Source organism: Nocardia wallacei (assembly GCF_029869545.1).
Classification (GTDB): Bacteria; Actinomycetota; Actinomycetes; order Mycobacteriales; family Mycobacteriaceae; genus Nocardia; species Nocardia wallacei_A.
The window spans coordinates 1-42,317 of record NZ_JARWQD010000337.1; the positions used below are offsets into that span (position 1 = coordinate 1).

38 protein-coding genes and 1 pseudogene are annotated in these 42,317 nt (G+C 69.9%); 16 read left to right on the forward strand and 23 right to left on the reverse strand.

Features of this window, described 5'->3' with window-relative positions; genetic code table 11:
* The 3 genes and pseudogenes from QH290_RS30530 to QH290_RS30540 form a co-directional block, all read right to left on the reverse strand.
* Positions 1-392 (reverse strand): annotated as a pseudogene (locus QH290_RS30530) (hypothetical protein); the annotation flags it as partial.
* A complete protein-coding gene (locus QH290_RS30535; RefSeq protein WP_280386654.1) occupies positions 389-1,270 on the reverse strand; it encodes a hypothetical protein in 882 nt (293 codons plus the stop codon). The pseudogene QH290_RS30530 and the gene QH290_RS30535, both read right to left, overlap by 4 nt.
* A gap of 45 nt (positions 1,271-1,315) precedes the next feature.
* Positions 1,316-1,861, reverse strand: coding sequence for a TetR/AcrR family transcriptional regulator (locus QH290_RS30540; protein WP_280386656.1), 546 nt, complete (start codon positions 1,859-1,861; stop codon positions 1,316-1,318).
* An 87-nt stretch (positions 1,862-1,948) separates the two neighbouring features.
* On the opposite strand from QH290_RS30540, the gene QH290_RS30545 reads away from it, so the two are divergent.
* Positions 1,949-3,583, forward strand: a complete 1,635-nt coding sequence (locus QH290_RS30545; protein ID WP_280263749.1) for an MFS transporter — start codon at positions 1,949-1,951, stop codon at positions 3,581-3,583.
* A gap of 270 nt (positions 3,584-3,853) precedes the next feature.
* On the opposite strand, the gene QH290_RS30550 is transcribed toward QH290_RS30545, so the two are convergent.
* Positions 3,854-4,609 (reverse strand): SDR family NAD(P)-dependent oxidoreductase, encoded by a 756-nt coding sequence (locus QH290_RS30550; RefSeq protein ID WP_280386658.1) that lies wholly within the window; start codon positions 4,607-4,609, stop codon positions 3,854-3,856.
* Between the two features lie 151 nt (positions 4,610-4,760).
* On the opposite strand from QH290_RS30550, the gene QH290_RS30555 reads away from it, so the two are divergent.
* Complete coding sequence (locus QH290_RS30555; RefSeq protein ID WP_280265538.1) at positions 4,761-5,156, forward strand: RidA family protein; 396 nt, start codon at positions 4,761-4,763, stop codon at positions 5,154-5,156.
* A 16-nt stretch (positions 5,157-5,172) separates the two neighbouring features.
* Here QH290_RS30555 and QH290_RS30560 read toward each other — a convergent pair whose 3' ends face one another.
* Both QH290_RS30560 and QH290_RS30565 read right to left on the reverse strand, forming a co-directional pair.
* Entirely contained in the window at positions 5,173-5,571 is a 399-nt protein-coding gene (locus tag QH290_RS30560) for a hypothetical protein (protein WP_280265539.1), read from the reverse strand.
* 192 nt (positions 5,572-5,763) lie between these two features.
* A complete protein-coding gene (locus QH290_RS30565; RefSeq protein ID WP_280386660.1) occupies positions 5,764-7,584 on the reverse strand; it encodes a DUF4407 domain-containing protein in 1,821 nt (606 codons plus the stop codon).
* A gap of 243 nt (positions 7,585-7,827) precedes the next feature.
* Here QH290_RS30565 and aroQ point away from each other — a divergent pair, with 243 nt between their 5' ends.
* The 4 genes from aroQ to QH290_RS30585 all read left to right on the forward strand — a co-directional run bounded on the left by aroQ (position 7,828) and on the right by QH290_RS30585 (position 16,645).
* The gene (gene aroQ, locus QH290_RS30570) at positions 7,828-8,463 is read left to right on the forward strand and encodes a gamma subclass chorismate mutase AroQ (RefSeq protein WP_280265541.1); all 636 of its coding nucleotides are present in this window, start codon (positions 7,828-7,830) and stop codon (positions 8,461-8,463) included.
* A 704-nt stretch (positions 8,464-9,167) separates the two neighbouring features.
* Positions 9,168-13,844 (forward strand): glutamate synthase large subunit, encoded by a 4,677-nt coding sequence (gltB, locus tag QH290_RS30575; RefSeq protein ID WP_280265542.1) that lies wholly within the window; start codon positions 9,168-9,170, stop codon positions 13,842-13,844.
* A 119-nt stretch (positions 13,845-13,963) separates the two neighbouring features.
* Positions 13,964-15,433, forward strand: coding sequence for a glutamate synthase subunit beta (locus QH290_RS30580; RefSeq protein ID WP_280265543.1), 1,470 nt, complete (start codon positions 13,964-13,966; stop codon positions 15,431-15,433).
* Between the two features lie 291 nt (positions 15,434-15,724).
* Positions 15,725-16,645 (forward strand): cutinase family protein, encoded by a 921-nt coding sequence (locus QH290_RS30585; RefSeq protein WP_280265544.1) that lies wholly within the window; start codon positions 15,725-15,727, stop codon positions 16,643-16,645.
* A gap of 140 nt (positions 16,646-16,785) precedes the next feature.
* Here the strand turns inward: QH290_RS30585 and QH290_RS30590 are convergent, their stop codons facing one another.
* From QH290_RS30590 to lysX, 3 genes are all read right to left on the reverse strand, one after another.
* Positions 16,786-17,067 (reverse strand): hypothetical protein, encoded by a 282-nt coding sequence (locus QH290_RS30590; protein ID WP_280267607.1) that lies wholly within the window; start codon positions 17,065-17,067, stop codon positions 16,786-16,788.
* Positions 17,068-17,194: 127 nt separating this feature from the next.
* The gene (locus QH290_RS30595) at positions 17,195-17,878 is read right to left on the reverse strand and encodes a histidine phosphatase family protein (RefSeq protein WP_280267608.1); all 684 of its coding nucleotides are present in this window, start codon (positions 17,876-17,878) and stop codon (positions 17,195-17,197) included.
* Between the two features lie 60 nt (positions 17,879-17,938).
* Positions 17,939-21,328, reverse strand: coding sequence for a bifunctional lysylphosphatidylglycerol synthetase/lysine--tRNA ligase LysX (gene lysX, locus QH290_RS30600; RefSeq protein ID WP_425303671.1), 3,390 nt, complete (start codon positions 21,326-21,328; stop codon positions 17,939-17,941).
* Positions 21,329-21,380: 52 nt separating this feature from the next.
* On the opposite strand from lysX, the gene QH290_RS30605 reads away from it, so the two are divergent.
* Complete coding sequence (locus QH290_RS30605; RefSeq protein WP_280267609.1) at positions 21,381-21,602, forward strand: RNA-binding S4 domain-containing protein; 222 nt, start codon at positions 21,381-21,383, stop codon at positions 21,600-21,602.
* A gap of 11 nt (positions 21,603-21,613) precedes the next feature.
* Here QH290_RS30605 and rraA read toward each other — a convergent pair whose 3' ends face one another.
* The 6 genes from rraA to QH290_RS30635 form a co-directional block, all read right to left on the reverse strand.
* Positions 21,614-22,096 (reverse strand): ribonuclease E activity regulator RraA, encoded by a 483-nt coding sequence (gene rraA / locus QH290_RS30610; protein WP_280267610.1) that lies wholly within the window; start codon positions 22,094-22,096, stop codon positions 21,614-21,616.
* A 74-nt stretch (positions 22,097-22,170) separates the two neighbouring features.
* Complete coding sequence (locus QH290_RS30615) at positions 22,171-23,112, reverse strand: copper resistance D family protein (protein WP_280267611.1); 942 nt, start codon at positions 23,110-23,112, stop codon at positions 22,171-22,173.
* Positions 23,109-23,648 carry a copper resistance CopC family protein gene (locus QH290_RS30620; RefSeq protein WP_425301802.1) on the reverse strand — a complete coding sequence of 180 codons (540 nt, stop codon included), beginning with the start codon at positions 23,646-23,648 and terminating at the stop codon, positions 23,109-23,111. The genes QH290_RS30615 and QH290_RS30620 overlap by 4 nt, the downstream gene beginning before the upstream one ends.
* Positions 23,645-24,295: a YcnI family copper-binding membrane protein gene (locus tag QH290_RS30625; RefSeq protein ID WP_280386662.1), complete on the reverse strand. Its 651-nt coding sequence runs from the start codon at positions 24,293-24,295 to the stop codon at positions 23,645-23,647. Before QH290_RS30625 ends, QH290_RS30620 begins: the two co-directional genes overlap by 4 nt.
* A 37-nt stretch (positions 24,296-24,332) precedes the next feature.
* Positions 24,333-25,043 carry a hypothetical protein gene (locus QH290_RS30630; protein WP_280386664.1) on the reverse strand — a complete coding sequence of 237 codons (711 nt, stop codon included), beginning with the start codon at positions 25,041-25,043 and terminating at the stop codon, positions 24,333-24,335.
* Between the two features lie 52 nt (positions 25,044-25,095).
* Entirely contained in the window at positions 25,096-25,746 is a 651-nt protein-coding gene (locus QH290_RS30635) for a DUF6474 family protein (RefSeq protein ID WP_280267621.1), read from the reverse strand.
* Between the two features lie 156 nt (positions 25,747-25,902).
* On the opposite strand from QH290_RS30635, the gene QH290_RS30640 reads away from it, so the two are divergent.
* The 4 genes from QH290_RS30640 (at position 25,903) to QH290_RS30655 (ending at position 30,965) form a co-directional block, all read left to right on the forward strand.
* A complete protein-coding gene (locus QH290_RS30640) occupies positions 25,903-27,741 on the forward strand; it encodes a TM0106 family RecB-like putative nuclease (RefSeq protein ID WP_425303670.1) in 1,839 nt (612 codons plus the stop codon).
* Positions 27,742-27,822: 81 nt separating this feature from the next.
* Positions 27,823-29,763 carry a molecular chaperone HtpG gene (gene htpG, locus QH290_RS30645; protein WP_280386677.1) on the forward strand — a complete coding sequence of 647 codons (1,941 nt, stop codon included), beginning with the start codon at positions 27,823-27,825 and terminating at the stop codon, positions 29,761-29,763.
* Positions 29,764-30,008: 245 nt separating this feature from the next.
* On the forward strand, positions 30,009-30,209 hold the full coding sequence (locus QH290_RS30650) for a cold-shock protein (protein ID WP_068029993.1): 201 nt from the start codon (positions 30,009-30,011) through the stop codon (positions 30,207-30,209).
* A gap of 78 nt (positions 30,210-30,287) precedes the next feature.
* Positions 30,288-30,965: a DUF1361 domain-containing protein gene (locus tag QH290_RS30655; RefSeq protein WP_280267614.1), complete on the forward strand. Its 678-nt coding sequence runs from the start codon at positions 30,288-30,290 to the stop codon at positions 30,963-30,965.
* A 3-nt stretch (positions 30,966-30,968) separates the two neighbouring features.
* On the opposite strand, the gene QH290_RS30660 is transcribed toward QH290_RS30655, so the two are convergent.
* Complete coding sequence (locus QH290_RS30660) at positions 30,969-31,736, reverse strand: SDR family NAD(P)-dependent oxidoreductase (RefSeq protein WP_068029999.1); 768 nt, start codon at positions 31,734-31,736, stop codon at positions 30,969-30,971.
* A gap of 144 nt (positions 31,737-31,880) precedes the next feature.
* Here QH290_RS30660 and QH290_RS30665 point away from each other — a divergent pair, with 144 nt between their 5' ends.
* Positions 31,881-32,561 carry a TetR/AcrR family transcriptional regulator gene (locus tag QH290_RS30665; protein WP_280386667.1) on the forward strand — a complete coding sequence of 227 codons (681 nt, stop codon included), beginning with the start codon at positions 31,881-31,883 and terminating at the stop codon, positions 32,559-32,561.
* Positions 32,562-32,571: 10 nt separating this feature from the next.
* Here QH290_RS30665 and QH290_RS30670 read toward each other — a convergent pair whose 3' ends face one another.
* The 4 genes from QH290_RS30670 to QH290_RS30685 form a co-directional block, all read right to left on the reverse strand.
* Positions 32,572-33,282, reverse strand: a complete 711-nt coding sequence (locus tag QH290_RS30670; RefSeq protein ID WP_280386669.1) for a TMEM165/GDT1 family protein — start codon at positions 33,280-33,282, stop codon at positions 32,572-32,574.
* Between the two features lie 385 nt (positions 33,283-33,667).
* Positions 33,668-34,195: a peptidase gene (locus QH290_RS30675; protein ID WP_280267618.1), complete on the reverse strand. Its 528-nt coding sequence runs from the start codon at positions 34,193-34,195 to the stop codon at positions 33,668-33,670.
* Positions 34,196-34,364: 169 nt separating this feature from the next.
* Complete coding sequence (locus QH290_RS30680; RefSeq protein WP_068030007.1) at positions 34,365-34,988, reverse strand: superoxide dismutase; 624 nt, start codon at positions 34,986-34,988, stop codon at positions 34,365-34,367.
* 281 nt (positions 34,989-35,269) lie between these two features.
* Entirely contained in the window at positions 35,270-35,881 is a 612-nt protein-coding gene (locus tag QH290_RS30685; RefSeq protein WP_280263087.1) for a hypothetical protein, read from the reverse strand.
* Between the two features lie 482 nt (positions 35,882-36,363).
* Here QH290_RS30685 and QH290_RS30690 point away from each other — a divergent pair, with 482 nt between their 5' ends.
* The 4 genes from QH290_RS30690 to QH290_RS30705 all read left to right on the forward strand — a co-directional run bounded on the left by QH290_RS30690 (position 36,364) and on the right by QH290_RS30705 (position 39,679).
* Positions 36,364-36,732 carry a rhodanese-like domain-containing protein gene (locus QH290_RS30690; RefSeq protein ID WP_280263089.1) on the forward strand — a complete coding sequence of 123 codons (369 nt, stop codon included), beginning with the start codon at positions 36,364-36,366 and terminating at the stop codon, positions 36,730-36,732.
* 133 nt (positions 36,733-36,865) lie between these two features.
* A complete protein-coding gene (locus QH290_RS30695) occupies positions 36,866-37,939 on the forward strand; it encodes a DUF4328 domain-containing protein (RefSeq protein WP_280386671.1) in 1,074 nt (357 codons plus the stop codon).
* A complete protein-coding gene (locus QH290_RS30700; RefSeq protein WP_280263092.1) occupies positions 37,936-38,703 on the forward strand; it encodes a glycerophosphodiester phosphodiesterase in 768 nt (255 codons plus the stop codon). The genes QH290_RS30695 and QH290_RS30700 overlap by 4 nt, the downstream gene beginning before the upstream one ends.
* Positions 38,704-38,755: 52 nt before the next feature.
* The gene (locus QH290_RS30705; protein WP_280263094.1) at positions 38,756-39,679 is read left to right on the forward strand and encodes a DUF5926 family protein; all 924 of its coding nucleotides are present in this window, start codon (positions 38,756-38,758) and stop codon (positions 39,677-39,679) included.
* Positions 39,680-39,748: 69 nt separating this feature from the next.
* On the opposite strand, the gene QH290_RS30710 is transcribed toward QH290_RS30705, so the two are convergent.
* The 3 genes from QH290_RS30710 to QH290_RS30720 all read right to left on the reverse strand — a co-directional run bounded on the left by QH290_RS30710 (position 39,749) and on the right by QH290_RS30720 (position 42,139).
* The gene (locus QH290_RS30710) at positions 39,749-40,297 is read right to left on the reverse strand and encodes a ferritin (protein ID WP_280263100.1); all 549 of its coding nucleotides are present in this window, start codon (positions 40,295-40,297) and stop codon (positions 39,749-39,751) included.
* A gap of 86 nt (positions 40,298-40,383) precedes the next feature.
* Positions 40,384-40,962, reverse strand: a complete 579-nt coding sequence (locus QH290_RS30715) for a ferritin (RefSeq protein ID WP_280263096.1) — start codon at positions 40,960-40,962, stop codon at positions 40,384-40,386.
* A 10-nt stretch (positions 40,963-40,972) separates the two neighbouring features.
* On the reverse strand, positions 40,973-42,139 hold the full coding sequence (locus QH290_RS30720; RefSeq protein ID WP_280386679.1) for an LCP family protein: 1,167 nt from the start codon (positions 42,137-42,139) through the stop codon (positions 40,973-40,975).
* Positions 42,140-42,317: the final 178 nt, after the last annotated feature.

The window sequence follows — 42,317 nt, forward strand, 5'->3', positions numbered from 1 at the left end:
GGGGGGGGGGGGCGCGGGCGGCGCCCTCCCCCCCTCTTCTTTATTGGGGGGGGGGGGGGGGCCTGCCCCCCCGCGGGCGCGCCCCCCCCCGCGGCGGCGGGGGCCCCCGTCTCCCGTGCGGTGCGCGAGCGCCGCACCTCCAGCACACCGCTCTGCTCCAGGCCGCGCACCACCGCCCGATAGCGCTCCCGCAGTGCCGTGTCGTAATCGTGGTGCCCGGCCGCCGCCTCGGCGGCGCCGCGATGGCTGTCGGCGGCGCCGAGTCGCGGTGGGGGTGGCGCGGCCGGTTCGGCGATCGGCGGCGCTGGTCGATCGGAGCCGTCCGCCGGAAGGACGTCGGGCGCGACCGGGATTCCGGTATCCCAGGGCTCGCGCGGGCCCGTGCCCGTCACGTCACCACCGTCCGAACGGTGCCGGGCCCGGCCGGGAGGCGGATGTCGCGGCCCTCGCGGCGGCAGCATCGGTCGACGTAGGCCACCACGTCGGAGGCGGATTCGACGACCTCGCTCGCCGCCGTGAGGAACAGCACCGCCGCGGTCGCCAGCACGATCGTGGCCCAGCGATGGGTGCCGGAGACCTCGGCGACCAGCAGCACGACGCCCAGCAGCGGCACGACCAGCACCAGCAGCAGGGCGCGCAGCGACAGCCAGACGCCGGACAGCCGCCACTGCGCCCCTGCGGCCAGATTCCGTGCCCGCGCCGCCGCGTCGCGATACGGCACCGGCTCGTCGAACAGCACCGGTGCGATGAGACAGCGGCGCGCCCGCAGCCACCCCAGCCAGGCGAGCGCGGGCGGCAGCGTGATGATCAGCGCCGCACCGGGTATCAGCACGCCGAGGCCGATCGCGGTCGACATCGCCCGGTACCGCAGCAGCCGTCCGGCGTTCGCCGTCGGCCCGCGTGCCGCCGCACGCCAGGTGATCGCCCTGCGGTGTGCGCTCGCCAATCCCAGGGGAACGGCGATCCCGCGCACGTACCAACGCAGCAACCAGGCGAATGCCAGTGTGGAAAGCACTGCCGACCAAGCGGTTCCGATATCCGAGCCCTCGGTGAGCGCCGAACCCGCCGCGGTGATCGCGACCACCGACCCCGCCGCGATCGCGACCGCGGCCCCCACCAGTCCCGCCAGCGGGCGGACGTGCGATTGGATCACCGCGAACGGCAGATCCAGCAGCTCGCGAAACGACAGCGGCCGACAGGGCAGCGCCGCGGCCTCGGGCGGCACCGAGCCCGGCGACGGACCGGCCCCCTCGGCCGCGGCTGGCAACACGCGCCCGAGTTTATCCGGGGCGCTGCGGTACGGGCGGGTCCGGACTCAGCGTTCGAGCAGGTGGTCGACGACCGCCCGGTAGCGGGCCGGGTCGATGGGGGGCAGTCCGAGCAGGGCGCGCAGATACACTCCGTCGCCGACCAGGCGGATGATGTCGGCCCGGACCGGGTCGTCCATTTCCTGGTCCAGGCCCGTGCCCCAGGCGTCCATGGTGTCGATGAGGGCCCGCTGCACCTCGTCCGCGCTGTCGTCCTGTGCGGCGTCGACGGTGCGCATGGCCGCGACCATGGACCGGAACAGCGCTATCTCCAGCGCATCGGCGTCGTCGTCCGGGCTCGGCGTCTGCAGATACCACTCGGCGACCGATTTGTCCTGCGCGACGGCGCTGTGCAACTGCTGCTCCGCGCGTTCGCCGAGCCGCCGCACCAGCCCGGCCAGCAGCGCGTCCTTGCTCTTGAAGTGGTACAGCAGGCCGCCCTTGGAGACGCCCGCGGCCGCGGCCACGCTTTCCAGGGTCACCTGGGACATGCCCTTCTCCAGCAGCAGCGTCTCCAGGGCGTCGAGGATCCGATCGCGGGTGGTCGTTGTCACGCCCGCAACTGTACCGTCCGGACGGTTATCCTGTTACTGTACCGTCTGGACGGTAAGAAGAATCGGACCACGGAAGTCGAGAGGGATATGAACACCACCGCTGTCGCGCGCCGGGCGACCACCCGGGACTGGGCCGGACTCGGCGTCCTGGTGCTGGCGCTGCTGCTCATCTCCGTGGACGCGACGGTGCTGGATATCGCGGTGCCCGCGATCAGCGCCCACCTCGCGCCGACCACACCGCAGCTGTTGTGGATCATCGACGTGTACTCGTTCGTGCTGGCCGGTCTGCTGGTCACGATGGGCACCCTCGGCGACCGCATCGGCCGACGGCGGCTGCTGCTGATCGGTGCCGCCGGATTCGGCGTCGCCTCCGCGATCGCCGCGTGGTCGGTGAATCCGGAGATGCTGATCGCCGCGCGCGTGCTGCAGGGCATCGCCGGTGCCACGCTGATGCCCGCCACGCTCGGGCTGATCCGCGCGATGTTCACCGACGCGCGCCAGCGCACCACCGCGATCGCGGTATGGAGCGCCGCGGCCACCGGTGGTGCGGCGCTCGGCCCGCTGCTGGGCGGCTGGCTGCTCGAGCACTTCTGGTGGGGCTCGGTATTCCTGATCAACCTGCCGGTGATGGCGGTTCTCGTGGCGCTGGGCCCGCTGCTGGTGCCGGAGTCGCGCGACCCACACCCGGGCCGTTTCGACCTGGCCAGTGCCGGGCTGTCGATGCTGGCGATGGTGCCGATCGTGTACGCGGTCAAGGAGATCGCCGCGCACGGGCCGAGCCTGCCGATGGTGGGTATCGCCGCCGTCGGTGTCGTGGCCGGTGTGCTGTTCGTGCGGCGGCAGCGGAGCCTGGCGGATCCGATGCTGGATCTGCGGCTGTTCGCGCTGCCGCGGTTCCGCACCGCGGTGCTGACCAGCCTCCTGGCGGTGTTCGCGCTGGCGGGTGTGCTGTTCTTCGGGTCGCAGTATCTGCAGCTGGTGCAGGGCCGTTCGCCGCTGGACGCCGGGCTGCACCTGCTGCCGGGCATGCTGGCCAGCATGGTGACGGCGCTGGTGTCGGCGTGGCTGGTGCGGGTGTGGCAGCCGAGCAAGGTGCTCGCCGGTGCGCTGGTGGTCGCCGCCCTCGGCGCCGGGCTGTTCGTGTGGCTCGGTGCCGATCCGGCCGCGGGTGCCACGGCGTTCGTCGCCGGGTTCCTGCTGGTGGGCGCCGGTGTCGGTGTGGCGCTGACGGTTTCGTCGGATCTGGTGGTCGGCTCGGCTCCGGCCGAGCGCGCCGGTGCGGCGGCTGCGGTGTCGGAAACCGCCTACGAGGCCGGTATCGCGCTCGGTGTCGCGGTGCTCGGCAGCGTGGTGATGGCGGTGTTCCGGCACGGCCTGGACGTGTCCCGGGTGCCGCAGTCGCAGCTGGGCGCGGCCCGCGAATCCCTCGGCGGCGCAGTCGATACCGCCCGGGGTCTTCCGGACCAGGCGGCCGCGGCCCTGCTGGATTCCGCCCGCGAGGCGTTCGTGGCCGGTATCCACCTCGCGGCGATCGCAACGGCCGCGATCCTGCTGCTGGCCGCGGTGATCGCCTTCCGAACCAGGACCACGGCAGCCGATCCCCAGCCCGCCCCACGGCCGGAGTCGCCGGTCCGGTCGGGCCGTGCAACCCGTCCCGCCCCGAAACCCGCTCCCGCCGAAACGCATTCGCCTCGGCAAGCCGAAGACCGCGCGACCCGCTAAGCATCCGCGCCGCCGGGACCACACGGCCCGTCGGCGTCCGCCCGCTGATGCGGGGACGGCATGGCCCGGTGGTGTCCGCGCCGCTGGTGCGGGGACCGCGCGGCCCGGTCACCTCGGCGGCGCTGATGTGGGGACTGTGTGGACCGGTCACGCCCGGACCGCCGACCTGGCTAGCCGGGGCGGCGGCGGGAGTCGGTCGTCGGATGTCTGCGGGGGCGCGGAGTTGTCGGTACCGATATGTCCGAGCCGTGCGGCGAAGGTGGCTGTCGGTCAGACCAGGAGGCGGCCGCCGTCCATGACGATGATCTCGCCGGTTACCCAGGCGCTGGAGGGTTCGGCCAGGCGGGTGATCCACGGGACGACGTCGTCCACCTGGCCGATGCGTCCGGCGGGGGCGTCGGCGGCGTAGCCCGCTCGCTGGGCGGCGACATCCTCCGGCGTCAGCCCGCCGACGCCCAGGATCGGCGTCTCGACCGCGCCGGGTGCCACGCCGTTGACGCGAATTCCCTTGGGCGCCAATTCCACCGCCCAACTCCGGATGAGGCTGTCCACCGCCGCCTTCGTGGCAGCGTACACCGACGAGACCGCCTCCGCGCGCTGTGCGGAGATGCTGGAGACGACCACGATGTTGCCGCCGGGCGAGGTCAGCAGCGGCAGCAGCCGCCCGGTGAGCAGGGTCGGCGCGACGACGTTGACCTCGAGCTGCTCACGCACCGACGCGGCCGCCAGCGCGTCCAGCGGGGTGGGACGGAAGATTCCGGCGTTGTGCACCAGCACATCCAGGCCGCCGTGCGCGGCAACGGATTCCGCGATCGCATCGACCCCGGCCGCGGTGGTCGCATCGGCCGCAAGCGGCACGACGGCGTCGTGCCGCGCGGCGACCTCCTCGAGGGGCTGGGCGCGGCGGCCGACCACGGTCACCCGCGCGGCCCCCTGGTCCGCGAATGCCAGCGCCGCGGCGCGACCGATGCCGGTCCCGCCGCCGGTGACGACGATGTGCTGCCCTGCGAACGGCTTGTCGGACACGGTTCAACTCCTCTCGGGCATCGGCCCGCTGCCGTCACCCGATGCGAGGCAACGCGGTCCCGACGGTCGGCATTCCGTGCTTGTCACAGTCGGGGCATACGCGTCGTCGTCCCCGTGTTGTCAGATGTCACCCGACTCGAAGGAAATTCGCATGTCCATCGAAATCAGCAATCCGGCCGAGCTGCACGACCCGACCGGGTTCGGCTACAGCCATGTCGCCCGGGTGACCGGCGAGTTGGTCTTCATCGCCGGTCAGTACGACTCGGATGCGGACGGGCACACCACCAGCGACGACTTCGCCACGCAGGTGGATCGCGCCTTCGCCAATCTCGGAACGGCTTTGCGCTCGGTCGGTCTGGACTTCGCCGATGTGGCGCAGCTGCGGACCCATATCGTCGATCACGACCTGGACAAGCTCGGCGTGATCGGCAAGAAGGTCGCCCAGATCTGGGGTGACCGCCCGCCGACCCAGACCCTGACCGGGGTGGCGGCACTCGCGATGCCGGGCATGCAGTTCGAGGTGGATGCCGTCGCTGTGCGCGGCTGAATCATCCCGACCGCGCCTACTTCTTGCAGGTCTTGTCCATGTGCTGGGTCACCTTCTGTGCGGAGGTGCCCAGCTGTCCGGCGGCCGCGGCATTGGCCTCGGACTTCGCGCGCATATCCGCGAGGCCCCTGGTCGGATCGGACAGATCCGTGGACGTCATGCTCGCGTTGTTCTTGTTGATCTGCTCGAGGGAGTTCGCGTAGGTCTCCCAGTCGGACTTGATGTCGTCCGGCGCGACCTCGGCGATCTTGCGTGACTTGCTCACCATCTCCGCCGAGGAGGAACCGGGATCGGTGCTCACCGTGCCCATGTCCTTGACCGCGTCGCAGTACGCGGACGACGAATCGCCACTACTACAGCCGCTGAGGACGCCGACGGTAACAGCGCAGGCCGCAACGGCCGTGAAGATACGCATGAATACGGGACCCTTCCGTATGTCTCGTTAGCCCAAATTTCCCCGGGGTGCTCAGCAACCTACCGGACGCGTGCCGACCCGGCCAGCTCGGCAGTGCCCCCAGGTCTCGGGGCACGAACCGGGTGCGAGCGCTCGAAAACCGTTGGCACCTGGCCTTTTACATGTTCAACGTGAAACATTCGGTCGGGAGCTTCAGTCCCGGTCCGAGGCCGGGGGCAGCTGTCGGGGCCCGCGGTACTCCAGTTCGCCCGCACCCGGGCGAGCCTGCAGCGCATCGTTCCCGTGCGGGGCATCCAGGCCGTGCTGCGCCTGCGCGGATCCCCGGGCGAGCGCGGCGTGGTGTGGATCGTGGGAAGGATAGGACGCATCGATGACCCGGGTCTCGCGCTGCGGTGCGCCGGTCGGCTGTCCGCCGGGCGCGGAATAACCCGAATCATCGGAGTTCACCGTGACCTTGCGGGTGCGGCGCAGGGTGAAGGTGATCTCCTCGGCCTCCTCGAACGCCTGCCGCACGGTGCGCATCGGGTGGGTGGCGGTATCGACGGCATTGGCGACGAAGGAGGGCACCAGCGGCCGGATCCAGCGGGCCGCGGTATCGGTGAAGGGCACCGTGCCGATCACCGGAAGCTCCAGCCCGCCACCCTTTTTCGGCTCCGGACGCGCGGCGCTCGCCGGGACCACGGCCCCGTGCGGATCCACCGGGGCGAGCTGACCCGACGGGAGCCGGGCGGGCAGGTTGTGCGGCGGTGTCACATTCCCCTCCTGAGACACGGAGCTGTGGCCTCCGGCCGCGGGTGCGGGCGGAAGTTCTGCGAGAGACTCGAAATCGGCGACCACGCGGCGCGCGGGTTCGGTGATACCGATCTCGAAGTTGCCGATCGCGGCGACGATGCGCTTGCGCTGCCGTTCCCGATCGATCGCGGTGTCGGCGTGCACGGCCAGGTGGGCCGCGGCCAATTCGTGGTCGGCGCGCAGCTTTTCGGCCTCGGCGCGTACCTCGGCCCGCTTCACCGCGATGGCGGCCGTGGCGGACTGCTCGGCCCGGTCGGCCGCCGCCCGCGCCGCGACCCGGCGGTCGAACGAGGTCTCCCCGCGCCACCACCGCAGCAGCAGCGGCAGCAGCGCCAGGGCCACGGCGACGACGATGGTCGCCAACCGGAGCAGCAGGGCCCCGGCATGGCCCGCGGTGTAGTCGTGCATCGCCAGCCAGCGGGCGCCCAGCCCGCGATCGCCGGTGTCGAAGGCGTCGGCGCGGGCACCGTCGAGTGCCTGCTGCCGCTGCGTGATCCGGTCGTCGAGGGGCTGCACGCGGGCCTGCGCGGCGGCCAGCCGGGCGCGAGCGTCGGCGAGCATCTCGTTGGCGGTCTGCGTCTCGGGGCCGCTGCCGGGCACCCCGGTGATCTTGGTCTGCGGGCATTCCGGCGACGGGTTGTACTCACAGCGCGCGATCGTCAGGCTCTGATCGATATCGCCCTGCGCCTTGGTGATCGCCTGTTCGAGACCGGCCCGCTCGGTGCGCGACTGCTCCAGATCGGTACGCGCGGTGACCACCGCGGGCGCGGATTCCGTCTCGCGCCTTGCCCTTTCGTCGAGTTCGCGATCCACGGTGCCGCCCAGCAGCACGGTGCTCGCCAGCTCGGCGACCACCACACCGGCGAGGGCCGCGACGGCGATGCGGCCGATCAGGTCACCGCGCCGCGTGCCCGACAGCGAGGCGGTGGCCAGTGCGCGCGCACCCGCGGCGATCGCCAGCAGGGCGAGCACCGCCGCGATCGCGACGACCGCGGGCGGCCAGTCCGCGGCGGCGGTCGCCAGCGTCACCACCACGCCGGAAACCACCGCGAACAGCAGGACCGCGGCGCCACCGAGCGCGTAGTGGGACCGTTCGTGCCGGTCGGTCACCTCGGCTCCCGCGCCGCCGAGCCAGGTCAGCAGGGCGATCCCGCGAGGAGTGTCGCCGCCGCCGGTGGCCGTGGGAGTTTCGGACGGTTCGGGGACGTGGGGGGCAGTCATGGGATCTCACATCCTCTAAGTCCCAGGCATTTTCGCATGGTGGCGGAACTGTCGCTCATTCGTCGTCGCCGCGCGCAAATCCAATTCAGCGTGACAGGCTGGGCTGCGTTCTACCGAGTACGAGCCGCGGGATGTGGTCAGCCTCACAGATCATCGCCGAGTGTCGCCCGCGAATCCCTAGTCTCGGAGGGTGATTGGATACCGAGGGCCGGTTCCCGGGGTTCGGCGACAGGAGGTTCGGATATGCGCGGGGCTATTTTCCTGCTGGCCACGGCGGTCTCGGCCGGAACGGTGCTCGCCGGGGCGGCACCGGTGACCGCGGAATGGATGGGGCCCGCCGCCCGGGCCGAATCACCCGCCGCCGCAGCCGAATCCGATGCGGCACTGCGCCCCCTGGTCGAATCGGTGCTCGAGCGCCTGCAGACCGCGGACGCCGTCGCCGCCGCCAAGTGGGCCACCGCCACCCGGACCGGACAGCCGCCGTCGATCGATGATCCCGCCCGGGAGGCGGAGGTGTACGACTCGATGGCCGCCGCGGGCAACGATATGGGCCTGCCCGAGGCATGGGTGCGCCAGGTGTTCCACGGCCAGATCGAGGCCAATAAAACGGTGCAGCGCGGCCTGCACACCCGCTGGCGATTCGACCCGGGCACCGCGCCCGCGACACCACCGGACCTGTCCGCGGTGCGGCCGGTGATCGACCGCTTGAACGGCGAGATCCTGCGCCGGCTGGCGGCGCATCGTGGCGAACTCTCCGGCCCGGGTTGCGCCGGGCGCTTGGCCGCCGCCGCGTTCCCGGTGCTGACTTCGGGCCGCGCCGACGCCCTGCATCAGGCGGCACTGGTGCGCGCGTCGATCGCGCTGTGCGCTGCACCGTGAGCCCGGCCGGGCGGTGTGAGAAAGTCCACTGCCCCGAGTTTGCTGAGGTTGTGCTGAAACCCACATCCAACAAAGGAAGCCGTACGGTCTGAACGCAGCCGCGACTCGCTGCCTGCGTGTCCGGAACGTCACCCGCGGGTGTCCGGAGAGTTAGCCGCCTTACATTCGGTTTGTCCGCCCCGCGGCCTGGGAATTCTTGGTTGATGCAGGTAAGAGGGCATCTTGCGGCGTACGTGCAGGCTCGTCGGGCGGCACGGCGCGACCACGGGGAACAGTGGCACACACGACTGAGCGATCATCCGTACCTGCTTTACACTGGAGAACGCGCAGGTAGTGGAGGACCGATGAAGAAGCCCAGGTAGACGCCGTTCTTAGCACAACCTAAGTTGGTTGGGCTCACGTCCTGACTTATCGTTTGCTCTTAGCGTCGGACACGAAATGTCCGGCTACAACGCCCGACCCGGCCACGAGCCGTGGCAACAGCCTAGCGGGCGAGAACGGCGCGGCGGGTAGGGAAACCGTAAGGGTTCCGTTACCGCCGAACACCCGGCTACGACCTCGAAGCGGGTGGACAACTGGAGAGTCGACTGCACGGGAAGACCATCAGCGCAGCTGGTCTCCGAAACGTCCGGGCGCAGTCTAGACGGAGGCGATCGACGAAGGCCCGATTTCATCGAAGGCCTGAATTTTTTGAAGGCAGAGGCATGACGCAACTTCCTGGCCACAGGTCCCCCGCCGGCGGTGCCGGCTACGGGCACGGACCCACCGGTCTCTACGACCCGGCGTACGAGCACGACGCCTGCGGTGTCGCGTTCGTCGTCGACATGCACGGCCGCCGCAGCCGTGACATCGTCGACAAGGCCATTACGGCATTGCTGAACCTGGAGCACCGCGGTGCCGCGGGTGCCGAGCCCAACTCGGGCGACGGCGCGGGCATCCTGATCCAGGTACCGGACCGGTTCTTCCGGTCCGTGGTCGACTTCGAGCTGCCGCCCGAGGGCTCCTACGCCACGGGTATCGCGTTCCTGCCGCAGGCCCGCCGTGAGGCGGCCCGTGCCCGCTATCACGTCGAGAAGATCGTCAAGGAAGAGGGACTGGCCGTCCTGGGCTGGCGCGAGGTCCCGATCGACGAATCGTCGCTGGGCGCCCTGTCGCGCGACGCCATGCCGACCTTCCGCCAGCTCTTCATCGCCTCGCCCGCCGACGGCGCCGAGCAGCTGTCGGGCATGGACCTGGAGCGCCGCGCCTACGTGGTGCGCAAGCGCGTCGAGCACGAGCTCGGCAAGCAGGGCCCCGGCGAGGGCGCGGTCGGCCGCGAGACCGTCTACTTCCCCAGCCTGTCCGGCCAGACCTTCGTCTACAAGGGCATGTTCACCACCCCGCAGCTGCGGGCGTTCTACCTGGACCTGCAGGACGACCGGGTGGAGTCGGCGCTGGGCATCGTGCACTCGCGCTTCTCCACCAACACCTTCCCGTCCTGGCCGCTGGCGCACCCGTTCCGCCGGGTGGCGCACAACGGTGAGATCAACACCGTCACCGGCAACGAGAACTGGATGCGCGCCCGCGAGGCGCTGCTGAACTCCGACGTGTTCGGCACCGACCACGAGGGCCGCAACCGGCTGGAGAAGATCTTCCCGGTCTGCACCCCGGGTGCCTCGGACACCGCGCGCTTCGACGAGGTGCTGGAGCTGCTGCACCTGGGCGGCCGCAGCCTGCCGCACGCCGTGCTGATGATGATCCCGGAGGCGTGGGAGCGCGTCGAGTCCATGGATCCGGCGCGCCGCGCGTTCTACCGCTACCACTCGTTCCTGATGGAGGCGTGGGACGGCCCGGCCTCGGTGTGCTTCTCCGACGGCACCGTCATCGGCGCCGTGCTGGACCGCAACGGGCTGCGCCCCAGCCGCATCTGGGTCACCGACGACGGCCTGGTCGTGATGGCGTCCGAGGTCGGCGTGCTCGATATCGAGCCGTCCAAGGTGATCAAGAAGGCGCGCCTGCAGCCGGGCCGCATGTTCCTGGTCGACACCTCGCAGGGCCGCATCATCGGCGACGACGAGATCAAGACCCAGCTCGCCAACGAGCACCCGTATCAGGAGTGGCTCGACGACGGCCCGACCAAGCTGTCGGACCTGCCCGACCGCCCGCACGTGCACATGTCGCACGACCGCGTCCTGATCCGCCAGCAGATCTTCGGATACACCACCGAGGAGCTCAGCCTGCTGATCTCGCCGATGGCCAAGACCGGCGGTGAGGCGCTCGGCTCGATGGGCACCGACACCCCGATCGCGGTGCTGTCGGCGCGTCCGCGGCTGCTGTTCGACTACTTCTCGCAGCTGTTCGCGCAGGTCACCAACCCGCCGCTGGATGCCATCCGCGAGGAAGTGGTCACCAGCCTGCGCAGCATGATCGGGCCGGAGGCCGACCTGCTGCACCCGAGCCCGGAGTCCTGTCGCCAGATCACGCTGACCCAGCCGATTCTGGACAACGACGAACTGGCCAAGCTCGTCCACATCAACGACGACGGCTCGCATCCGGGCCTGCGCTCGGTGGTCGTGCACGGCCTGTACCCGGTCAAGAAGGGCGGCAAGGGCCTGCGCAAGGCGCTGCAGGCCATCAACGAGCAGGTCTCGACCGCCATCGACGGCGGCGCCCGCATCATCGTGCTGTCCGACCGCGAGTCCAACGAGAAGCTGGCGCCGATCCCGTCGCTGCTGCTCACCGCGTCGGTGCACCACCACCTGGTGCGCGAGCGCACCCGCACCAAGGTCGGCCTGGTCGTGGAGGCCGGTGACGCCCGCGAGGTGCACCACATGGCGATGCTGGTCGGCTTCGGCGCGGCCGCGATCAACCCGTACATGGCCTTCGAGTCGATCGAGGACATGCTCGAGCGCAATGCGCTCGACATCCCGGGCAGCACCGGCGATCTGGCCGCCGACTACGACAAGGCGTGCAAGAACTACATCAAGGGCGCGGGCAAGGGCGTGCTGAAGGTGATGTCCAAGATGGGCATCTCCACCATCGCCTCCTACCGCGGCGCCCAGCTGTTCCAGGTCGTGGGCCTGTCGCAGGAGCTGTGCGATCAGTACTTCACCGGTCTGACCTCGCCGCTGAACGGCATCGGTCTCGATGACATCGCCGCCGAGGTCGCCGCGCGGCACCGGGTGGCGTTCCTGGAGAACCGCAACGAGCGCGCGCACCGCGAGCTCGAGGTGGGCGGCGAGTACCAGTGGCGGCGCGAGGGCGAGTACCACCTGTTCAACCCGGACACGGTGTTCAAGCTGCAGCACGCCACCCGCACCGGCCAGTACAAGATCTTCAAGGAGTACACCAAGCTCGTCGACGACCAGTCCGAGCGGCTGGCCTCGCTGCGCGGCCTGTTCAAGTTCAAGTCCGAGAACCGGCACCCGATTCCGATCGAGGAGGTCGAGCCCGCCAGCGAGATCGCCAAGCGGTTCTCCACCGGCGCGATGAGCTACGGCTCCATCTCCGCCGAGGCGCACGAGACCCTCGCCATCGCGATGAATCGCCTCGGCGGCCGGTCGAATTCGGGCGAGGGCGGCGAATCGGTGTCGCGCTTCGAGCCGGAGGAGAACGGCGACTGGCGGCGGTCGGCGATCAAACAGGTGGCGTCGGGCCGCTTCGGCGTGACCGCGCACTACCTGACCAACTGCACCGATATCCAGATCAAGATGGCGCAGGGCGCGAAACCCGGTGAGGGCGGCCAGCTTCCGGCGCACAAGGTGTACCCGTGGGTCGCCGAGGTGCGGCACTCCACGCCGGGCGTCGGCCTCATCTCGCCGCCGCCGCACCACGACATCTACTCCATCGAGGATCTGGCGCAGCTGATCCACGACCTGAAGAACGCGAACCCGCAGGCGCGGATTCACGTGAAACTGGTCGCGGAGCCGGGCGTCGGCACCGTCGCGGCGGGCGTCTCCAAGGCGCACGCGGACGTCGTGCTGATCTCCGGCCACGACGGCGGCACCGGCGCCTCGCCGCTGACCTCGCTCAAGCACGCGGGCGGTCCGTGGGAGCTCGGCCTCGCCGAGACCCAGCAGACGCTGCTGCTCAACGGGCTGCGCGACCGCATCGTGGTGCAGGTCGACGGTCAGATGAAGACCGGCCGCGACGTGCTGATCGCCGCGCTGCTCGGCGCCGAGGAGTACGGCTTCGCGACCGCGCCCCTGGTGGTTTCGGGCTGCGTGATGATGCGCGTATGCCACCTCGACACCTGCCCGGTGGGTGTGGCGACGCAGAATCCCGTACTGCGCCAGCGGTTCACGGGCAAGCCGGAGTTCGTCGAGAACTTCATGCTGTTCATCGCCGAGGAGGTGCGCGAGCTGCTGGCCTCGCTGGGGCTGCGCACGCTGGACGAGGCCATCGGCCGCGTCGACCTGCTCGACACCACCAAGGCCAAGGAGCACTGGAAGGCCAGCAAGCTGGACCTGTCGCCGATCCTCGACGATGTCGAGACGGCGTTCATGTACCAGGATCGGCGCTGCACCAAGGAGCAGGACCACGGCCTGGACAAGGCGCTGGACAACCAGCTCATCGCGCAGGCGGCCGATGCGCTCGAGCGCGGTAAGCCGGTCAAGTTCGAAACCAAGATCACGAACGTGAACCGGACCGTCGGCACCATGCTCGGCCACGAGGTGACCAAGCTCTACGGCGGCGCGGGCCTGCCCGACGACACCATCGACATCACCTTCACCGGCTCGGCGGGCAACAGCTTCGGCGCGTTCGTCCCGGCGGGTATCACGCTGCGGGTGTTCGGTGACGCGAACGACTATGTCGGCAAGGGGCTTTCGGGCGGCCACCTCGTCGTGCGCCCGGCGCTGAACGCGCCGCGGGAGTTCGTCGCGGAGCAGAACATCATCGCGGGCAACGTGATCCTGTTCGGCGCCACCAGCGGTGAGGTGTTCATCCGCGGTGTCGTGGGCGAGCGGTTCTGCGTGCGCAATTCGGGTGCCACCGCGGTGGTCGAGGGCGTGGGCGACCACGGCTGCGAGTACATGACCGGCGGCAAGGTGGTCATCCTCGGCGAGACGGGCCGCAACTTCGGCGCGGGCATGTCGGGCGGTATCGCCTACGTGTACAACCCGAACGGCACCTTCGAGAAGAAGCTCAACCCCGAGCAGGCCGACGCCGTCGAGCCGCTGTCGGGTGACGACTTCACGTGGCTGCGCGACGTCGTCACCCGGCACCGCGACGAGACCGGATCGGCCGTCGCGGAACGCATCCTGGGTGACTGGTCGCAGCAGGTGAACCACTTCGTGAAGGTTATGCCGCGCGACTACAAGAAGGTACTGCTGGCTATCTCCGAGGCTGAGAAGTCGGGCCGGGATGTGGACGAGGCCATCATGGAGGCGGCTCGTGGCTGAATCTGCTGGAACGTTTACTGCGTGGACGAGGCGCTGTAACCATTCAAGGCGGCCCGTGGCTAGCCACCGCACCGGACAAGTTGGGTGCGCCGACCTGGCGCGTGAGTCGGGAGCCGAAAATGGGTGACGCACAAGGATTTCTGAAGCACACGAAGCGGGAGCTGCCCAAGCGGCGGCCGGTTCCGCTGCGGCTGATGGACTGGAAAGAGGTGTACGAGGAGAACTTCTCCCACGACACCCTGAAGACCCAGGCCAGCCGCTGCATGGACTGCGGAATCCCGTTCTGCCACAACGGCTGCCCGCTGGGGAATCTGATTCCCGAGTGGAACGACCTGGTGTACCGGGGCAATTGGCGCGAGGGCATCGATCGCCTGCACGCCACCAACAACTTCCCGGAATTCACCGGGCGGCTGTGCCCCGCGCCGTGCGAGGCCTCGTGCGTGCTCGGCATCAACCAGGATCCGGTGACCATCAAGCAGGTCGAGGTCGAACTCATCGAGAACGCCTTCGACGAGGGCTGGGTGGCCCCGGTGTACCCGACCCGGCTGACCGGTAAGAAGGTCGCCGTGGTGGGCTCGGGCCCGGCGGGTCTGGCGGCGGCACAGCAGCTGACCCGCGCCGGTCACACGGTGACGGTGTTCGAGCGCGACGACCGCATCGGCGGCCTGCTGCGCTACGGCATCCCGGAATTCAAGATGGAGAAGCGCTTCATCGACCGCCGGCTGGCGCAGATGGAGGCCGAGGGCACCGTCTTCAAGACCGGCGTGAACGTGGGCGTGGACATCACGGCCGCGCAGCTGCGCGAGAGGTTCGACGCGGTCGTGCTCGCCGGTGGTTCGACGATCGCCCGCGATCTGCCGATCCCGGGCCGCGACCTGGACGGCATCCATCAGGCGATGGAGTTCCTGCCGCAGTCGAACCGGGTGCAGCTGGGCGATCCGATCACCGACGAGAACGGCCTGCCCCCGATCAACGCCAAGGGCAAGAAGGTCGTCATCATCGGCGGCGGCGACACCGGCGCCGACTGCCTGGGCACCTCGCACCGGCACGGTGCCGAGAGCGTGCATCAGTTCGAGATCATGCCCCGGCCGCCGGAGGAGCGCGCGGAATCGACGCCGTGGCCGACCTACCCGCTGATGTACCGCGTGTCCTCGGCGCACGAGGAGGGCGGCGAGCGCGTCTACTCGGTCAACACCGAGCGGTTCGTGGGCGAGAACGGCAAGGTCACCGCGCTGCAGGCGCACGAGGTGACGATGGTCAACGGCCGCTTCGAGAAGGTCGAGGGCTCCGACTTCACCCTCGAGGCCGATCTGGTGCTGCTGGCCATGGGCTTCACCGGTCCGCAGAAGGCGGGCCTGCTCGAGGATCTGGGCGTCGGCTACGACCAGCGCGGAAATGTCAAGCGCGACAAGGACTGGCAGACCACCGTGCCCGGCGTCTTCGTCGCCGGTGACATGGGCCGCGGCCAGTCGCTGATCGTGTGGGCCATCGCCGAGGGCCGGGCCGCCGCCTCCGCGGTGGACACCTACCTCGAGGGCGATACCGCGCTGCCGGCGCCGATCGCCCCGACCACGGTCGCTCAGCGCTAGCGAACGACGACGGAAGGTGCCCGCGAGCCGTTGGCCGCGGGCACTTTTCGCGTCTTCGGCGATTCGACGGAAATCGGACGACTTCGGGTGGTCGAATGGCACTTCTGCAAAGAGCCCTTTATTCTTGCTAGCGGTGTCTCACCGAACCAGGCCATTGGTCTGTTTCCAAGCTCATAAGAGCGAGGAGCTTTGGTTAGCCGCGCGTTAACCGAATGGAAATCCGGTGCGCCCACCATTGTCAGCGAAGTAGTCGGGATGCCCCGTGCCGGGGCCGGCTTGAACTGGAGCGGTATGCGGGTGAAGAAGTTGGTCGCGGCTGCAGGGGCAGCGGCAGCGGTGTTGTCTGGCGTGGTGACCGGTACCGCGCTCGGAACCGGCACCGCCGCAGCGGATCCGGGCTGCCCGAGCCTGTACGTGGTGGCGATCCCCGGAACCTGGGAGACCGGCGATCACAAGCCCGAGGACATGACCGGTCCGGGCATGCTGGCCGGTGTCACGCGCGGCCTGCCGCGCTCGGCGGAGGTCGACTACGTCTCCTACGCGGCGACCGCGTTCCCCTGGGAGGGCGACGTCTACGGCGCCTCCAAGAAGCAGGCGGTCGACGGCGCTCGCGGCCTGATCAGCTCGATGGCCGCGCGCTGCGGTGCCACCCGCTACGCCGTCGTCGGCTACAGCCAGGGCGCCGACGCCGCCGGTGATCTCGCCGCCGAGCTGGGCACCGGCCTCGGTGCCGTGACGCCGGACAAGATCTCCGGCGTCGGCCTGATCTCCGATCCGCGTCGCTCGCCCACCGACATTCAGGTCGGACCGGCCGTCGGCGGTGCCGGATCGGGCGGCCCGCGGCCGGGCGGCTTCGGCTTCCTCAGCGACCGCGTCCGGACCATCTGCGCCGAGGGCGACCTGTACTGCTCGACCGCCGACACCGACTTCATCGCCCGCTTCGCCGGTTTCCTGGCGCAGGCGTCGGGTGCCAACGCGGCCAATATGTGGCGGTACCAGCTGGAGGCCGGTTCGATCATCGGCGACCTGATGTCGCACGGTGGCATCCCGACCCTGCAGGCGCAGCTGTCGGAGAGCGCGAACAAGCAGCGGGTGCAGCAGCTCGAGGACTTCTACGGCTCGGGGGCGCACACCTCCTACGGCAGCTACCGGGTCGGTGGCGGGCAGACCGCGATCTCCTGGATGCACAACTGGATCTCCGGCATGGCGTGAGTGATTCCCGGTGCGGGGCACCGGAATCGGTGAAGTGGGGGGCCGCCCCCCCGGGGGGGGCCCCCCCTCACTCACATCACGGGGCCGCGGGGAGGGCGGCCCCGGGCAGGGAGCGACGCGGCCACGTCATCGGCCGACGATCAGCCGAACGATCCGGTGGGCGGCGGGACCAGCGGACCGCCGGGACCCGGCCATCCCGGGCCCGGCCGGTCGTGGCGGTGGCCCGGTCCGTCCCACGGACCGTCGTGGCGGTGCTGTTGCCAGCGGTCGTGGTCCTGCCAGTCGACATTCGCGGCCGCGGGCGCGGCGTCGTCGGCGAAGGCGGGGACGGCGAGCGCGGTCAGCGGCACGGCGACCAGGGCACCGGCGACCGCCACCCGGGCCACCGCCCGGCGGGAGCGAGGCTTTCTGCTGGAGCGCAACGGACTTCCTTTCTCTCGGAGCGTGAGTCGCGACCGTGGCGGCTCACGTGCTCCATGGAAGGAGCCGTTGTTGAGACAATCATCCGACGGAGCTGGCAACCGGCTGGGAGTGCCGGGGATCGGTGTTTCAGGCGGTGAGATTGCGGGGCAGCAGATCCCAGACGTGGCCGTTCTCGTTGATCGTGGCCGCGGTGCGGCGGCCGGTGCGCGAGTACAGGATTCGGGTGATCGAGCAGTAGTCGATGGGGAACGTCAGCGGGCGCTCCAGGCCGAGCACGTCCTGCAGCAGCACGTTGATCACCCCGCCGTGCGCGAAGACCACCACGGTGTCGGAAGGCCCTGCGGGCGAGACGATCTCCTCGATGGCGCGCAGTACCCGGCCGACGAACGCGGGACCATCGATCTGCTCGGGCAGATACCCGGCCTTGATCCGGTCGTAGGTGGCCTTGATCGCACGGTGGAACTCGGCCGCGGTGTCGGTCGCCGCCTCGGCGGTGCCGGTTGCCGCGGCCGCGCGCCCGGCCTCGATCGGAACATACACCGGGAGTTCGCGATCGTATTCGGCCAGACCGTCGTGAATCTCGAGACCGAGCCCCAGCTTCTCCACCGTCGGCGCGGCCGTCTCCCGGGCCCGCCGCTGCGGACTGCTCAGCACCCGTACGATCCGATGCGCCCCGCCCTCCAACCGCGCCAGCGCGCCGGTGACCCGGGCGGCCTGCTCGGCCCCGAGATCGGTGAGCCGCGGATCGGCCGGACCGGACGTAACGACCATCTGCTCCGGCTGCGCATGACGAACGAGAACGAGCTGCACCCGTCCCACTGTGCCGTACGACCTCGCACGATCCCCGGCGGGGCACCGATCCGCGGGTGACTACCGCGCATCTCCCTGCGACGTCCGCGGTTTCACCAGGGGGAAGGGGAGGGTTTCGCGGATGCTGCGGCCGGTGATGAGCATGACGACGCGGTCGACGCCGACGCCGAGGCCGCCCGTCGGGGGCATCGCGAACTCCAGGGCCTGTAGGAAGTCCTCGTCGAGTTCCATCGCCTCCGGGTCGCCGCCCGCGGCCAGCATCGACTGCTCGGTGAGGCGGCGGCGCTGTTCCAGCGGGTTGGTCAGTTCGCTGTAGGCGGTGCCCAGCTCCACGCCCCACGCCACCAGGTCCCACCGCTCGGCGACGCCCGCGATGCTGCGGTGGGCGCGAGTCAGCGGCGAGACCGAGGTGGGGAAGTCGATGTAGAAGGTGGGCTCCTCGGTGCGGTCCTCCACCAGATGTTCGTACATCTCCAGCACGATCTGCCCGGCGTCCCAGCCGAATTGGTAAGGGACGCCCGCCTTGTCGCACAGCACACGCAGCCGCTCCGTCTCGGTGTCCGGGGTGATCGTCTCGCCGATCGCCGCCGAGATGGCCCCGTGCACGGTCTTGACCGGCCAGTCGCCGGAGATGTCCACCTCCCGCAGCGAGCCGTCCGGGTTCGGCCGCAGCGCAACGCATTTCCCGTTGGCGGCGACGGCGGCCTCCTGGATCAACTGGCGGCAGGCGTGCATCATCCGCTCGTAATCGCTGTGTGCCTCGTAGGCCTCGAGAATCGTGAATTCCGGGTTGTGGCTGAAGTCCACACCCTCGTTGCGGAAGACCCGGCCCAGTTCGAAGACCTTCTCCATGCCGCCGACGCACAGCCGCTTGAGATACAGCTCCGGCGCGATGCGCAGGTACAGATCCAGGTCGTAGGCGTTGATGTGGGTGGTGAACGGCGCGGCATTGGCGCCGCCGTGCACCTGCTGCAGCACCGGCGTCTCCACCTCGAGAAAACCCCAGCCGGACAACGTATCCCGCAGCGACCGCACCACCGCGCTGCGCTTGGTGAGCACCTCGCGGGCCTCGGTGTTGATCGCCATGTCGACGTAGCGCTGCCGCACCCGCGCCTCGGGATCGGCCAGTCCCTTCCACTTGTCGGGCAGCGGATGCAGGCATTTGCCGATCATCCGCCAGTCCTGGGCCAGCAGCGACAGCTCGCCGCGGCGGCTGTGCCCGACCTGGCCGCTGACCTCGATCAGATCGCCGAGGTCGAAGTACTCGTCGAATTCCGCGGCCCGGTCGGCGCCCACCCTGCCGCGGTCGATGACGAGCTGGATATCGGCCGACCAGTCCCGCAGCACCGCGAAAATCACCCCGCCGTAGTCGCGAATGCGCAACAGCCGCCCGCACACTCGCACCGTGGTGCCCTTCGGCGAGCGCCGCGCCGAGGCGACCGTATGGGTCGGGGGATAGGCGACCGGATAGACGTCCACGCCGGTGGCCTCGAGCCGGCGGACCTTGTCCATCCGGACCCGCACCTGTTCGGGGCGGCGGGGACCGGCCTGCTCCAGCTCGGCGGGCGGCAGGTCCGGCGGGCTGCCGTCGGCGTGCAGGCCGGTCATCGTCTGCGGGACCGCCGAGCGAACACCGGTGTGCGCCATGGCATCCGGCTGCTTGCCGAACCGGGGGAGGAAGCCCTCGGCCAGCGCGCTGGCCAGCGCGACCCGCGGCAGCTGGCGGCGCTCCTCGAACATGAAGAACCGCGGCACCCACTGCGGCTGATACTTCACATTGGACCGGTACAGCGCCTCCAGCTGCCACCAGCGCGAGAAGAACATCAGCACGCTGCGCCACAGCCGCAGCACCGGCCCGGCGCCGATGCGGCCGCCCTCCTCGAAGACCGAGCGGAACACCGCGAAGTTCAGCGATATCCGCGTGAGGCCGTACTGGCCCGAGTTGAGCGCCAGCTGCGAGATCATCAGCTCCATGATCCCGTTGGGGCCCTGCGGGTCTCGGCGCATCACATCCAGCGACACCCCGCTGCGCCCCCACGGCACCAGCGAGAGCATCCCCCACACCCGGCCCGCGCTGTCGGCCGCCTCCACCAGCAGGCTGTTGCCGTCCAGGGGATCGCCGAGGCGGCCGAGCGCCATCGAGAAACCGCGCTCGGTCTCGGTATCGCGCCAGGTGTCGGCGCGCGAGACCATCTGCTCCCGCTCGTCGGGGGTCAGCTCGCTGTGGCGGCGGATGCGCACGGTGAAGCCCTGCTTGCGCAGCCGGTTGGCGGCCTGCCGCACCTGCTTCATCTCCGGGCCCGCCAGCGAGAACGTGCGGGTCTCGAGGATCGCCTCGTCGCCCAGCCGCAGCGCCGACAGCCCGGCGCGGCGATAGGCCGTGGCGCCCTGCTCGCCCGCCCCCATCACCGCGGGGGCCCAACCGTATTGGTCGGCCAGCCGCAGCCAGGCGTCGATCGCCTGCGACCACGCCTCGCGCACCCCGATCGGATCGCCGGAGGCCAGGCACACCCCGAGTTCCACGCGATAGGTGACCGCCGCCTTGCCGCTGGGCGCGAAGACCACGGCCTTGTCGCGGCGGGTGGCGAAGTAGCCCAGCGAATCCTCCACGTCCGAGCGCTCCAGCAGCCCGCGCAGCGCCGATTCGTCGAGTCCGGTCATGGCGTTCTCCGCGCGCTGCGAGCGCAGCAGCACCACGGCCGCCGCCATCAGGGCCAGGAAGCCGAAGAAGCCCAGCAGCAGGTTGACCAGGTGCGGCGGATGGCCGTCGAAGTTGTCGTTGCTGACCACGACCGCCGCCGTCACCCGCGACACCGCCCACAGCGGCCGCTCGGCACCGCGCGGCAGGCTGCCGGGGAGCACCTCGACCAGCCCCCAGCCGACCAGGCAGCCGATCGCCAGCCCCCCGACCAGCACGCCCAGGGCCACCCATCCCGCACCGCGGCGCACATGGGTGTAGAACTCCGGCCAGGACACGATCAGCAGGCCGATCACCGCGGCGTGCACGATCAGCGCGATCAGATCGTGGATATTGCGGTCGTCGGCGAAGGCGAGCGCGTTGCCGACGGCGAACAACGCCAGGTAACCGACCAGCAGCCACCAGGCGATCCGCTTGCGGCTGGCGGTGGCCCCGGCGAGCAGGGCCACGATCAGGGCCCACACCAGGCTGGTGTCGGGGGCGTCGAAGTAGTAGGCGTCGATATAGCGCCGGGGGATCTGGGTGATGAATCGCAGGCCGGGGGAGATGCTCCACAGCCCGCACAGCACGGAGAAGACCCCGAGGACGAGTCCCACGATGTGGGGCACCTCGCGCAACCGCCCGTGTCCGCGATGCGGCACCTCCGTCGGCCGCGGTCTGTGCTCGGTATCGGGGTGCTGCCGGTCCTGCGTCGAAGTCACCGCATCAGTGTGGCGGTTGACCGGGCTCGAATACAGAAGGTCGGCGGGCATGTCCGGGGGCCGGGATGTGCCGGTGCGGCGGCGAGAGGTAATGATGTACCCCATGGCGGATCCAGTAGATGTGCCGATCGATGACGAAGTCATCCGACTCGGACAGTTCCTGAAACTGGCCAACCTCATCGATACCGGCTCGGAGGCCAAGGCGGTGATCGCCGAGGGCCTGGTCCGCGTCAACGACGAGGTCGAACTGCGGCGCGGCCGTCAATTGCACGCCGGTGATGTCGTCTCCCTGGCCAGCCACCAGGTGCGCGTGGTCACCGTGTGACAGTGGCGTATTTACGCCCGCACGACGATGCCGTCGTGGTCGCTGTAGAGCATCTCGCCCGGCACGAAGGTGACCCCGCCGAATTCGACCGGCACATCGCGTTCGCCGGACCCGGTCTGCGTGCTCTTGCGGGGGTTGGTGCCCAGCGCCTTGATGCCGATGTCCAGGGTCCGCAGGATCGCCGAATCGCGGACGGCGCCGTGCACGACGACCCCCGCCCAGCCGTTGGTCACGCCGCGGCCCGCGATGATGTCCCCGACCAGGGCCGTGTGCACGCTCGCACCGCCGTCGACCACCAGTACCCGGCCCTCGCCGGGTTCGCCCAGCGTCTGCTTGACCAGCAGGTTGTCCTGGAAGCAGCGGATGGTGACGATCCGTCCGGAGAACGCCTCGCGGCCGCCGAACTGCGTGAACTGCGTATCGCAACTGCGGATTTCGGGGCCGATCTCGTCGGCGAGGTCGGCCGTCGCGACTGGGTTTGCTGATTCGGTCACGAACCCCAGCTTGCCATGGCGCCGGTCGGTGTTTCCGGGGGCCTTCGCGGTGTCAGGCATCTCGCCCGCGAGCGTCACGCGGTGACCGCCAGCGTCGCCGCCAGACCGAACACCAGCGCCATCACCACCACCTCGGAAACCGCTCGGCGCAGCGAGGATTCGGCGGTCATCCGGTGGTCGCCCGCCACCGGCACCCAGTGCCGGCGCCACCACCAGCCCAGCGCGAGCAGCGCGCCCAGCAGCGCCGTCTTGGCCACCAGGATGCGGCCGTAGCCGGTATCGACGAGCGGTGTCAGCCCGCCGAGCCGGACCAGCCCGTTGCAGACGCCGGTCACCGTCACCACCGCCAGCGCGGGCAGCGCCCAGGCCGAATACCGGGGCAGCAGCACCGCCCATTCGCCGCGGGTGCGCGTCACCAGCGCCAGCGCCAGTAGCAGCCCGAACCAGACCGCCGCGGCCAGCGCGTGCGCGGCCGCCAGCACCGACCCGAACGCCTGCTGCGACATGTGTCCGGTGATCGGCCGCAGCACCAGCGCGACCGCCGCGAACACCAGCACCAGATCGGCGGTGGCGTGCTGCGGCCGCCGATAGGCCAGCGTGCAGTAGCCGGTGACCGCGCAGGTGCCGATCAGGATCGCGATGCCCACCTGGCCGCCGCTGATGTAGATCAGGTAGTCGCCGAACTGCGGCAGCCGCAGCCGGGCCACCGGCACCCCGACCACCTGCGCGGCCTCGCAGGCCAGCACCGCGAATTCCGTTGCTACCCAGAGCCCGCCGAACCCGGCCAGCGGCCGCCACGGCGGCCGCAGCCGGTCGTGCAGCCGCGGGAGCAGGGCCAGGCCGAGCACGGTCGCGCCGGCGCAGTCGGCCAGCGCCCGCACCGGGGCCTCGGACTGCACCGGATCCGGGGCGGCCAGCGCCCAGGCCAGCGCGCACCCGAGCAGTGCGGCCGGGACGACCAGCAGCAGCGCCGCGCGCAGGGCGGTCGCACTGCCGCCGGTCGCCGACCTGCTCACTGTCGCTTGCGGGTGCTTCCGCGGCCGAGCAGCACGACCGCCAGCACGCCACCGAGCACCACGACCGCGGCCACGACGAACACCCACACCGGGATGCCGCCGGATCCGTTGTCGTCGGCCTCGCCCGCCGGGTCGGCCTTCGCGCCGGGGGCGCCGTTGCCGGGCTTGGTGAGCGTGAACGTGCGGGTGCCGCTGACGGGGTGGCCGTCGGCGGAGGTCACGCGGTAGGCGATGGTGTAGCGACCGGCCGGACCGAGCTCACCCACCTCGACGCTCGCGGTGGGCCCGTCGATGACCGGCTGCCCCTTGTCCCAGCGGTTGCCGTCCGGGCCGACCACGGTCAGCGACGGGAAATTGGGCTGCAGGTTCTCGTTGAAGGTGACGCTGACCCGGGCCGGGCTCGCGTCGATCTGCGCGCCGTCGGCCGGATCGGTGGCCACGACCGACGAATGGGCTGCGGCCGGACCCGCGGCCACGATCGCGAGGCCGCCGAGCAGCAGGCCGCTCACCAGGGCGAACAGGAGGCGCCGCATCACGACCGCCCTCCCCGGATCAGTGCGCCGAGGCCCGCCAGGGCACCCAGTGCGCCGAGGGCCAGGCCGATGCCGCCCAGCCAGCGCGCCGTGGTGTCGGTCTCGTGCGGCGTCCGGGTACCGCTCGCGGCCACGCTGTGATCGTCGCCGGAGCCGCCCGGCGCGAGCGTCAATTCCGGTGCCGGATACTCCGGCTCGGCACCGTCCGGGCCCATCGGCTGATCCCAGTTGACGACCTTGCCGTCGCTGTAGGACTGCGCGGCCGGGAAGCCGACCGTCGCCTGCTCGGGCAGCGGTCCCGCGGACAGGACGAAGCGCTGGAACTGGCCGGGGGCGACGCCCGGATTGCCGGGGTCGGCCGTCCAGGTGACGGCGATCGCCTGATTCTTGTCGTTCTTGTCGACGGTGGCCGTCCACCCGGGCATCGGCTCGGTGCGGGCGGAGGACAGCCCGGGCAGGGTGACGGTCAGCTTGGTGGTGGCGGCGGTCGCCGATTCGGTCGGCACCTTGAACGTGACGACGGTGTAGCCGCCCTGCTCGGCGCCGGGTGCGTCGGCGGTGACGTGCGCGGCGGCGGTGCCGGACCCCAGCAGGGCCAGCCCGGTCGCGACGCCCGCCGTGACGACGGCGCGCGGAATCACTGTGGACATGGGAACTTTCTCGGTCGAGGGGTGAGGTGTCGGGGGATCAGACCGGCACCGGTGGCGCGCGCGGGGCGATCGCGCCGAGACGGAGAAAGCGGTAGGAGCGGGTCACCGAGCCCGGCCAGCGGACCGAGCCGAAGGGCGGCGGTGGGCACGGCGCGCCGACGATCGCGCGAATGGTCTGCGAGACAACGGCATACAGCCGGTCGGCGGCACCGATCAGAATCGTGCACAGCAGCGTCGCGAGCGCGTGGGCGGCCAGCATCGGCCCGGCGGGCAGGTGCACCCCGGCGACGAGAATGTCTGCGGCGTGGGCGGATTCGCGGACCGGTGCGCCGTGGTCGTGCCCGATCGTTCCGGACAGGGCCGCGTGCCCGGTTAGTTGGGCTCCGGACAGTACCGCGAAAAGTGTTGCGCGGCCGAGCTTCCCGGCGGGCTGCGGCAGGTTCGCGATGATCGCCCCGCCCGTCGCCGCCGCCAGCAGCAACAGCGTCAGCGCCGTCGACCCGGGATATCCGCCACCGGCCAGCCCGTGCGCCGCCACCGCGAGCACCATGACCGTCGTACCCGCCAGAATGCCGCGCAGACGGCCGTCTCCGGGCGACGGGTGTCGCGACTGTGGGCGGATCCGCCCACCCGGCAATCGAATTCGTGCCGAATCGGCTCGATGCCCGGTGGCGGTGCCGAGATCCCGAGAGGCGATACCGATGCCCGCCCGCGACCCGCCGCCGGTTGCGGCGGGTGCGTGACCCACCGCCCCGGGTCGTGGCAGGCCACGGTGGCTCATCGGTGCGGGTTTCCGGGGCTCAGCGCACGCCGAGGCGGGCGAGAATATCGGCCTCGATGCCGGACAGCTCGTGGGAGATCGACCCGTGCACGGCGCGGCGGCGCTGCGGGGGCATCTGCTCGGCGGTGCGAACCGCGGCCGTCAGGCTCTCGAGCCGGTCCCGGGTGGTGGCGACGAACTTCCCGGTCTCCTGCTGGTCGGCGCTCCGGTCCGCCTTGCCCTCGATCTCGGTGAGCGCGCCCTCGGCATTGACGACGCGCGCCTGCAGCTTGGCGCCGTGGCCGCTGAAATCGGTGAGCTGATCCAGGCCGATGCCGAGCCGCTGGGCCCGGCGGGTGTCGACCTGCCCGCGAATGAACGTCGCGGCGCGATAGGCGAGCGGGGCCAGCACCGGCACCAGCACCCGGGCCACGCCCAGATACTTCTTGACCTGGCCCGCGGAGAGCAGGTCCCGCTCGGCCTTCGCGGCCGCCTTCTGCGCGGCCTTCTCCTCCGCCTTCAGGGTCGCGATCTGCTGCTTGGCCACCTCCCGCTGGTTGCGGGCCTCGGCACGATCGCGTTTGCGCTCGTTACGGGCGCTGAGCTTGGCCTCCATGGCGGCCTTGTGCTTGAGAGCCTTCGCCTCGGCTTTGCGGTCCGGCCGCCGCTTGCGCTTGGTGAACAACCCCATGAAGCCCTCCGTCATGCTGATTCGCCGCAGGCAGCCGCTACCTGCCGCGTAGTCCGGTGCACACAGTCTGCGCCAAACCCTACTGGGTTTGCCCGCCGCCGCAGATCGTGTGGTGCGGTTCGCGAGGATGTCGGGGGTCTGGACCATACTGCTTACGTGTATTCGGGCAGCGGCGACCGGAATGGGCGCGATCACGAGGGCGGCGGCGCGGAGCGGCGGGCGGCCGCGACGCGTGCGGGTGCCGCCGTCGCCGCGGGTACCGGGGAGTGGGATGCGCGGGCGGTGGCGCCGGGGGTGGAGGAGCGCGAAATGCCTTCCGCGGCAAGCGATACGGGGAACGGTCGGGTGGCTTATGTCGATGCCCGCGCACTGATCGGATGTCGGCATCGGCTGCATCTGGAGGCCACCCATCCCGAGGTGCTGGTGGGGGTCGCGGAGGACGCGGGAGTCCAGCAGCGCCGCGAGGCCGCCCGGGCACACCGGGAGAAGGTGCGCGATACGCTCGTGGCCGCCGCCCCGGATCAGTGGGTCGTGGTCGATCCCTCGCTCCCCGCGCGCGAGCGCGCCGCGGCCACCATGCGCGCCTGCGCCGACGGCGTGCCGCGGATCTGGGGTGCGCTGCTGCCACAGGAGGCCGACACCGGCCGCCGCGGCGGGTCGGAAATCCTGCTGCGCGATACCGACCGCGGCGGTTATCTCCCGGTCGTCGTCGTCAATCACAAGATCACCGACCCGCGGCAGCCCGACCCGGCCGATTTCCATCCGCTCACCTCCGACCTCTACCGCTGGGAGCCCCGCCCGGACCGGCACGTGCGCGTGCGTGCCCAGCCGCGCGACCAGCAGCGCCTGGCCCACCTGTACCGCATGCTGCAGCGCCACGGCCTGGCGAGTCCGGCCCTGGTCGGCGGGGCGATCGGCTACCACTTCGACCGCATCCTGGTGCACGACCTCGCCCCCCTGCTCGACGACTACGACCGCCGCTACGCCGACCGGATCGCGGTGGTGCGCGGTGAGCTGCCGACGATCCCGTCCAAGGTGCCCGAATGCCGCCGCTGCCCGTGGTGGTCCCGCTCGGCCACCCCGGAGACCCCGAGCTGCGAGCGCTGGCTGACCGAACATCGCGATGTCAGCCTGGTCGCCCCGGGCTCGCGCGCCGAGCTGCTGCGCCGGCACGGCGTCGAGACCATCGAGGACCTGGCCGGTTGGACCGGTGACGACCCCGACGACTGGCAGTACGAGCCGTTCACCGAGACCGTGGTCACCGCGCGGGCCTGGATCTCCGGCGCCCCGCTGGTCCGCCGCTTCGACCAGGTGCGCGTGCAGCGCGCCGACGTCGAGGTCGATGTCGACCTGGAGAGCTTCCAGGAGTACGGCGCCTACCTGTGGGGCACCCTGCTCGAGGGCGTCTACCGCCCGTTCGTCACCTGGGATCCGTTGCCGACCCAGGACGAGGCGCGCTCCTTCGCCGAGTTCTGGGCGTGGCTGATGCAGGTGCGGGCGCAGGCCGTCGCCGCCGGGAAAACCTTTGCCGCCTACTGCTATTCGCGCACGGCCGAGGACAAGTGGCTCTACGAGTCGGCCCGCCGATTCGCGGGCATGCCGGGCGTCCCCACCGAGGAGCAGGTGCGCGAGTTCGTCGACGGACCGCAGTGGGTGGACATGTTCCAGGCGGTCTCCGAGCAGTTCATCTGCCCGAACGGCAAGGGCCTGAAGAAGATCGCCCCGGTGGCCGGATTCGGCTGGCGCGACCCCGAGGCGGGTGGCGAGGCGTCGATGAGCTGGTACCGGCAGGCGGTCGGCTACGACGGCGAGCCCGACCTCACCCAGCGCACCCGGCTGCTGGAGTACAACGAGGACGATGTGCGCGCCACCCAGGTGCTGCGCGAGTGGATGGCCCCGCGCCGCCCCGGCGCACCCGGCGCCGCGACCGAGGTTCCGGCCATGTCGGACTTCCGCGACCCCAGCCCTGTCGTCCCGCCTGCGCCGCCGTCGTAATATCTGGGCGTGACTGAGCCTACCCGCCCCACCGACTCCGCAAGCTCCGTCGGCTCACCGTCCCCCGAGCACGTCGAACAGCTGGAGTTTCAGGCCGAAACCCATCAGCTCCTGGAACTGATGATCCACTCGGTCTACTCGAACAAAGACACATTCCTGCGCGAGTTGATCTCGAACGCCTCCGACGCCCTGGACAAGCTGCGGCTGGAGTCGTACCGGGACAAGGATCTCGAGGTCGACACCTCCGACCTGCACATCGAGCTGGAGGTCGACAAGGACGGCCGGACGCTGACGGTGCGCGACAACGGCATCGGCATGTCCCGGGCCGAGGTGGTCGATCTCATCGGCACCCTGGCCAAGTCGGGCACCGCGGAGCTGCGCAAGCAGTTGCTCGAGGCCAAGAAGTCGCAGACCGAGGCCGAGGAACTGATCGGTCAGTTCGGTATCGGCTTCTATTCGACCTTCATGGTCGCCGACAGGGTCACCCTCACCACCCGCAAGGCGGGCGAGTCCGGAGCCACCCGCTGGGAATCGGCGGCGGGGTCGTCCACCTACACGATCGAGGACCTGGATTCCGCGCCGCAGGGCACGGAGGTGTCGCTGCACCTCAAACCGGCCGACGAGGACGACCACCTCTTCGACTACACCCAGGAGTGGAAGCTCCGCGAGATCGTCAAGAAGTACTCCGACTTCATCGCCTGGCCGATCCGCATGCAGGTGGAGCGGACGGTCACCGAGGGGGAGGGCGAGGACAAGCAGGAGAAGACGATCCTCGAGGACCAGACCCTCAACTCGCAGAAGGCGCTGTGGACGCGGCCCAAGAGCGAGGTGTCCGAGGAGGAGTACAAGGAGTTCTACAAGCACGTCTCGCACGCCTGGGACGATCCGCTCGAGACCATCCCGCTCAAGGCCGAGGGCACCTTCGAATACCAGGCGCTGCTGTTCATTCCGTCGCACGCGCCGTTCGACCTGTTCCAGCGCGAGCATCAGCGCGGCGTGCAGCTGTACGTGCGGCGGGTGTTCATCATGGACAACTGCGAAGAGCTGATGCCGGAGTATCTGCGCTTCGTCAAGGGCGTGGTGGACGCGCAGGACCTGTCGCTGAATGTGTCGCGCGAGATCCTGCAGCAGGACCGGCAGATCCAGATGATCCGTAAGCGCCTGGTGCGCAAGGTGCTGTCCACCGTGAAGGATCTGCAGGGTGCGGAGGACACCTCGAAGTACGAGACCTTCTGGAAGGAGTTCGGCCGCGTCCTCAAGGAGGGCCTGCTGTCGGACTTCGACAACCGCGAAACCATTCTGCAGGTCTCCTCGTTCGCCTCCACCCACTCCGAGTCCGAGCCGACCACGCTCGCCCAGTACGTCGAGCGCATGGCCGAGGGCCAGGATCAGATCTACTACATGACCGGCGAGTCCCGGCAGCAGATCGAGAACTCGCCGCACATGGAGGCATTCAAGGCCAAGGGGCGCGAGGTGCTGATCCTCACCGATCCGGTCGACGAGATGTGGGTCGGTGCGGTGCCGGAGTTCGACGGCAAGCAGTTCCAGTCCATCGCCAAGGGCGAGGTCGATCTGGAGACCGAGGAGGAGAAGAAGGCGTCCGAGCAGCTGCGCGAACAGCAGGAGAAGGACTTCGGCGACGTGCTGAAGTGGCTGCAGCAGACCCTCGACGACAGCGTCAAGGAGGTGCGCCTGTCCGCGCGACTGACCACCTCACCGGCGTGCATCGTCGGCGACGCCTTCGACTTCACCCCGCAGCTCGAGCGCATGTACCGCGCCTCGGGCCAGATCCTGCCGGAGACCAAGCGAATTCTCGAGCTCAATCCGAGCCATCCGCTGGTCACCGGCCTGCGCGATGCCTACGGCGAGAAGAAGGCCGACGCCGACGAGGGTAAGGCCGACGATCTCACCCAGACCGCCGAACTGCTCTACGGCACAGCGGTTCTCGCCGAGGGTGGCGAGCTGAAGGATCCGGCCCGGTTCGCCCAGGTCCTGGCCGATCGGCTGACGCGCACGCTGTAATCGCTCGGTCGTCCGCGGCGGGGTCGGCTGTGACGCTGGTCATGGTTGTCCCCGCCGTGGGAACAACAGCGGTTCTCGTGCGTTACTGTTGTTAGTCGCATTTTTTGTTGTTTCATCATGCTCGTGCGGAACAGTGTGCGGGCGTCGCTTCTCCTTGCCAGGCAAGTTGCAAGTCGCCGTCTGGGTGCGACTCGGCCGCCGCAACCGCGGTGCCGAATGACAAACTCTGTCAAGGAGAAAACAAGATGGTTCAGGGAACCGTGAAGTGGTTCAACGCGGAGAAGGGCTACGGCTTCATCGCTCATGAGGGCGGGCCGGACGTATTCGTCCACTACTCCGAGATCGAGGGCACCGGCTACCGGGGCCTCGACGAGGGCCAGCAGGTGAGCTTCGAGATCACCCAGGGCAAGAAGGGCCCGCAGGCCTCCGGCGTCCGCGCGCTGTAATCACAGACCGAACGTCCAAGGCCCGCACCGTTTTCCGGTGCGGGCCTTGCTGTGTCCCGGCGCCGAAGATCACGCATCATGGATCGCATGGACGTCGTGCTCGACTCGGTGGGGGCGAACCTGATCGACCTGGTTCGTCGAGACTTCTACTGGATGGCCTGGAACACGGTGCTGGCGTGGGTTCCGGTGGTGCTGGCGCTGCTGGTGTTCCGCACCCAGCGGGGCGCGCGGGCGATCCCGCGGTCCCCGGTGTGGTGGGCGGGGGTCGCGCTGTTCGTGCTGTTCCTGCCCAACGCGCCCTACGTGGTGACCGATCTGGTGCACCTGCGTGAGGACATCCATTTCGTCGGCGACGGGCCGGTGGTCACGACGGTGCTGCCGCTGTACGCGGCCCTGATCGTCTCCGGATTTCTCGCCTACTACCTGGCGCTGTCCGAGCTGGGGCGGTTCCTGGAGGGCGTGGGTCTCGCCCGGTGGCGGGCGCCGGTCACGCTCGCGGTCCATCTGCTGTGCGCGATCGGCATCTTCCTCGGCCGCTGGACCCGGCTCAACAGCTGGGAGCCGGTGGTGCAGCCGCGCGATACCGTCGACCGCATCCTGCTGGCCCTGAGCTGGTCGTGGGCGCCCGCCGCGATCGTGGTGCTGGCCCTGGTCACCGCCGTCGGGCATTTCGTGACCAAGGCCGTCACCGAGGCCGCCGTGGCGAGCACCCGCCGCGCCCTGCTCCGGCTGCGCCCCGCCTCCGACTCGGCGTGAGCGTCAGCGCGGCGCCATGCGCAGGGCGCCGTCCATGCGGATGGTCTCGCCGTTGAGGTAGTCGTGCTCGACGATGTACTGCGCCAGCTGGGCGTACTCGTCGGGGCGGCCCAGGCGCGAGGGGAACGGCACGCCCGCCTCGAGCCCCTTGCGGTACTCCTCGGTGACACCGGCCAGCATCGGGGTGTCGATGATGCCGGGGGCGATGGTGTCCACGCGAATACCGAACTGCGCCAGGTCGCGCGCGGCCGGAATGGTCATGCCCGCGACACCGCCCTTGGACGCCGAGTAGGCGATCTGCCCGATCTGGCCCTCGAACGCCGCGACCGAGGCGGTGTTGATGACGACGCCGCGCTGACCGTACTCGTCGAGCGGCTCGGTCTTGGCGATCGCGTCCGCGGCCAGCCGCATCACGTTGAACGTGCCCAGCAGGTTCACGGTGATGACGGTGCGGAACAGCTCCAGATCGTGCGGGCCGTTCTTGGACAGGATCCGACCGGCCCAGCCGACACCGGCGCAGTTGACCACGATGCGCGGCGGCACACCGGACTCGACGACCGTGGCGACCGCGGCGGCGACGTCGTCGGCGCTGGTCACATCGGTCGGGATGAGGGTGACACCGGCCGGAACGCTGTCGCCCGCCCGCTCGATGGACTGCTGCAGGTCCAGCCCGAACACGGTCGCGCCCAGATCGGCGAAGCGCTTGGCGGTCGCGGCGCCCAGGCCGGACGCAGCTCCGGTGATGATTGCGGCGGATCCCGAAATCTCCACGGTGTTTTGGTCCTCTCGTTCGTGACGGCCCTTCGCTGGCCTTCCGTCAATAAGCACCATAATGGGCGTTCGGTGACGGTCGGCCGGGGGTCGCCGCCGAGGCGTTTGTGAACATCCCTGTTCTTCAGTGCTACCGTCGTCGATATGCCAGAGCCGGTCAGCACCGCCCGTCAGCTGCCCCGCGGCCGTCACGGCCTGCCCCGCGAGACGGTGGTCCGCGCCCAGCGCGACCGCATCCTGGGCGCGATGGCGGAGGTGATGTCCGAAAACGGTTATGTGGGAACGTCCGTCGCGGCGATCATCAAACGGGCGGGCGTGTCCCGGGAGACCTTCTACGAGCAATTCCGTTCCAAGGAGGACTGTTTCGAGGCCGCCTACGAACGGGCCGTGCAGCTGCTGGTGGACCGGATCATGGAAGCGGCACGGGCGCACACGGATTCGTCCACCCCGGTGGAACTGGAACAGCGCATGGACGCGCTGCTGACCGCCTACCTGGACGGCCTGGCGAGCGAACCGGCCAACGCGCGGCTCTACCTGGTCGAGGTATATGCGGTGGGGCCCAAGGCCATTGCCCGCCGCGCGCAGCTGCAGGAATCGTTCGTCTCGATGCTCGCCGACATCCTCGACGCCCACACCGAACAGCAACGTTTCGCCTGCCAGACCCTGGTGGCCGCCCTGAGCGCCATGGTCACCACGCGAGTCGCCGCCGACGACCTGAACGGACTACACGCCCTGCGCGACCCGCTGCTGGACCTGATACGCCGCAGCGGAGACCTGTTCGGCGCCGCCCCCTCCGAGCAGACCCCCGCAGCCTCCCACACCTGACCGCCCTCCCTCAGCGACCGAGTTCGCTCAGCCGTGGGTGTCGAGCCGGTTCGGTTCGGCGGAGTACCCAGAGGGCGCCTCCTGCCAGGGCGGGGGTGATCGCGGCGAGTGCCAGCTCGGGGAGCTGGCCCAGGGTCGGAGCCAGGGCGCCCAGCAGGGTGGCGGTGCCGATGTAGAGGAACAGCAGGCCCGAGCCGGTCGCGATCAGGCGTTCGGGCAGGTGCCTGCCGACGGTGATCCCGATCGCGATGGCCAGCGCCCCGGCGGCGACCATGCCCAGCACCGATCCGGTCCACACCGCCACCCAGCTGCGGTTGGAGGCGAGGGCGATGGTGGCGAACATGGTCCGGTCGCCGAGCTCGGCGAGCAGGAAGGCCGACAGCACCACGAAGAAGGCCCGGCCCGGCGGCCGCGCGGCGGAGTCCGCCGCGGTGGTCTCGGGATCCGCGCCCCGGGCGTGCACCTCGCGCAGCGTCCACCCGCCGACCGCGAGCAGGATGACGCCGGTGCACACCGCGATCAGCTCCGTCGGCAGCGCGGCGCCGAGGAAGTGCCCGACACCCGTCGCGATCAGATTCACCGCGACGCTGGCGGCCGCGATGCCCGACAGCACGATCCACCACCGGTACCGCAGCGCGAAGGTCAGGGCCATCAGCTGTGACTTGTCGCCGAGTTCGGCGACGAAGATCACGCCGAAGCTCAGCGCAATCGTGGTGATCATGAAATCGGCTCCCAGGTCTCCGGCCTGCCGGCCGAAGACGGGTGCGCCCTCAGCCGACAACGCACCGAATAATCGGTCGGTCTGTCATCGGCCGAAGGTCTCGCCCACCGGGATTCCGGTTCACGTGGCCGGACCTGCTCGACGGATCTCGCGGGGCGGGTCAGTATGTCGACCACGTGATTGGGGGCTACTCCCCTTCGCTGACGGTCAGCCTACCCTCGGTTACCGTCGTACGCCAACCCCCTGTCGCCGAAATCGCAATGCGCACAATAAGTTTGGCGATCCCTGCCGAAAGTTTCGGGTACCCGTCGCAACCTGGCAGCAGACCCGCACGGACTCGGACAGCCGACCCTCGAGCCCTGGTCGGCAGGGGGAGCGCGGCGATTCAGGCCGCGAGCAGCATGGCCAGCACGGCGGTGTCCGGATCGCTGTTGGGATCCACGCCCACCCGGCTCACCATGGTGTTCACCGTGCCGTCGAGTTCGGCCTCCACCCATGCCGCGCGGTGCTCCAAGCCCAGGTGCGGCACTCCCGGCAGCAGCACGCAGCCCGACGCCGCGCCCGTGGATTCCGGCAGCGCCGGGCGCGTCTCCGACGGTGGATGCAGCATGATCAGCGCGGGCGGCACGTGATCGGCGAATCGGCCGGGCTCGACGGCCTCGTCGCCCAGCACCGGCCCCTCGGCCAGCACCAGGCCGATCGTGCCCGGCTCCGGGTCGTCGGGGAGATCCTCGCGGGCCCCGAAGACGGTGGAGGTGGCCAGCAGCCCGGGGAGGCTGGCGACCCGGACCGCCAGGACGAGCAACTGCGCCCACTCCTTGGTGGTGTCGGGCCAGCGGCCGCCGATGAGGAAACCCCGCAGTAGTCCGTGCGCCTGGAAGGGCGTGACCAGTACCTGATCGTTCGTGCGCATCGCTACCTCCCGAGGAGCGAACCCGTCCTTGAGTTGTGAGTACCCGAGAATGACGCAAACAATGTCTGGCACACAAGTACCAGAGAGTGCCAAACCCCAGGTAACAGGCCGGAAACACGAAACCGGGCCCGCGAATCAGATTCGCGGGCCCGGTCGGGGTCGAGCGTTGTCAGCCGAAGACGAGACCCTTGGCCTGGGAGGTCGCCCGGGCGAAGCGCTCCTGCACATCGGCCCAGTTGACGACGTTCCAGAAGGCCTTGACGTAGTCGGCCTTGACGTTCTTGTACTGCAGGTAGAAGGCGTGCTCCCACATGTCGACCTGCAGCAGCGGGATGACGCCCAGCGGCACGTTGGCCTGCTGGTCGTACAGCTGGAACGTCAGCAGCTTCTGGCCCAGCTGGTCGTAACCCAGCACCGCCCAGCCGGAGCCCTGCAGGCCGTTGGCGGCGGCGGTGAACTGCGCGCGGAACTTGTCGAACGAGCCGAACTGGTCGTCGATGGCGGCGGCCAGCTCCCCGACCGGCTTGTCGCCGCCGTTCGGGGACAGGTTCTTCCACCAGATGGAGTGGTTGACGTGCCCACCCAGGTGGAAGGCCAGGTTCTTCTCGTTCAGGAAGATCGCGCCGTGGTCACCGGACTCGCGGGCGGCCTCCAGCTTCTCGAGCGCCGCGTTGGCACCGGCGACATAGGTCGCGTGGTGCTTGGAGTGGTGCAGCTCGTTGATCTGCCCGGAGATGTGCGGCTCCAGGGCGCCGTAGTCGTAATCCAGATCTGGCAGCGTGTACTCAGCCACGATGTCCCTTCCTCATGATGTCGGGCCGTGTGCACCCGAGATTGTCTCGGGCGCACCCAACCATCATTCGTACACCCGCTCGGTTGCAACCGGGTTCCATGCCCCCGGATTCCGAACCCGGCCGGTGTCCCACGGTGTGGACGCCGACCGGCGGCGATCCGGGCCGCCGGCACCGACGACGCTAGTACCCACGGGCGCTGTTTGCCTCTGTCGAATGACCGGCACGGGCGCGATTAACCGCCCGCCCGGGAAAAAGGCGGGATGACGTGGGGAAGCGGAGGCTACATGGGGGGTGCGACGTCGGGCAGCATGGTGCGCGGATCGCAGGCGTCGTGCGCCTTCCACCAGCGCCGGCCCCCGTCGGCGAATTCGGCCGGGGTGAGCGGGCGGCCGTCGGCGGTCTCCACCTCGAGGCCCTCGAACCACACCCGCACGTCGAGTTCGCGGGGATCGACGCCCTCCTGCTGCGAGAATTCCAGCACGTGGACGGCCGGGCTGTCGCTGACCGCGGTGTCGAGGCTCAGCAGCTCGCCCCACAGCGCCCAGCCGCTGTCGTCGACGTCGATGAAATCCCAGCCGTGCAGCGCGCCGCCGCCGAAACTGGCGATCGCCTCGCCGAGGGTGTCCAGGGTGAGGGGGGAGATCTGCGGTTCCAGGTCGTCCCACTCCTGCCTGCGCAGGGACGCGGCGACCCGGCTGACCCCGGTCAGCGTCAGGAATACGCGGCGGTCCTCGGGCGGCGGCCCGTCGGCCGGCAGGGTCAGCACCTCCAGTTCGAGTCGCAGCCGCGCGGCGGCCGCATCGACCGTGACACCGAGGCAGGTGGCCTCGGAGAGCGCGGTGTTCAGCCCGGCCGCATCCAATCCGTCGAGTAACCCCCTGCTCGCGTCCATGGTCCAAGGCTACCGACGAAGCAGCCCGGAGCCCGGGATTTCAGTTTCTCGCTAGTGTTGTCGTTTTTTTCGAAAGTCATGGGAACCGAACCGGCGGACGTCTCGTCCAAGTAGTTGTCGGGACCACGCCGCGGATCTCGGATACGTACCCGACCTGCGGTGTGGCCCCGCTTCGGCGGCGGGTGACCGCTCCGGGATGAGGAGGGGAGTCTCGGATCGGTCACCCGCATGCGCTGCGTAGGCTCCGCCCGCCCGATCCGGGTGGTCGATCGACCGGCTCACCGTAAACCTGTGGATCAGGTTGTGGATTATGTGGATAACTAAGGCCGGGATATACACAGTCCGGGCTGGTGCGGGGGATGCGCCCGGGTATCACCGCCGGAACAGACCGCACGTTCGGGCCCCGCATGTCTCGCGCCGCGGCGGGGCGCAAGACCGGCGGAACTCCACGCACGTCCGGCGCCCGTGGCAGGATCGGAACCGTGACGAGCCCCGAAGTTCCGTCGGTGCCGGTCGACGAAGTGCCCGCCGAGTTCGACGCCGCCGTGCCCGCCGCGGCCGGATCCAGTGCCATCCTGCTCGACGTCCGCGAGGACGACGAATGGCAGCTCGGACACGCGCCCGGCGCCCTGCACATTCCGATGGCCGACGTTCCGGCGAGGGTCGATGAGCTCGACTACGACTCCGACATCTACGTCGTCTGCCGCCAGGGCGGCCGGTCCATCGAGGTGGTGAAGTACCTGGCGCACGTCGGATTCGACGCCGTCCACGTCGTCGGTGGCATGGTCGCGTGGCAGCGCTCCGGCCGCCCGCTGACGGGCGCGGACGGGCACGAGGCGAGGATCTACTGATGGCCCACGGCTCCGGACGACACGAGGCGAGGATCTACTGATGGCCCACGGCTTCCGACGACACGAGGCGAAGGTCGACTGATGGCCCACGGCTTCCTATGACACAGCTACCGAGGAAAGGGGGCGGCGCCCGATGAGTACGGTCGTGCAGCCCTGCGCCCGCTGCGGGTCGCGCTGGGCGGTGCAGGGCAGGCCGATGCACTGGTGCCCGCGCTGCCGCGGCGTGCTGCTGTCTCCGGCACCGGTGGACGCTCCCGCCGAGCATCGCAACTACCGCTGGGTGGCCCGGCCGCCGGGGCGGCATCCGCGCACCGGCCGGTCCGCCCGCCCCGCCCGGTCCGCGCCGTCGACCCCCCGCTACACCGAGATGCCGCGCTGGGGCCTGCGGGACGAGCCGCCGCGCCCGGCGTCCGTCGCCCGCCATCCGCTGTCCCGGCTGACCGACCGTCTCGACCGCCTGCTGGTGATCACGACCGTCGTGTTCGCGGCGGCGGGCATCGCCGAATTCGGGCGGTATCTGATCCTGCTGCGCAACCGCACCCGCCTGATTCATCCCGCGCTGCTGCTGATCTCGGATATCGCGGTGTACGTGACCGCCGTGCTCGCCCTGCTGTTCGCGCTGGCCGGTGCCCTCGCGCTGGTCGGCTGGCTGATCGACGCCCGGCGGGCCGCGTACACGCGCGACGGGCGGCGCGATCCACGGTCGCTGCCGATGCTGCTGGGCGGCTGCGTGATTCCCGGGGTGAACCTGATCTGGCCGGGCGTCTTCCTGATGGAACTGGTCCGGCGGCGCGGCGGGGACCCCCGGGTCGTGCGGGCGGTGCGGATCTGGTGGTGCGCGTGGGTGCTCAACGGCGCGATGGTGATCGCCGCGCTGTGCTGGCGTACCGCCGGATCGCTGCAGGCCCAGGCCGACGGTGTGATGTTCACCGTCTGGACCGATCTGGTGGCCGCCGCCGTCGCCGTGCTGTCGCTGTGGGTCGTCAGATTGATCGAGGGTCGTGACCTGCGCGGTCGCGTCCGGATGCCGAAGCGGTGGGTCGCGTCGGTGGGTCCGGCGGCTCCGGTCATCGAGCCCGTGCACCCGGTGGCGGAAAGCGATGGGCGCGCGCCGGATTCGGCGGTCGGGAAGAATGACGGCTCCGATGCGGAGCCCGAGGTGGCGTCCGAGGCCGGATCCGAGCAGGAGGAGGTCATGGCGAAGTGAGCCGAGACAGTCGCGCACCGTTCGTGGTGGCGCACCGGGGCGCATCGGGCACGCGCCCAGAGCACACCCTGGCGGCCTTCGAGCTGGCGTTGCAGGAGGGTGCCGACGGTGTCGAATGCGATGTCCGGCTGACGCGCGACGGGCACCTGGTGTGCGTGCACGACCGCACCGTGGACCGGACCTCCTCGGGCACCGGGCTGGTGAGCGAGCTGAGCCTGGACGAACTGCGCGAGCTGGACTTCGGCGCCGACGACGCGCCGGCCGGCGTGGTCACCCTCGGCGAGCTGATCTCGCTGGTGCTGGACTGGCGCAGCCGCCCCACCAAGCTGTTCATCGAGACCAAGCATCCGGTGCGCTACGGCGCGCTGGTGGAGGCCAAGGTGCTGGCCGAGTTGCAGCGTTTCGGGATCGCGACGCCGGCGTCGGCCGATCATTCGCGCGCGGTGGTGATGTCGTTCGCCGCCACCGCGGTGTGGCGCATCCGGCGGTCGGCGCCGCTGCTGCCCACGGTGCTGCTCGGCGAGTCGTCGCGGTATCTCGGCGGCAGCGCCGCGACCACGGTGGGCGCCACCGCCGTCGGGCCCTCGGTGAAGACCCTGCGCGAGCATCCGGACCTGGTCGACAAGGCCGCCGCGGCCGGGCGGGCCACCTACTGCTGGACCGTCGACGCCGCCGAGGACGTCAAGCTCTGCGCCGATCTCGGCGTCAGCTGGATCGCCACCAATCACCCGGGCCGTACCAAAGCGGTACTGGCCACGGTATGACTCGCGTGCCCCTGCGCCGTGTGCCCAATCCGACACTGTAGGTTCACCGTTCGTGGGTAAGAGCAAGCGCAACAGTCCCAAGCCCGACAGCAATCGGGCCCAGCGTCTCGCCGAGCGCCGCGCGGCACAGGAGCGGGCGGCGCAGGCCGCGACGCGCCCGTTCGCCGGACTGGCCGCCGAATGCGATCTCGTTGCGCTACGGGAGTTCGTGCCGTCGGCCACCGCGACGCTGAAGCTGTCCACCGGTGTCGCCGCCAAGCGTCCCGTCACGCTGGCCACGGTGCTGCCCGGGGCGGTGGCCGCCCTGGTGCGCGCGAGTGACGAGCCGTCCGGATTCGTCGGCGCCCAGGTGCAGTTCCAGTCCGGCGACCCGGCCGCCGATCTGGCCGCCGCCGTGCTGTGGACGCAAACCGCCGAGCCCGGCGAGTCGCTGCAGGCCGCCGCGGCCGCCGACGATGCGGTACCGGCGCTGGATCAGGTGATCGATCCCGGCGCGGGCCTAGATCTGACCGTGCACCAGGACTTCGACTGGTGGGTGCCCGAGGGCGTGACGCCCGATCCGCAGGTCGCCGCGACCATCGAACAGGCCAACCAGGCGATCATGCCGTCGGACCGGCTGGAACTGGGCGGGGATGCGATCGGCGCGGCCTGGTGGGTCGATGCCGGGGAGAAGGCCCACCTGCGCTGGGTCCGCCCCGAGGACGAGGACGCGCTGATGCTCGCGCTGGCCCGGGTGCACGCCGCCGGTGGGCTGCAGCTCGGCGAGGGCTCCCGGTTCGCCGGGTCGTTCCGCACCCACGGGCTGCTGGTTCCGGTGTTCGACCTGGATCGGGAGCGGCATCCGAGCGAATGGGTCACTCCCGCACGGGAATTCGGCGCGCGGCTGGCCGAGGCGCTGGCCACGGACGCACCGTTGAGCTCCGACGAGCGGCGCTCACGCGACGGGCTGCGGTCGCGTCAGGTCACGCTGCGCTAGCGGTTCGAGGACGGCGAAAAGCTCGGCTCCGTACAGGCGGAGCCGAGCGTCGCTCACCGTGGGGGAACCTCAGATCGATCCGCCCGCCGCATGCGGCGCACCCGACGTATCGTCCGGTCCGCTCATCTCGCGGGAGACGAAATATTCCAGATCGAACAGGTTGCTGCCGGCGCGGTCGGCGACGGTGAGCAGCGTCGTCATCCGCGCGACCTCCTCGACCTGCTCCTTCAGGAACCACTGCATGAACTGCTCGCCCAGATAGTCGCCCTCTTCCCGGGCGGTGCTGGCCAGTTGGACGATCTGATCGGTGACCGTCTTCTCCTGGGACAGGGCCAGGGCGATGGGCTCGCGGGCATTCTCGAATTTCGACTTCGCGCCGTCGATACCGGACAGCTCGATACTCATATCGCGATCGAGGAAGTACTGCGCGATCATCATCGCGTGGTTGCGTTCCTCGACGGCCTGCTTGTAGAAGTACTTCGCCAACACCGGAAGATCGGCATTGTCGAACCATACCGCGATTGCGATGTACTGATGTTCGGCATTGAATTCGTGCCGAATCTGGTCGTGGAGCAAGCTGTGGAACTTGCTGCGTGGGGTTTCGGGGTGGCTGGACATGAGCACGACATTAATGCTGGTTATCGCGCTTGTCATCCAAGTGCACCCTTATTGAGTACAACCTTATTGAGGCAAGTATTGCCTAATTAAATGCGTGTTGTTCCTGCCATTTTCGGTGCGGCCGGATCCGGTTTCGGCGGACGCTGCAGTTCGCGTGTGACGAAGTCCTCGACATCGAAGAGGTTTCCGTCGGCGCGATCGCAGACGGCGAGCAGCGTGGTCATGCGGGCCGCCTCCTCCAATTGGTCGCGCAGGAACCACTGCAGGAACTGCTCGCCCAGGTAATCGCCGGTGTCGGACGCGATGCGGCTCAGCGCATTCATCTGCGTGGCCAGCCACTGTTCGCGCCGCTGCAGGAAACCGACGGCCGCGCGCGCCGAATCGAAGGTGGACACGATCTCGTCCAGCCCGCCTACCCGAATCGCGACGTCGCGGTCGAGCAGGTATTGAATCATGCGCAGCGCGTGCCCGCGTTTGTCCTCTGCCGCGCGATAACAGACGCCCGCCAGGCGCGGCAGCCGCATCGCGTCCAGATACACCGCGGCGGCGAGATACTGCTGCGCCGCGGTGAATTCGTGACGGATCTGGTCGCGCAGTGCCGCGGGAAACGACCGCTCGCCGTTCGCGGCGGGAGCGCTGTCCGGGGGATGAGCGTCGTTCGGCATGTGATCGACGTTACCGCGTGAGCAGATCCTCGGGAATCGGCTTGTCCGAGGCGAGTGCGTCGAAGAACCGGCTCGCCTTGTCCCTGTCCCACAGCAGCACGTTGCCGCTGCCGGACACGTCGTCGAATCCGCCGATCGGGACCGTGGTCGTCACGGTGTCGCCGCGCAGCCCCCAGCCCAGCCGGGCCAGATCCCAGAGGTGGTCGTCGTTGTCGACCTGCAGCGAGTCGGCCAGGCCCTGCGCCAGCGGCCAGCTGCGCAGCGGGTTGACCAGCGTGCCGGTGCTGGTCGCCTTCTTCAGCAGCGCCGCCAGGAACAGCTGCTGGTTCTGCATGCGGTCGAGGTCCGCCCGGGGCGTCGCGCGGGTGCGCACGAAGCCGAGCGCCTGGGCACCGCTGAGGTGCTGGCAGCCGGCGGGCAGATCGATTCCGGCCAGCGGATCGTCGATCGCGTAGGGCAGGCACATATCGATTCCGCCCACCGCGTCCACCATTCCGGCGAAGCCGCCGAAACCGATCTCCGCGAAATGGTCGATATGCAGACCGGTGACCGTTTCCACGGTCTGCGCCAGCAGCTTCGGGCCACCTGCGGAATAGGCCGCGTTGAGTTTGTCCCGCCCGATGCCGGGGATGGGCACATAGGAATCGCGCGGCAGGCTGACGATGGTGGTGGCGCCCGATTTCGGGACGTGCACCAGCATGATCGTGTCGCTGCGCTCGCCCCCGGCATCGGCGGTGTCGCCGGTGGACAGCTCGCTCTCCTGATCCTTGGTCAGGCCCAGGCGGCTGTCGGATCCGGTCAGCAGCCAGTTCGTGCCCGGCGTGTCGCCGACGCGGTCGGGATAGTCGCCGAGCGCGTCGATGCGGTGCAGCGAGCGGTCCAGATAGACCGCCGCCACGATCGGCGTGATGAGCACGACGAGCAGCAGTGCGACCAGCCAGCGTCCCCAGTGCCGCTTGCGGCGCATGCGCGGTTGCGGCGGGGGCGGCCGCTCGCGCCGGCGCGGCGGCGGCCCCGGGGGCGGAGGCGGCGGTGGTTCGCGATAGGGCACGGGCCGCTGCGTCGGCGCATGGTCTGCCGGGCGGCGCGGCGGGGCCTGGCGGTAGCGGGGCGGGTTGTCCGCGGGCGGCACCTGCGACCAGGCCAGGGCCTGTTCGCGGGCGGCGTCGCGGCGCATCACCTGGGTGGGCTCGTGCGGTGGCCGGGGCTGTCCGCCGCGCGGGTACCGCTGCTCGGGGGGTGGCGCGGGGCGGCCGGGGGCGGGGGGGGGGGCCCCGCGCGGGCGCGGGGTGGGGGGGGGGGGGGGGGCGGTGAAAAACGCGGAGGGACAGGTACGGGGGGGCCGGGGGGTGAGT

Bases quoted from the DNA above. Each gene is read 5' to 3' on its own strand.
- QH290_RS30545 (WP_280263749.1), top strand. From the start codon at position 1,949: ATGAACACCACCGCTGTCGCGCGCCGGGCGACCACCCGGGACTGGGCC.
- QH290_RS30555 (WP_280265538.1), top strand. From the start codon at position 4,761: ATGTCCATCGAAATCAGCAATCCGGCCGAGCTGCACGACCCGACCGGG.
- QH290_RS30560 (WP_280265539.1), bottom strand. From the start codon at position 5,571: ATGCGTATCTTCACGGCCGTTGCGGCCTGCGCTGTTACCGTCGGCGTC.
- QH290_RS30565 (WP_280386660.1), bottom strand. From the start codon at position 7,584: ATGACTGCCCCCCACGTCCCCGAACCGTCCGAAACTCCCACGGCCACC.
- aroQ (WP_280265541.1), top strand. From the start codon at position 7,828: ATGCGCGGGGCTATTTTCCTGCTGGCCACGGCGGTCTCGGCCGGAACG.
- gltB (WP_280265542.1), top strand. From the start codon at position 9,168: ATGACGCAACTTCCTGGCCACAGGTCCCCCGCCGGCGGTGCCGGCTAC.
- QH290_RS30580 (WP_280265543.1), top strand. From the start codon at position 13,964: ATGGGTGACGCACAAGGATTTCTGAAGCACACGAAGCGGGAGCTGCCC.
- QH290_RS30585 (WP_280265544.1), top strand. From the start codon at position 15,725: ATGCGGGTGAAGAAGTTGGTCGCGGCTGCAGGGGCAGCGGCAGCGGTG.
- lysX (WP_425303671.1), bottom strand. From the start codon at position 21,328: ATGCCCGCCGACCTTCTGTATTCGAGCCCGGTCAACCGCCACACTGAT.
- QH290_RS30605 (WP_280267609.1), top strand. From the start codon at position 21,381: ATGGCGGATCCAGTAGATGTGCCGATCGATGACGAAGTCATCCGACTC.
- QH290_RS30625 (WP_280386662.1), bottom strand. From the start codon at position 24,295: ATGTCCACAGTGATTCCGCGCGCCGTCGTCACGGCGGGCGTCGCGACC.
- QH290_RS30635 (WP_280267621.1), bottom strand. From the start codon at position 25,746: ATGGGGTTGTTCACCAAGCGCAAGCGGCGGCCGGACCGCAAAGCCGAG.
- QH290_RS30650 (WP_068029993.1), top strand. From the start codon at position 30,009: ATGGTTCAGGGAACCGTGAAGTGGTTCAACGCGGAGAAGGGCTACGGC.
- QH290_RS30655 (WP_280267614.1), top strand. From the start codon at position 30,288: ATGGATCGCATGGACGTCGTGCTCGACTCGGTGGGGGCGAACCTGATC.
- QH290_RS30665 (WP_280386667.1), top strand. From the start codon at position 31,881: ATGCCAGAGCCGGTCAGCACCGCCCGTCAGCTGCCCCGCGGCCGTCAC.
- QH290_RS30670 (WP_280386669.1), bottom strand. From the start codon at position 33,282: ATGATCACCACGATTGCGCTGAGCTTCGGCGTGATCTTCGTCGCCGAA.
- QH290_RS30675 (WP_280267618.1), bottom strand. From the start codon at position 34,195: ATGCGCACGAACGATCAGGTACTGGTCACGCCCTTCCAGGCGCACGGA.
- QH290_RS30685 (WP_280263087.1), bottom strand. From the start codon at position 35,881: ATGGACGCGAGCAGGGGGTTACTCGACGGATTGGATGCGGCCGGGCTG.
- QH290_RS30695 (WP_280386671.1), top strand. From the start codon at position 36,866: ATGAGTACGGTCGTGCAGCCCTGCGCCCGCTGCGGGTCGCGCTGGGCG.
- QH290_RS30710 (WP_280263100.1), bottom strand. From the start codon at position 40,297: ATGTCCAGCCACCCCGAAACCCCACGCAGCAAGTTCCACAGCTTGCTC.
- QH290_RS30715 (WP_280263096.1), bottom strand. From the start codon at position 40,962: ATGCCGAACGACGCTCATCCCCCGGACAGCGCTCCCGCCGCGAACGGC.
- QH290_RS30720 (WP_280386679.1), bottom strand. From the start codon at position 42,139: ATGCGCCGCGACGCCGCCCGCGAACAGGCCCTGGCCTGGTCGCAGGTG.